52 protein-coding genes and 1 pseudogene (2 of these 53 only partly in view) are annotated in these 56,079 nt (G+C 69.7%); 33 read left to right on the top strand and 20 right to left on the bottom strand.

All coding sequences use genetic code 11. The features are described from left to right. From QTI17_RS18015 to QTI17_RS17965, 11 genes are all read left to right on the top strand, one after another. On the top strand, positions 1-1,331 hold the 3' portion of the coding sequence (locus QTI17_RS18015; protein WP_286534917.1) for an aldehyde dehydrogenase family protein. It extends 133 nt beyond the left edge of the window; the window shows 1,331 of its 1,464 coding nt (coding positions 134-1,464); the start codon falls outside the window, past its left edge; it ends in the stop codon at positions 1,329-1,331. Between the two features lie 24 nt (positions 1,332-1,355). Continuing rightward, on the top strand, positions 1,356-2,615 hold the full coding sequence (locus tag QTI17_RS18010) for an ABC transporter substrate-binding protein (RefSeq protein WP_286534789.1): 1,260 nt from the start codon (positions 1,356-1,358) through the stop codon (positions 2,613-2,615). 5 nt (positions 2,616-2,620) lie between these two features. Next, complete coding sequence (locus QTI17_RS18005; protein WP_286534788.1) at positions 2,621-3,340, top strand: ABC transporter ATP-binding protein; 720 nt, start codon at positions 2,621-2,623, stop codon at positions 3,338-3,340. A gap of 55 nt (positions 3,341-3,395) precedes the next feature. After that, positions 3,396-4,097, top strand: coding sequence for an ABC transporter ATP-binding protein (locus tag QTI17_RS18000; protein ID WP_286534787.1), 702 nt, complete (start codon positions 3,396-3,398; stop codon positions 4,095-4,097). Between the two features lie 15 nt (positions 4,098-4,112). Further along, positions 4,113-4,973 carry a branched-chain amino acid ABC transporter permease gene (locus tag QTI17_RS17995; protein ID WP_286534786.1) on the top strand — a complete coding sequence of 287 codons (861 nt, stop codon included), beginning with the start codon at positions 4,113-4,115 and terminating at the stop codon, positions 4,971-4,973. A gap of 6 nt (positions 4,974-4,979) precedes the next feature. Next, positions 4,980-6,581: an alkaline phosphatase family protein gene (locus QTI17_RS17990; RefSeq protein ID WP_286534785.1), complete on the top strand. Its 1,602-nt coding sequence runs from the start codon at positions 4,980-4,982 to the stop codon at positions 6,579-6,581. Further along, positions 6,578-7,585, top strand: a complete 1,008-nt coding sequence (locus tag QTI17_RS17985) for a Bug family tripartite tricarboxylate transporter substrate binding protein (RefSeq protein WP_286534784.1) — start codon at positions 6,578-6,580, stop codon at positions 7,583-7,585. The genes QTI17_RS17990 and QTI17_RS17985 overlap by 4 nt, the downstream gene beginning before the upstream one ends. A gap of 7 nt (positions 7,586-7,592) precedes the next feature. After that, positions 7,593-8,669, top strand: coding sequence for a branched-chain amino acid ABC transporter permease (locus tag QTI17_RS17980; RefSeq protein WP_286534783.1), 1,077 nt, complete (start codon positions 7,593-7,595; stop codon positions 8,667-8,669). Next, positions 8,653-9,525, top strand: a complete 873-nt coding sequence (locus QTI17_RS17975; RefSeq protein WP_286534782.1) for an intradiol ring-cleavage dioxygenase — start codon at positions 8,653-8,655, stop codon at positions 9,523-9,525. The genes QTI17_RS17980 and QTI17_RS17975 overlap by 17 nt, the downstream gene beginning before the upstream one ends. Positions 9,526-9,542: 17 nt before the next feature. Continuing rightward, a complete protein-coding gene (locus QTI17_RS17970) occupies positions 9,543-10,310 on the top strand; it encodes a class I SAM-dependent methyltransferase (protein WP_286534781.1) in 768 nt (255 codons plus the stop codon). Between the two features lie 173 nt (positions 10,311-10,483). Continuing rightward, the gene (locus QTI17_RS17965) at positions 10,484-13,054 is read left to right on the top strand and encodes an ATP-binding protein (protein WP_286534780.1); all 2,571 of its coding nucleotides are present in this window, start codon (positions 10,484-10,486) and stop codon (positions 13,052-13,054) included. Here the strand turns inward: QTI17_RS17965 and QTI17_RS17960 are convergent. After that, complete coding sequence (locus tag QTI17_RS17960; protein WP_286534779.1) at positions 13,035-16,715, bottom strand: alpha/beta fold hydrolase; 3,681 nt, start codon at positions 16,713-16,715, stop codon at positions 13,035-13,037. The two genes, QTI17_RS17965 and QTI17_RS17960, sit on opposite strands and share 20 nt — an antisense overlap. After that, complete coding sequence (locus QTI17_RS17955) at positions 16,712-18,187, bottom strand: metallophosphoesterase family protein (protein ID WP_286534778.1); 1,476 nt, start codon at positions 18,185-18,187, stop codon at positions 16,712-16,714. The genes QTI17_RS17960 and QTI17_RS17955 overlap by 4 nt, the downstream gene beginning before the upstream one ends. A 196-nt stretch (positions 18,188-18,383) precedes the next feature. Here QTI17_RS17955 and QTI17_RS17950 point away from each other — a divergent pair, with 196 nt between their 5' ends. Then, on the top strand, positions 18,384-19,031 hold the full coding sequence (locus tag QTI17_RS17950) for a GNAT family N-acetyltransferase (protein WP_286534777.1): 648 nt from the start codon (positions 18,384-18,386) through the stop codon (positions 19,029-19,031). Positions 19,032-19,041: 10 nt separating this feature from the next. Here the strand turns inward: QTI17_RS17950 and QTI17_RS17945 are convergent, their stop codons facing one another. Continuing rightward, positions 19,042-20,268 carry an ABC transporter substrate-binding protein gene (locus QTI17_RS17945; protein WP_286534776.1) on the bottom strand — a complete coding sequence of 409 codons (1,227 nt, stop codon included), beginning with the start codon at positions 20,266-20,268 and terminating at the stop codon, positions 19,042-19,044. Positions 20,269-20,436: 168 nt separating this feature from the next. On the opposite strand from QTI17_RS17945, the gene QTI17_RS17940 reads away from it, so the two are divergent. Beyond that, on the top strand, positions 20,437-21,786 hold the full coding sequence (locus QTI17_RS17940) for a TAXI family TRAP transporter solute-binding subunit (RefSeq protein WP_286534775.1): 1,350 nt from the start codon (positions 20,437-20,439) through the stop codon (positions 21,784-21,786). Between the two features lie 130 nt (positions 21,787-21,916). Then, positions 21,917-22,801 (top strand): CsgG/HfaB family protein, encoded by an 885-nt coding sequence (locus tag QTI17_RS17935; protein ID WP_286534774.1) that lies wholly within the window; start codon positions 21,917-21,919, stop codon positions 22,799-22,801. Between the two features lie 23 nt (positions 22,802-22,824). On the opposite strand, the gene QTI17_RS17930 is transcribed toward QTI17_RS17935, so the two are convergent. Continuing rightward, positions 22,825-23,610, bottom strand: coding sequence for an IclR family transcriptional regulator (locus tag QTI17_RS17930; protein ID WP_286534773.1), 786 nt, complete (start codon positions 23,608-23,610; stop codon positions 22,825-22,827). 126 nt (positions 23,611-23,736) lie between these two features. On the opposite strand from QTI17_RS17930, the gene QTI17_RS17925 reads away from it, so the two are divergent. The 5 genes from QTI17_RS17925 to QTI17_RS17905 are packed head-to-tail and all read left to right on the top strand — an operon-like array spanning position 23,737 to position 28,166. Continuing rightward, positions 23,737-24,438, top strand: a complete 702-nt coding sequence (locus QTI17_RS17925; protein ID WP_286534772.1) for a 3-oxoacid CoA-transferase subunit A — start codon at positions 23,737-23,739, stop codon at positions 24,436-24,438. After that, entirely contained in the window at positions 24,435-25,088 is a 654-nt protein-coding gene (locus QTI17_RS17920) for a 3-oxoacid CoA-transferase subunit B (protein ID WP_286534771.1), read from the top strand. The genes QTI17_RS17925 and QTI17_RS17920 overlap by 4 nt, the downstream gene beginning before the upstream one ends. Positions 25,089-25,109: 21 nt before the next feature. Beyond that, positions 25,110-26,315: a 3-oxoadipyl-CoA thiolase gene (gene pcaF / locus QTI17_RS17915; RefSeq protein WP_286534770.1), complete on the top strand. Its 1,206-nt coding sequence runs from the start codon at positions 25,110-25,112 to the stop codon at positions 26,313-26,315. 58 nt (positions 26,316-26,373) lie between these two features. Then, on the top strand, positions 26,374-27,102 hold the full coding sequence (locus QTI17_RS17910; protein ID WP_286534769.1) for an SDR family NAD(P)-dependent oxidoreductase: 729 nt from the start codon (positions 26,374-26,376) through the stop codon (positions 27,100-27,102). A 53-nt stretch (positions 27,103-27,155) separates the two neighbouring features. After that, positions 27,156-28,166, top strand: a complete 1,011-nt coding sequence (locus QTI17_RS17905) for a Bug family tripartite tricarboxylate transporter substrate binding protein (RefSeq protein ID WP_478140404.1) — start codon at positions 27,156-27,158, stop codon at positions 28,164-28,166. Here the strand turns inward: QTI17_RS17905 and lhpI are convergent. Beyond that, positions 28,163-29,089, bottom strand: coding sequence for a bifunctional Delta(1)-pyrroline-2-carboxylate/Delta(1)-piperideine-2-carboxylate reductase (lhpI, locus tag QTI17_RS17900; RefSeq protein ID WP_286534768.1), 927 nt, complete (start codon positions 29,087-29,089; stop codon positions 28,163-28,165). The two genes, QTI17_RS17905 and lhpI, sit on opposite strands and share 4 nt — an antisense overlap. Before the next feature lie 63 nt (positions 29,090-29,152). On the opposite strand from lhpI, the gene QTI17_RS17895 reads away from it, so the two are divergent. Continuing rightward, the gene (locus tag QTI17_RS17895; RefSeq protein ID WP_286534767.1) at positions 29,153-29,911 is read left to right on the top strand and encodes a sulfite exporter TauE/SafE family protein; all 759 of its coding nucleotides are present in this window, start codon (positions 29,153-29,155) and stop codon (positions 29,909-29,911) included. A gap of 55 nt (positions 29,912-29,966) precedes the next feature. Then, positions 29,967-30,185, top strand: coding sequence for a hypothetical protein (locus QTI17_RS17890; protein WP_286534766.1), 219 nt, complete (start codon positions 29,967-29,969; stop codon positions 30,183-30,185). A 44-nt stretch (positions 30,186-30,229) separates the two neighbouring features. On the opposite strand, the gene QTI17_RS17885 is transcribed toward QTI17_RS17890, so the two are convergent. The 10 genes from QTI17_RS17885 to QTI17_RS17840 form a co-directional block, all read right to left on the bottom strand. Further along, complete coding sequence (locus QTI17_RS17885) at positions 30,230-30,712, bottom strand: MarR family winged helix-turn-helix transcriptional regulator (RefSeq protein WP_286534765.1); 483 nt, start codon at positions 30,710-30,712, stop codon at positions 30,230-30,232. A 40-nt stretch (positions 30,713-30,752) separates the two neighbouring features. After that, complete coding sequence (locus QTI17_RS17880) at positions 30,753-32,483, bottom strand: acyl-CoA dehydrogenase family protein (protein WP_286534764.1); 1,731 nt, start codon at positions 32,481-32,483, stop codon at positions 30,753-30,755. A 10-nt stretch (positions 32,484-32,493) separates the two neighbouring features. Further along, positions 32,494-34,221, bottom strand: a complete 1,728-nt coding sequence (locus QTI17_RS17875) for a tannase/feruloyl esterase family alpha/beta hydrolase (RefSeq protein ID WP_286534763.1) — start codon at positions 34,219-34,221, stop codon at positions 32,494-32,496. A 23-nt stretch (positions 34,222-34,244) separates the two neighbouring features. Beyond that, positions 34,245-34,973: an ABC transporter ATP-binding protein gene (locus tag QTI17_RS17870; RefSeq protein WP_286534762.1), complete on the bottom strand. Its 729-nt coding sequence runs from the start codon at positions 34,971-34,973 to the stop codon at positions 34,245-34,247. A 1-nt stretch (position 34,974) separates the two neighbouring features. Further along, on the bottom strand, positions 34,975-36,786 hold the full coding sequence (locus QTI17_RS17865) for a branched-chain amino acid ABC transporter ATP-binding protein/permease (RefSeq protein WP_286534761.1): 1,812 nt from the start codon (positions 36,784-36,786) through the stop codon (positions 34,975-34,977). Position 36,787: 1 nt separating this feature from the next. Beyond that, the gene (locus QTI17_RS17860) at positions 36,788-37,828 is read right to left on the bottom strand and encodes a branched-chain amino acid ABC transporter permease (RefSeq protein WP_286534760.1); all 1,041 of its coding nucleotides are present in this window, start codon (positions 37,826-37,828) and stop codon (positions 36,788-36,790) included. A 136-nt stretch (positions 37,829-37,964) separates the two neighbouring features. Next, positions 37,965-39,104, bottom strand: coding sequence for an ABC transporter substrate-binding protein (locus QTI17_RS17855; protein ID WP_286534759.1), 1,140 nt, complete (start codon positions 39,102-39,104; stop codon positions 37,965-37,967). 45 nt (positions 39,105-39,149) lie between these two features. Beyond that, complete coding sequence (locus QTI17_RS17850) at positions 39,150-39,914, bottom strand: SDR family NAD(P)-dependent oxidoreductase (RefSeq protein ID WP_286534758.1); 765 nt, start codon at positions 39,912-39,914, stop codon at positions 39,150-39,152. A gap of 34 nt (positions 39,915-39,948) precedes the next feature. After that, entirely contained in the window at positions 39,949-41,859 is a 1,911-nt protein-coding gene (locus tag QTI17_RS17845; protein ID WP_286534757.1) for a feruloyl-CoA synthase, read from the bottom strand. 19 nt (positions 41,860-41,878) lie between these two features. Then, positions 41,879-42,652, bottom strand: coding sequence for a crotonase/enoyl-CoA hydratase family protein (locus tag QTI17_RS17840; protein ID WP_286534756.1), 774 nt, complete (start codon positions 42,650-42,652; stop codon positions 41,879-41,881). 116 nt (positions 42,653-42,768) lie between these two features. Here QTI17_RS17840 and QTI17_RS17835 point away from each other — a divergent pair, with 116 nt between their 5' ends. After that, positions 42,769-43,635: an amidohydrolase family protein gene (locus tag QTI17_RS17835; protein ID WP_286525405.1), complete on the top strand. Its 867-nt coding sequence runs from the start codon at positions 42,769-42,771 to the stop codon at positions 43,633-43,635. Between the two features lie 9 nt (positions 43,636-43,644). Here the strand turns inward: QTI17_RS17835 and kefC are convergent, their stop codons facing one another. Beyond that, positions 43,645-45,498 (bottom strand): glutathione-regulated potassium-efflux system protein KefC, encoded by a 1,854-nt coding sequence (gene kefC, locus QTI17_RS17830; RefSeq protein WP_286534755.1) that lies wholly within the window; start codon positions 45,496-45,498, stop codon positions 43,645-43,647. 2 nt (positions 45,499-45,500) lie between these two features. Continuing rightward, the gene (gene kefF / locus QTI17_RS17825; RefSeq protein WP_286534754.1) at positions 45,501-46,139 is read right to left on the bottom strand and encodes a glutathione-regulated potassium-efflux system oxidoreductase KefF; all 639 of its coding nucleotides are present in this window, start codon (positions 46,137-46,139) and stop codon (positions 45,501-45,503) included. Between the two features lie 78 nt (positions 46,140-46,217). On the opposite strand from kefF, the gene QTI17_RS17820 reads away from it, so the two are divergent. Together QTI17_RS17820 and QTI17_RS17815 are read left to right on the top strand one after the other, a co-directional pair. Continuing rightward, on the top strand, positions 46,218-46,859 hold the full coding sequence (locus tag QTI17_RS17820) for a ParA family protein (protein ID WP_286525400.1): 642 nt from the start codon (positions 46,218-46,220) through the stop codon (positions 46,857-46,859). A 73-nt stretch (positions 46,860-46,932) separates the two neighbouring features. Then, positions 46,933-47,391, top strand: a complete 459-nt coding sequence (locus QTI17_RS17815) for a MaoC family dehydratase (protein WP_286534753.1) — start codon at positions 46,933-46,935, stop codon at positions 47,389-47,391. Between the two features lies 1 nt (position 47,392). On the opposite strand, the gene QTI17_RS17810 is transcribed toward QTI17_RS17815, so the two are convergent. Then, positions 47,393-47,854 (bottom strand): tRNA (cytidine(34)-2'-O)-methyltransferase, encoded by a 462-nt coding sequence (locus QTI17_RS17810; RefSeq protein ID WP_286534752.1) that lies wholly within the window; start codon positions 47,852-47,854, stop codon positions 47,393-47,395. A 26-nt stretch (positions 47,855-47,880) separates the two neighbouring features. Continuing rightward, a pseudogene (locus QTI17_RS35235) lies at positions 47,881-48,595 on the bottom strand (ComF family protein). Positions 48,596-48,617: 22 nt separating this feature from the next. Here QTI17_RS35235 and QTI17_RS17800 point away from each other — a divergent pair. The 8 genes from QTI17_RS17800 (at position 48,618) to QTI17_RS17765 (ending at position 54,970) form a co-directional block, all read left to right on the top strand. Beyond that, complete coding sequence (locus QTI17_RS17800) at positions 48,618-49,532, top strand: methyltransferase domain-containing protein (protein WP_286534751.1); 915 nt, start codon at positions 48,618-48,620, stop codon at positions 49,530-49,532. Positions 49,533-49,654: 122 nt separating this feature from the next. Next, a complete protein-coding gene (locus QTI17_RS17795) occupies positions 49,655-50,131 on the top strand; it encodes a DUF2244 domain-containing protein (protein WP_286534914.1) in 477 nt (158 codons plus the stop codon). Positions 50,132-50,198: 67 nt separating this feature from the next. Next, positions 50,199-51,383 (top strand): cytochrome c oxidase subunit II, encoded by a 1,185-nt coding sequence (gene coxB / locus QTI17_RS17790; protein ID WP_286534750.1) that lies wholly within the window; start codon positions 50,199-50,201, stop codon positions 51,381-51,383. A 36-nt stretch (positions 51,384-51,419) separates the two neighbouring features. Continuing rightward, positions 51,420-53,057, top strand: a complete 1,638-nt coding sequence (gene ctaD / locus QTI17_RS17785; RefSeq protein ID WP_286525391.1) for a cytochrome c oxidase subunit I — start codon at positions 51,420-51,422, stop codon at positions 53,055-53,057. 13 nt (positions 53,058-53,070) lie between these two features. Further along, positions 53,071-53,181, top strand: coding sequence for a cytochrome oxidase small assembly protein (locus QTI17_RS17780; protein ID WP_286525389.1), 111 nt, complete (start codon positions 53,071-53,073; stop codon positions 53,179-53,181). Positions 53,182-53,200: 19 nt separating this feature from the next. Beyond that, the gene (locus QTI17_RS17775) at positions 53,201-53,833 is read left to right on the top strand and encodes a cytochrome c oxidase assembly protein (protein ID WP_286534749.1); all 633 of its coding nucleotides are present in this window, start codon (positions 53,201-53,203) and stop codon (positions 53,831-53,833) included. After that, positions 53,830-54,039: a DUF2970 domain-containing protein gene (locus QTI17_RS17770; protein WP_286534748.1), complete on the top strand. Its 210-nt coding sequence runs from the start codon at positions 53,830-53,832 to the stop codon at positions 54,037-54,039. The genes QTI17_RS17775 and QTI17_RS17770 overlap by 4 nt, the downstream gene beginning before the upstream one ends. A 49-nt stretch (positions 54,040-54,088) precedes the next feature. Next, positions 54,089-54,970 (top strand): cytochrome c oxidase subunit 3, encoded by an 882-nt coding sequence (locus QTI17_RS17765; RefSeq protein ID WP_286534747.1) that lies wholly within the window; start codon positions 54,089-54,091, stop codon positions 54,968-54,970. Positions 54,971-55,041: 71 nt separating this feature from the next. Here QTI17_RS17765 and QTI17_RS17760 read toward each other — a convergent pair whose 3' ends face one another. Beyond that, the gene (locus tag QTI17_RS17760; protein ID WP_286534746.1) at positions 55,042-55,263 is read right to left on the bottom strand and encodes a twin transmembrane helix small protein; all 222 of its coding nucleotides are present in this window, start codon (positions 55,261-55,263) and stop codon (positions 55,042-55,044) included. A gap of 36 nt (positions 55,264-55,299) precedes the next feature. Between QTI17_RS17760 and QTI17_RS17755 the strand changes: the two genes are divergently transcribed. Next, on the top strand, positions 55,300-56,079 hold the 5' portion of the coding sequence (locus tag QTI17_RS17755; protein ID WP_286534745.1) for an SURF1 family protein. Its footprint extends 60 nt past the window's final position; only the first 780 of its 840 coding nucleotides appear in the window; the start codon lies at positions 55,300-55,302; the stop codon falls past the right edge of the window.

The raw sequence follows: 56,079 nt of genomic DNA, 5'->3' as shown, positions 1-56,079 counted from the left end.
CCGTGGCCGCCGCGAAGCGCGCCTTCCCGGCCTGGAGCCGCATGGCGGCGGCCGACCGCGGGCGCATCCTGCTCCGGCTGGCCGACCTGATCGAGGCCCACGGCGAAGAGCTCGCGCGCCTGGAATCGCTCGACACCGGCCATCCGATCCGCGATTCGCGCAAGCTCGACGTGCCGCGCACCGCCGCCTGCTTCCGCTATTTCGGCGGCATGGCCGACAAGTTCCAGGGCGAGACGATTCCGGTCGAGGCCGGCTTCCTCAACTACACGCTGCGCGAGCCGGTCGGCGTCGTCGGCCAGATCGTGCCGTGGAATTTCCCGCTGATGTTCACCAGCTGGAAGATGGCGCCGGCGCTGGCGGCCGGCAACTGCATCGTGATGAAGCCGGCCGAGATCACGCCGCTGAGCTCGCTCAAGATCGTCGAGCTGATGGCCGAGGCCGGTATGCCCGATGGCGTGGTCAACATGGTGCCGGGGCTGGGCCACGTGGTGGGGCAATACATCGCCGAGCATCCCGAGATCGCGAAGGTCGCCTTCACCGGCAGCACCGCGACCGGCAAGCGCGTGGTGGCGGCAAGCGCGGGCAACCTCAAGAAGGTGCAGCTCGAGCTCGGCGGCAAGGGGCCGAACATCGTGTTCGAGGACGCCTTCCTGCCCGCCGCGGTCAACGGCAGCGCATGGGCCATCTTCCACAACCAGGGGCAGGCCTGCATCGCGGGCTCGCGGCTGATGCTGCACGAGAAGATCGCCGACGAATTTCTCGACAAGTTCCTGCCGCTCGCCAAGTCGATCCGCCTCGGCAATCCGCTGGACGATGCGACGGAGATGGGTCCGCTCACCAGCGCGCAACACCAGGAGCGCGTGTTGAACTACGTGGAAGTGGCAAAGGGCGAGGGCGGCAAAGTGCTCGCCGGCGGCAAGGCGCCGGGCGGCGAACTGCAACGCGGCTGCTATGTCGAGCCGACCATCGTGCGTGCGAGCTCGTACCGCGACCGCGTGGCGCAGGAAGAAGTCTTCGGCCCCTTCGTCACCGTGCTGACCTTCAAGAGCGACGAGGAGGCGATGGAGATCGCCAACGGCACCGACTACGGCCTCGGCAGCGGCCTGTGGACCCGCGACCTGCAGCGCGCCCATCGCGTGGCGCGCGACCTGCACGCCGGCATGGTCTGGGTCAACAGCTACAAGCGCGTGAATCCGGGCTCGCCCTTCGGCGGCGTCGGCCAGAGCGGCTACGGCCGTGAGATGGGCTTCGATGCGATGCGCGAGTACACGCAGGTCAAGAGCGTGTGGATCAACGTCGATGCCGAGATTCCGCCCCATTTCGTGCGCTGAAGACAACAACAGAAGGAGACTCCCATGACCCTCAATCGCAGACAGTTCACGCAGGCCGCGGCCGCCCTGGCCGCCGGCGGTGCGACGCCGCTGGTGTTCGCGGCCGACACGCTGAAGATCGGCTACGTCTCGCCGCAGACCGGCCCGCTGGCGCCCTTCGGCGAGGCCGACAAGTGGGTCATCGACCAGATGAAGACCGCCTTCAAGGACGGCATCGCCGTCGGCGGCAGGAAGTACGCGGTGCAGATCGTGCTGAAGGACAGCCAGTCGAATCCGAACCGCGCCGGCGAGGTCGCCAACGACCTGATCCTGAAAGAGAAGGTGGCGCTGGTGCTGACCGCCGGCACCCCCGAGACGGCCAACCCGGTCAGCGACGCCTGCGAGCTGAACGAGCTGCCCTGCATCTCGAGCGTGGTGCCGTGGCAGCCCTGGTTCTTCGGCCGCAAGGGCGATCCGGCCAAGGGCTTCAACTGGACCTACCACCTGTTCTGGGGCCTGGAAGACGTCATCGCCAACTTCACCAGCGGCTGGAAGTCCGTGCCGACCAACAAGAAGGTCGGCGGCCTGTTCCCCAACGACGGCGACGGCAATGCTTGGGGCGACAAGGAGCTCGGCTTTCCGAAGCCGCTCTCGCAGATGGGCTTCACGCTGGTCGATCCGGGCCGCTTCCAGAACGGCACGCAGGACTTCAGCGCCCAGATCGCGGCCTTCAAGAACGGTGGGGTGGAGATCGTCACAGGCGTGGTGATCCCCCCCGATGCCAAGACCTTCCTCACGCAGGCGCGCCAGCAGGGCTTGCGGCCGAAGATCATCACGCTGGGCAAGGCGCTGCTGTTCCCGGGCGCGATCGAGGCGCTGGGCGATCTGGGCGATGGCTTGTCGACCGAGGTGTGGTGGAGCCCCTCGCATCCTTTCACGTCGAGCCTGACGAAGCAGAGCGCCAAGGCGCTTTCCGAGGCCTACGAGGCCGGCACGAAGAAACAGTGGACGCAGCCCATCGGCTTCGCGCATGCGCTGTTCGAGGTGGCGTCCAATTCCCTCTCGCGTGCCAAGTCGACGAAGGCCGCGGATGTGCGCGACGCGGTGGCCGCGACCTCGCTCGACACCGTCGTCGGGCCGGTGAAGTGGGGCGGACAGGGTCCGTTCAAGAACGTCAGCAAGACGCCGCTGGTGCTGGGCCAATGGGGCAAGGGCCAGAAGTTCAAGTACGAACTCACCATCGTGAGCAACGAGGCTGCGCCCAACATCCCCGTGGGCGGAGCGCTGCGCGCCATGCCCACCTGAGCACCATGCCGCTGCTGTCCCTCCATGCCGTGAGCAAGTCCTACGGCGCGCTCAAGGTCACCGACGACATCTCGCTCGCGGTGACCGAAGGCGAGACGCTGGGCATCCTCGGGCCGAACGGCGCGGGCAAGACCACACTGTTCAACCTGATCTCGGGCGACGCGCGCGTGGATGCCGGCCGCGTGGAATACGAAGGCCGCGACGTGACCGCGCTCAAGCCGCACCAGCGTTGCCACGCGGGCATCGGCCGCAGCTACCAGGTCCCGCAGCCCTTCGGCAACATGACAGTGTTCGAGAACCTCGTGACCGCCGCGTGCTTCGGCGCCGAAGAGCGTGAGCAGGACGCGTGGGGGACCGCGCACGAAGTGCTCGCGCAGACCGGCCTCATGCCGCACGCGAACAGGCCGGCTGGCGGGCTCACGCTGCTGAATCGCAAGCGCCTCGAACTCGCGCGCGCACTGGCGACGCGGCCGAAGCTGCTGCTGCTCGACGAGATCGCGGGCGGTCTCACCGAGCCCGAGGCGAAGCAGCTCGTGGAAGAGCTCAAGCAGATCAAGGCGCGCGGCGTGACCATGATCTGGATCGAGCATGTGGTGCATGCCTTGCTCTCGCTGGCCGACCGGCTCTTCGTCATCAACTTCGGACAGAAGCTCGCGGAAGGCGAGCCGCATGCGGTGATGAACGATCCCGAGGTGCGGCGTGTGTACATGGGGGTGGAAGCATGAGCCGCCGGGCCGCTCCCAAGGCGAATACCGCAGCGCGCAGCGCGGAGGTTTCTCTATGACGGCGCTTCTTGCCACGCAGGGCCTCAAGGCGTTCTACGGCGACGCGCAAGCGCTCTTCGGCGTCGACTTCTCGCTCTCGCAAGGCGAGGTGGTCGCGGTCATCGGCGCGAACGGCGCGGGCAAGTCGACCTTGCTCAAGTGCCTCACGGGGCTGGTGCGCGCGCCGCGCGAGGCGGTCCGCTTCAAGGGCGAGGCGATCGGCAGCCTGCCGCCCGGCGAGATCGTGCGGCGCGGGCTGGCGATGGTGCCGGAAGGCCGCCGCCTGTTCCCGAGCCTGAGCGTGGAGGAGAACCTGCAGATGGGCGGACTCACCGCGCGCAAGGGACCGTGGAACATGCAGCGCGTCTACGAGCTGTTTCCGATCCTGGCCGAGAAGCGCCACAACCCCGGCACCGCGCTCTCGGGCGGCCAGCAGCAGATGGTCGCGCTCGGCCGCGCGCTGATGAGCAACCCCGAGGTGCTGCTGTGCGACGAGCTTTCGCTCGGCCTCGCGCCGATCGTGATCCATGAGATCTACGCCGCGATGCCGACGCTGGTTCGCGAAGGCATGACGGTCGTGATCGTCGAGCAGGACGTGACCATGGCGCAGCGCGTGTCGAAGCGCATCTACTGCCTGCAGGAAGGACGCGTATCGCTGCAGGGACGCTCGGATGCGCTCACGCGCGAGCAGATTTCGCAGGCCTATTTCGGGCTGTGAGCGGGAGTCATCGAAGTGCTTGAAACCATCGTCCAGGGCGTGCTGCTCGGCGGCCTCTACACGCTGTTCGCGCTCGGGCAGTCGCTGATGTTCGGCGTGATGCGGCTGACCAATACCGCGCAGGGGGACTTCATCATCCTCGGCGCCTTCGCGGTGATCGCGGGCACTGCGCTCTTCGGCGACGCGCCGCTTCTCATCACGCTCGCGGTGCTGCCGGTGGCCTTCGGCTTCGGCTACGTGCTGCAGCGCTACGTGCTCAACGGCACGCTGGGCAAGGACCCGCTGCCCTCGCTGGTCGTGACTTTCGGGCTGTCGATCGTGATCCAGAACCTGCTGCTGGAACTGTTCTCCGCCGACCCGCGCTCGATCGAGACGGGAGGGCTCAACACGCAGGGCCTGCACCTGGGCGAATCGCTGTCGGTCGGCGTGCTGCCGCTGATCGTGCTCGCGGTCGCGATCGTGGCGACCGGCGGCCTGCAATGGCTGTTCGCCAACACCGCACTCGGGCGTTCGTTCCGCGCGGTGTCGGACGACCGCGAGATCGCGGAGCTCATGGGTCTCAACGCGAAGAAGGTCTACGCACTCGCAACCGCCATCGCCTTCGTGCTCATCGCGATCGCCGGCGCGCTGCAAGGGATGCGTACGACGGTGTCGCCTTCCGACGGCCCACTGCTGCTGCTTTTCGCGTTCGAGGCCGTGATCATCGGCGGCATGGGCTCCTTCTGGGGCACGCTGGCGGGCGCGATGATCCTCGGCATCACGCAGCAGATCGGCTTCCGTCTCGATCCGGGCTGGGGCATCTGGGTCGGACATCTGGTGTTCCTGGGCGTGCTGGTGTTGCGGCCGCAGGGGCTTTTCCCGAAGACCGTGGGCTGAACGGACATGACCGGAAATTCCTCCTCTTCCTCCCGCCCGCTGCGCAACGTGCTGTTCATCATGTGCGACCAGCTCCGCGCGGACTACCTCTCGTGCTATGGCCACCCGCGCCTGCACACGCCGAACATCGACGCGCTCGCGGCGCGCGGGGTTCGATTCGATCGCGCCTATGTGCAGGGCTCGGTCTGCGGCGCGTCGCGCATGTCGACCTACACCGGGCGCTATGTCAGCACACACGGCGCGATGTGGAACTTCGTGCCGCTCTCGGTCGGCCAGAAGACGCTCGGCGAGCATCTTCGGCCGCATGGCGTGAGGTGCGCGCTGGTCGGCAAGACGCATGTGGAAGCTGATCTCGAAGGCGCGAAGCGGCTCGGCATCGATGTCTCGCAAGGCGAAGGACGCCTCGCGATGGAAGGCGGCTTCGAGCCCTATGCCCGCGACGACGGCATCTGGCCGCCGGGCTTCAAGGTCAGCGGCAACGCCTACTGCGACTGGCTGCGCGAGCGCGGCTATGAGTCCGACAACCCGTGGCACGACTTCGCGAACTCGGGCCGGGGGCCGAACGGCGAGACCCTCAGCGGCTGGCAGATGCGCTGGGCCGACAAGCCCGCGGCGATCGAGGAGCCGCACAGCGAGACGCCCTACACGACCGACCGCGCGATCGACTTCATGAAGGAGGCCGGCGATACGCCGTGGGTGCTGCACCTGTCGTACATCAAGCCGCACTGGCCCTACGTCGTTCCTGCCCCGTATCACGAGATGTTCGGGCCCGACGACGTGCAGCCCGCCGTGCGCAGCGAAGCCGAGCGGCAGAACGCGCATCCGGTCCTCGAAGGCTTCCGTCGCGACACCGCGAGCGAGAGCTTCAGCCGCGACGAGGTGCGCCGCACCGTGATCCCGACCTACATGGGCCTGGTGAAACAGGTCGACGACCAGCTGGGCCGCCTGTTCGCCTTCATGCGCGCGCAGGGCCTGGACCGCGAGACGCTGGTCGTCTTCACCAGCGACCACGGCGACTACCTCGGCGACCACTGGCTCGGCGAGAAGGAGCTGTTCCACGAGCCGATCGTGCGCGTGCCGCTGATCGTGGCCGATCCGCGTGCGGAGGCCAATGCCACGCGCGGCACGGTCAGCGATGCGCTGGTGGAGTGCATCGACATCGTGCCGACGGTGCTCGAAGCGCTGGGCATCGATCGGCCCTCGCAGTGGCTCGAAGGCGAATCGCTGCTGCCGCTGGTGCATGCGCATGACGGTGCGAAGGGCAAGGAGTTCGTCGTCTGCGAGAACAGCTACGCCTTCCGCGATGCGGTGCGCCTGCCCATCGGCCAGCCGGTCGACCGCTGCCACATGACGATGCTGCGCGATGCGCGCTGGAAGTTCGTGCACTTCGAGGACCTGCCGCCGATGCTGTTCGACCTGGAGACCGATCCGCAGGAACTGGTCGATCTCGGGCGCGACCCGGCGCATGCGGCGGTGCGCGAGCAGATGCTCGCGCGTCTCTTCGCCTGGCTGCGCGCGCGCCATCGTTTTCCCACCATCGCGCCGGCTGCGATCGAGGCCTGGAACAGGCGCGAGCGAGAGGCCGGCATCTTGATCGGCGCGTGGTGAGCGCTGCGACGACAACCCATAACGGAGACATCATGCGTTTCATTGCCAGACCCCTGACCGTCGCGCTTGCCGCCGCTGCGATGCTGCCGCTCGGCGCCGCGGCCGCCGATGCGGCGTGGCCCACCAAGCCGGTGCGCCTCGTGGTCGCATTTCCGGCCGGCGCGCCGGGCGACATCATTTCGCGCCTGATCCAGCCGAGCCTGCAGAAGGCGTTGGGCCAACCCGTGGTGGTCGACAACAAGCCCGGCGCCGGCGGCAACATCGGCATGCAGGAAGTGCTGCGCGCGAACGATATGCACACCGTGCTCGTGGGGCCGGACACGATGCTCACCATCAACCCCCATCTCTACAAGAAGCTGACGTTCAAGCCGATGGAGGACTTCGCGCCGGTGACGCAGCTCGCGAGCTTCAGCCAGGAGCTGGTGTGTCATCCCTCCGTCGGCGTGAAGACGCTGCCCGAACTGCTCGCCGCCGCGAAGAAGACGCCGATGAGCTATGCCTCGGGTGGTCCCGGCGTGCCCGGCCACATGGCGATGGAGATGCTGCTTTCGACGACCGGCGCGAGCATGCAGCATGTCGCTTATCGCGGGCCGAGCCCCGCAATGCAGGATGTGCTTGGCGGCGCGGTGCCCTGCGGCTTTCTCGCGTCGCCGGTGGTCGGTCCGCTGATCAAGGACGGCAAGCTGGTGCCGATCGTCGTGTCGGGCTCGAAGCGGCTTGCGAGCCAGCCTTCGGTGCCCACCGCCGCCGAGGCCGGCGCCAAGGGTTATGAGGCGAGCTTTGCCGAAATGATGGCGATGCCGCGCTCGACGCCACCGGCGGTGGTCGACCGTCTGCAAGTCGAGGTGGCGAAGGCGCTGGCCGCGCCCGAGGTGCGAGAGCGCCTCGCGACGCTCGACCTGGAGCCGCTCGCGAACACCCCCAAGGAGGCGGCACAGCGCCTGCAGACCGAGAGCCAGCGCTGGGCCAAGGTGGCCGAACGCATCAACCTGCAACTGGATTGAACTCGCCATGACGCCTCCGCTTCCCTTCACGGTCGAGCGCGCCACGGCGATGAGCCGCACGGCGGGCGTCGTCGGCGTCGTGCTGGCGGTGCTCGCCGCGAGCCTGCCGTTCTGGGGCGAATCGAGCTGGATGCGCGAGTTCGTCGAGATCGCCTGCTACTTCATCTTCGCGATGATGTGGAACCTGCTGGCGGGCTACGGCGGCATGGTGAGCATCGGGCAGCAGGCCTTCTTCGGCTTCGGCGGCTACGTGATGCTGATGCTGGGCAACTTCGCGGGTCTCAATCCGTTCGTCGCGATTCCGCTCGGCGCGCTGGCGGCGGGACTGATCGCGGTGCCGGTGTCCTTCGTCGCGTTCCGTCTCTCGGGCGGCTACTTCGCGATCGGCACCTGGGTGATCGCCGAAGTGTTCCGGCTCAGCTTCGCCAACGTGTCGGCGGTGGGCGGCGGCTCGGGAACCTCGCTCACCGCGCTGCGCGGCATCGACAAGGCGACCCGCGAGAGCACCACCTACTGGATGGCGCTGGCCTGCGTGGTGGCGGCGATCGCGCTGGTCTACCTGTTCCTGCGCAGCAAGCGCGGGCTGGCGCTGCTGGCGATCCGCGACAACGAGGTCGCGGCCGAGTCGCAGGGCATCCCGGTGGCGCGCATGAAGCTCGCGGTGTACGTGGTCGCGGCCTTCGGCGCCGGCCTGGCGGGGGCGCTCTATTTCGTCGGCAACCTGCGCATCAGCCCCGATGCCGCCTTCAGCGTCAACTGGACCGCGTTCGCGATCTTCATGGTGGTGATCGGCGGCATCGGCCGGATCGAGGGGCCGCTGGTCGGCGCCCTCATCTTCTGGGCGCTGAACAAGTTCCTGAGCGACTACGGCACCTGGTACCTGCTCGGGCTGGGCCTGCTGGCGATCGTCGTCACCATCTTCTTCAAGCAGGGCCTGTGGGGCTATGCGCAGCAGCGCTGGGGCTGGTCGCTGTTCCCGACCCAGCGGCGGCTGGCAGTGCATGATGCGCCGGTCCCGAAACGTTCGATGCCCCTCAGACGTCCCACCGACCTGGAGCTCCATCCCCATGCGAAACATCAATGAACACACCATCACGGCCGCCGTGCTCGAGCGCATGGCGGACTGCGAGAACCCCCGGCTGAAGGAGATCATGTCGGCGCTGGTGCGCCACATGCACGACTTCGCCCGCGAGGTGAAGCTCACCGAGGCCGAGTGGGCCGCCGGCATCGAGTTCCTGACCGCGACCGGGCAGAAGTGCGATGACAAGCGGCAGGAGTTCATCCTGCTGTCCGACACGCTGGGCTTGTCGATGCTGACCGTGGCCATGAACCATGCCAAGAGCGCCCAGGCCACCGAGGCCACCGTGTTCGGCCCCTTCCACGTCCAGGGCGCGCCCCGGCTCCCGCTCGGCGGCGACATCTCGGGCGGCGCCGCCGGCGAGCCGCTGTTCGTGCGGGCCGTGGTGCGCGGGCGCGACGGCGAGCCGGTGGCCGATGCCGAGGTCGATGTCTGGGAGGCCGACGCCGAAGGCTTCTACGACGTCCAGCGGACGGGCCTCGACCGGCCGCAGGGCCGCGCCGTCTTCCGCACCGATGGCGAGGGCCGGCTGTGGTTCCGCGGCGTGATGCCCGTGGCCTATCCGATCCCCACCGATGGCCCGGTCGGCGTGATGCTGCGGGCCACCAAGCGGCATCCGTGGCGCCCCGCGCATGTCCACTTCATGATCCAGGCGCCGGGCTACGAGACGCTGATCACGCACGTGTTCCGCGACGGCGACCGCTACCTCGACAGCGATGCCGTGTTCGGCGTGCGCAGCTCCCTGATCGGCGACTTCGCCTCGCACCCGGCCGGCGCCGGGCCCGACGGCAGCGTGCTGTCGACGCCGTTCCACACGCTGAATTTCGATTTCGTGCTGGAGCCGGCGGCGGTGGCCGGGTGAATGGCCATAATGGACCGATGCAAAGTCCTGGCTCGCCGCACCCTTCGCCCGAGGCGCTCGCGCCGCACACGCCGCTGCCGGCCTACTACGCCGACGAGGCGGAGCACGAGCAGTTCCTGCGCCGGATCTTCGACGACACCGCGCCCGACTACGACCGCATCGAACGGGTGCTCGCCTTCGGCTCGGGCCCCTGGTACCGGCGCTCGGCGCTGCAGCGCGGCGGCCTCGCGGCGGGCGCGCAGGTGCTCGACGTCGGCATCGGCACCGGGCTGGTGGCGCGCGAGGCGCTGGCGCTGATCGGCCCGCAGGGGCAGCTGGTCGGTGTCGATCCGAGCCCCGGGATGATGGGCCAGGTGGCGCTGCCGGGCGTGACGCTGGTGCGCGGCCGGGCCGAGGCGCTGCCGCGGCCCGATGCCAGCAGCGACTTCATCAGCATGGGCTACGCGCTGCGCCACATCGCCGACGTCAATGCGGCCTTCGCCGAATTCTTCCGGGTGCTGCGCCCCGGCGGGCGGCTGCTGGTGCTCGAGATCACCAAGCCCTCGGGCCGGGTCGGAACGGCCGTGCTCAAGGGCTACATGCGCGGCGTGGTTCCGCTGATCGCCAAGGTGGTGGCGCGGGGGCAGGACACGGCCGAACTGTGGCGCTACTACTGGGACACGATCGAGGCCTGCATCGCGCCTGAATCGGTGCTGGCCGCGCTGCGCGCCGCCGGTTTCCAGGACGTCAAGCGACACGTCGAACTCGGCATTTTTTCCGAGTACAGCGCATTCAAGCCGGCTTGAGCCAGCGCCGTCGGGCGCAGGTGCCCGGACAATGATGTGCAGGATCGCGCAATCAGTTACAAACCCAGCCTGGCGGGCGGGACATGCGCGCCCTCGAACAGGAGCGGACATGGCAGTCGGAATCGGGATGGGCACGGTGCGCGGCACCGGAGGCGGGGTGACCGGGGTGGCGGATGCAGGCCACTGAGTCGGTCTATCGCTTCGACCATGCCGAACTGAATCCCGCCAGCCGCGAACTGCGGGTCGGCGGCGAGCCGGTCCAGCTCGGCGCCCGTGCTTTCGACGTGCTGCTGGCGCTGGTCACCCACCGCGAGCGCATGCTGACCAAGAACGAGTTGCTCGACCTCGTCTGGCCCAACCTGGTGGTCGAGGAAAACAATCTCCAGGTGCAGGTCAGCGCGCTGCGCAAGCTGCTCGGCGCCAAGGCCATCGTGACGGTGCCGGGCCGCGGCTATCGCTTCGCCGCTGCGCTGGACGACGCGCCCGCCGCCGACCGGACGGCGGCCCGGGCCGCGGTCGCGCCGCCGTCCGTGGCGCTGCCCTCCGAATTCGGCAACCTGCCGGTCGGCTTGCCGCCGTTGCTGGGGCGCGACCAGGACCTGGCGCAGCTGCGCGGCCTGGTGCGCGAGCATCGGCTGGTCAGCCTGCTGGGCGCGGGCGGCATCGGCAAGACCAGCCTGGCGCTGGCGCTGGCCCGCGACCTGGCGCACCGCTTCCGCGATGGTGCCTGGATGGTCGAGCTGGCCCATGTCTCGGACCCCGGCGCCGTACCGGGCGCGGTGGCGCGCGCGTTGCGCATCGGCCTGCCCGGCCACGCCGACCCGGCGCGCGAGCTGGCCGAACGCCTGCGCGGGCGCGAACTGCTGCTGCTGGACAACTGCGAACACCTGATCGAGCCGGTCGCGGCGCTGGTCGGCCAGCTGGGGGCGGCGCTGCCCGAGCTGCACATCCTGGTCACCAGCCAGGAGCCGCTGCGGCTGTCGGCCGAGCGCTCGATGCGCCTCGGCACGCTGGCCGTGCCGGCCGACGCCGAGGTGGCGGACGCCGCGGCGCACGGCGCGGTGGCGCTGTTCGCCGCCCGGGTCGCTGCGGTGCAGCCGGGCTTCCGGCTCGACGCCTCGAACCTCGAGGCGGTGGTGGCCATCTGCCGCGCGCTCGACGGCATGCCGCTGGCCCTGGAGCTCGCGGCCGCCCGGGTGCCGCTGCTGGGCGTGCCGGGGGTGCGGCAGCACCTGGGCCAGCGCCTGCGGATCCTCAACAACGGCGCCCGCGACGCACCGTCGCGCCATCGCACCCTGCGCGCCACGCTCGACTGGAGCCATGCGCTGCTGAGCCCGCTCGAGCGCACGGTGTTCCGCCGGCTCGGTGTCTTCGTCGGCGGCTTCGGGCTCGAGCTGGCGCAGCAGGTGGCGGCCGACGACGGCATCGATGCCTGGGCCGTGGTCGACCTGCTCGGCAACCTGATCGACAAGTCGATGGTGGTGCTGGAGGCCGGTGCCACGCCACGCTACCGCCTGCTGGAGAGCGCCCGCGCCTATGCCCGGGAGCAGCTCGAGGCGGCCGGCGAATGGGAGCGCCTGCGGGCCTGGCATGCGCGCTGCATGCGGGCGGCGATCGACCGTCCGGAGCGCGCCGGGTGCATGGGCTTCGAAACCATGGACCAGTGGGTGATGACCTGCATCCCCGAGGTCGACAACCTGCGCAGCGCGATCGAATGGGCTTGCGGCGAGCGCGGCGACCCGGCGCTGGCGCTCGAGCTGGTGAACACCGCCGCGGTGCTCATGTACCAGGCCGGTCGCTACGGCGAGGGCGTGCGCTGGATGCGCATGGCCGAACCGCTGGTCGATGCGCGCACCGCCCCTTTCGTGGTGGCGGATTTCTGCGGTGGGCTGGCCATGATCGGCCTGCACGGCGGGGTCAACGCCCAGGAGCGGGAGAAGCTGCTCGAGCGCTCCCGCGCCATCTTCGAGCAGGAGCAGGCCCACGGCCGGCTGGTGATCGCCCTGTGCATGAGCGCCTACGTGTCGGCCGTGACCGCCGACTTCGAGAGCGCCGAGCGCCACCTGGCGCAGGGACGCGCGCTGATCGAAGCGCCGGCGATGCACGGCTTCCGCGGCCTCTGGCTCTACAACTGCGGCATGGTCCGGCGCTACCAGGGCCGCACCGAGGAGGCGCTGGCCGCCTTCGCCCAGGCGCTGCCGCTGGTGCGCAGCGGCGGCGATGCCCGCACCCGGTTCTACGTGCTCAACAACCTGGCGGCGCTGCACCAGGAGATCGGCCACATCGATGAGGCGGTCGACCAGTTCCGCGCCGTGATCGAGCATCTGCGCCGCTCGCCGCTGACCGATGCCCAGATGCTGGCCTTCGCCCACAACTGGTACGCCCATGCCCTCACGGTGCAGGGCTCGCTGGCCGAGGCGCAGGCCCAGGTCATGCTGAGCCTGCCGCAGTGCCGGCGCACGCTGGGCATCCGGCACTTCTCCGGCATGCTGGCGCTGTTGGCGGCGCGCCAGGGACGGCTGCGCGATGCCGCGCTGCTGATCGGCTGCGACGACGCGGCGAGGGCCCGCCGCGGCGAGGTGCGCAGCCGGGCCGATACCCGCATGCTCGAGGCCACGCTGGCGCTGGTCGGCGTCGTTCACCCGCCGTCCGAGCTGGCGGCGTGGCGCCTCGAAGGCGCCGGCCTCGACGAGGACGCCGCGATCGGGCTGGCCTCGGCCGGCCTCAGCGCGCTGCCGGGCTGACACTTTCGAGCTGCGCGATCAGCGTCGGGAAGACGTCGCGCGCGGCGTTGCGGCCGACGAACAGGTCCATGTGGGCGTAGCCTTCGAACACATGGCGGGTGTAGAGCGACGGGTCGTTCAGCCGCGACAGCCAGGCCTGGGTCCGCAGGCTGCCCTCCGGGAAGAACAACTGGTTGTCGGCCCCGGCCACGAAGCAGATCGGCAGCGCCAGCCGCGGCGCGTTGGCCGGCGTGACATACACATCCCGGCCCGCGCTGTCGACCGCCTTGGCGCGCTGCATGATCAGGCTCAGGTGCTCGAAGGGATGCAGCGCCACGCTGCCGAACATCTCCGCCAGCGCGGTGTGGGTGGCGTGGTTGAGCTGCGCGTGCGCATAAGACGCGCCGAAGATCGAGAACACGCGATGGCACAGCGGGTTGTTGCACTGCTCGCCGTCCGGCACCGGCACCTTGAAGGCCAGGGTGTCGATCTCGCGGTCGAGCTCGGTGCTGCCGGGCACGCTGTCGAAGCGGCCGTCGAGCGGGGCGTAGCTTTCGAGCACGCGGGCCAGGCCGATGTCGGCCTTGGCATCGTTGAGCCAGCCCGTGACCGGGTGCAGCGTGAGCTGCGAGGACACCAGCGAGCGCACGCCGGTCATGCCGTCCAGCAGCGCCATCAGCAGGCTCATCGAGCCGACGCAGTGGGCGATCGCCTGCAGGTCGGCGGCGCCGGTGGCCTGCAGGACGAAGCGCACCGCGGCCGGCCAGTCGGTGCGCGCGATGTCGTCGATCGTGTAGGGCGCGATCGGGCTGCCGGAATCGGGGCTGGCCCGGTAGTCGAACAACCAGACGTCGTAGCCGCGCGCGCACAGCGCCTCGACCAGGTTCTGGTCCACCGTGTCGGTCGCGAACGACGAGGCCCGGACCGAGAAGCCCGGCGCCAGCACCACCGGCCCGAGCGTGCCGCCGGCGTAGCGCGTGAGCCTGATCCTGAAGCCGTCGCCGACCTCGACGCTGTGTGCCACCGGCGCCGGCGCGCGAAGGGCGCGGCGCGGCAGCTGCGCCAGGTCGAGCGCCGGGAAGTTGTGCAGGTCGGCCAGCAGCCCGCCGTAGGCCCGGAACAGCGTCATGCCGAAGAAGGCGCCGAAGCGGGCGAGGTAGGCGCTGGCAATGGCGCGCTCGGCCGCCGGTACATGCGCTTCGAGCACGCCGGGGAGGCTGGCCGGCGGCTTGACCTCGACCGTCGAGGCCTGCCACAGCAGGTCCTCGAGGTCGAGCGTGAGGATGCCCTGGGCCACCATCCGTCCGGCCATGCCGTCGCCGTCGTAGACCCGCACGAACAGGGTGGTGGTGTCGGTCCAGGGCGATGCGCCGGGCCGCTGGTGCAGCACCTTGTGGCCCTTGAAGCGCAGCCGCGAGTCGCCGCGCCGCAGCACCATCTCGTAGGTCATGGTCCAGGTCTCGACCCGCTGCGCATCGGCCGGCAGCAGGTGGAACACGCCGCTGGCCACCGGCATCGGCTCGCTCCACAGCGCCGGACAGGTCACGCTGCCTGAAATGGTGGCCGGGTGGGTCGGGTCCGACACCATCTGGTGGAGGTCGGCGGTGTGGATCGTGAGATCGAAGCGCATCGCCTGGCCCCGGGCCTTGCCCCAGGCGCAGGCGACCTCGTAGTCGCTCGCCAGCCGCTGCTGCGGGCCGCTGCGCGGCAGCACCGCGTCGGTGCTGATCCAGCCGTGCATGGTCTCGGTGAACTGGAAGCTCGGGCTCAGCAGCGCCGGGTCCTTGCGGATGAGCGCGCCGATCGCCTCCTTGGCGAGTTCGACGGCGCCGGCCTCGACCTTGTCGATGGCTCGCCGCAGCAGGCCCGATGGCGGCGCCCCGGCGCCGGTCGACGCCGGCATCGGTCCGCGCGGCGCCATCCCGAGGTCCAGGGTCCAGCCGCGCCGGTCGCACAGCAGCTGGCAGGCGCGCTCGGCCAGCGCGCTGATCGTCAGCAGCGGATTGACGCCCGCCGCCCCCGGCAGCACCGCGCCGTCGCAGACCAGCAGCCCCTCGTGCACCGCCTGCCCGTCGCGCCCCGCGAACACCCGGCCCTGGTGGTCGACCACGCCGTCGGCCGCGCTGTCGCCCATGCCGCAGCCGCCCAGCGGATGCACGGTGATCAGCTTGTGGCCGAGCGGTTCGCTCCAAAGCGGGTTCGGAATGAACTGGCCCTGGACCGCCTCGTTGGCGGCCCGCAGCCACTGGTGGTCCTTGGCGATCACCGGGCGGGTGCCGGCGCCCGGCCAGTCGATGCGCAGCCGGTCGTCCTGCAGGTGCAGGCGGCCGCCGGCATCGTCCACGCTCATCACCAGGTAGGTCTGGGTGCGCGCCACTGCGCCGCCGTAGGCCGCCGCCGCCAGCTCGCCGGGGTGCTGCACCGCCTCGCCCATCGCCTGCGCATCCTGCAGGCGCGACTTGGCCTGGGCCGCGCCGTAGGCGAATTCGCCGCCGGTCATGGCGTCGGCGAAGAAGAGGGCGGGCGTCAGCATCGACGCCAGGGCGCCGGGGATCACGCCTTCCTCGATCACCAGGCCGTCGCCGACCTCGGGCGCATCGCGCAGGTCGATCACGCCGGTGATGCAGGGCCCGGGCAGGTCGGCGGGGGCCAGCTTGTTGCGGCCGGTGCCGACGCCGTTGATCGGGCTGCGGACCGTGTTGCCGGCGGCGCCGGTGCTGGCCTGCCAGTCGTTGTCGTAGCCCAGCGCCAGCACGTCGCCGTTGCCCGAGAAGCGTGTGCCCAGCCGGTCCGACAGCGCCAGCCCGCGTTCCCTGGAGCGCAGCAGGATCTCGGTCGAGCCCAGCGCGCCGGCGCCGAGCATCACGATGTCGGCCGTCACGCTGCGCGGCGCGTCCGCCGCCGGCGCGCTCTCGCCGCGCAGCGCCACCGGGTCGAAGACCACGCGCCAGCGCTCGCCATCGCGCTCGACGTGGCTGACCCGGGCGCCGGTGAAGATCTCGGCGCCGTGGTTCGCCGCATCCGGCAGGTAGTTCATCAAGGTCGTGTTCTTGGCGCCGACGTTGCAGCCGCTGGTGCAGTCGCCGCACAAGGTGCAGCGCGGCTGCGGGACGCCGAAGGGGTTCAGCTGGTCGGCGAAGTTGACCGCGATCGGCGGCCGCTCGAACGGGCGCTTCATCGCCCGGGCCGACTTCTCCAGCGCCTGCAGCTTGTTCAGCGGCGGGTAGTCGTCGGGGTAGGGTGAAGGGTCGAGCATCCGCCGCGCACGCGCGATGTAGGGGTCGAGCAGGGCCGGGTCGTTGCGGAACGGCGCCGGCCAGGGCGTGGCCTCGAACAGCCGGGGGTCGATCTCGAGCGCGACGTTGGCGTTGATCAGCGAAGTGCCGCCGAGACCGCAGCCGACCATCGCGAGCATGTCGTCGTTGAGGTGCAGGTTGTAGAGGCCGTCGGCGGCGCCGAGCTTGCCGCGGGCGCCGTCGACCTGCATGTCGGCCCGGGCGCCGGCCATGTCGTCCGGGTAGTCGCCGGGCAGTATTTCGCGGCCGCGTTCGAGCACGCAGACCGACTGGCCCGCGCGCGCCAGTCGCGAGGCGGCGACGCCGGCGCCGTAGCCGGAGCCGACCACGACCACCGTGTAGTGAGAGGCCAGCTGGGACAGCGGTCGGGCGATTCGCTTCATCATGGGGCGGTCGCCGGGTTGCGGCCGGGAACGTGGAAGAACTTGTCGAGCAGCCGGGCGGCGTGCGCCTCGGTGGCCGTCTGCGCCGAGCGCGAGAAGACCTGCCAGGCCGGCGCCGTTCGTTCGATCCCGGCGGCCAGTGCGGCCAGCATCGGGTTGTCGCGGTCGCCGAAGCCGCCCACGCCCTGCGCCTGCACCGGGGCCATGCGGCCGTTGACCGGATCGTTGAAGAGCCGCAGCGAGGCCAGGTTCAGGGCCTCGTCGATGAACACCGCCGCGGCCCCCTGGGTCGAGGTCATGGTCGGCTGGTCCATGACCCAGCCGCCGGTGTTGAAGACGCGCACCGGCTGGCCGAAGCCCGCCACCGGCAGCTCGTCCTGGAACGGCTTGTGGGTGTGTCCGAAGACGAAGGCGAGATCGAGGCCGGACGGCTCCAGGCCGGCGCGCTCGAGCTCCAGCTTGACCGGGCCCGACAGGAACCAGCGCAGGTCGGCGACGTCGCCGGCGGTCATCAGGGCGAGGTAGCTGTCGCGCTGCGACTCGGCGCCCCGGCCCAGCGTCGCGTCGAGCAGGCCGAGCAGCAGCTGGTCGAGCGTGATGCCCTGCAGCATCGGCATGCTGCCGCTGAGGCCGAAGCGCGTGCCGAGCCGGGCCACCAGCAGGGCCGACAGGCGTTGCGCGAAGCGCTGCGAGGCGCCGCCGTCGCGCATGACCTCGTACAGCGTCGTGGCCGCCGTGCCGGTCAGCCCGGCGCTGCCGAGGTCCGACCAGAGGAAATCGACCCAGGCGCCGTTGCGCGCTTCGAGCTGCGCCATCGTGGCCGGGCCGCGGCCGTGGAGACCCGGCGCCTGGGCATCGAGCGCGGAGACCAGTCGGTACATCGGGTCGACGTAGTGGCCGTGGTGCAGCACCACGCAGCGACGGCGCCCGGCGTCGATCAGGCCGAGGTTGGGATAGGCGATCTCGACCCGGGTCTCGCTCAGCGCCGGATGGCGGTGGATCAGGCCGGTCAGCATCGGCGACGGGATGCCGCTGGCATCGGGATCCTGGAACAGCGCCGTGTGGGCGATCAGGTCGCTCTCGATGCGGCCCTCGCGCAGGCTGTCCTGGAAGTGCTGGTCCTGGGCGATGCGCCACAGGTGGTGGTCGTGGTTGCCGGGCACGCACAGCACCCGCGGCGCGAACAGCGGCCGGTCGCCATCGAGCATCACGGCCTGGACGAAACAGTCGAAAGCGGCCGCGACGCTGCCCATCGGCGACAGGCCCATGTCGAGCACGTCTCCGAGCAGGACCAGGGTCGGCGGCGGCCCGTCGCCGAGCGCGGGCAGCAGTTGCCGCAGCGCCAGGCCCAGGGCCGTCAGCGTGGCGCTGGGCCGGGTCGGGTCGGGACGGCCTTCGGCGTCGGTCGAGGTGAGGGTGCTGTAGCCGGCGCCGAGATGCAGGTCGGAAAGGCAGACGTAGCGGGGGGTGCTCAAGGCGGGGCTCCTGGTGATGTGCGACTGTGCCTGCTGGCGCGCGCGGCGTCCTGAAGCCGTCCTGAAGCGTCCTGAATCTCCCGCGCGAGCGCAAGGGCAGGCGTGCGCATTCAGCACGCTTCAGGACGCCTTAAGGACGGGCGGGCTGGCCGGCGCGAAGCTCGGGACTCCCTTTCACCAGCCCCGCCGAAACGCCATGCGCCAAGTGCCCACCTCTCCCGCCGTCGCCATCGCCGCGTCGCTGCGCGCGGTCGGTCATCCGCGCAGCGCGACCTTGCGCAACGGCGCGCCGGCACGGATCCGGCCGCTGCGCACCGAAGATGCCCAGCGCTTCGGCGCCTTTGTCGGCCAGCTGTCGGAGGGGTCGCGCGGTTGCCGCTTCCATGCCGGCATCGGCGACTGCGAACCGGCCGCGCTGCAGCAACTGGTCAGCGTCGACGGCGTGCGCCAGGTGGCCCTGGTCGCCACCTTGCCGCTGGTCGACGGCGAGGCGCTCATCGGCGAGGCCCGCTATTGCGTCGGCGAGCCGCCGGGCAGCGCCGAACTGGCGATCGCCGTCGCCGATGCCTGGCAGCGCCAGGGCGTGGCCGACCACCTGATCGACTGCCTGCTCGAAGCGGCCCGCGACGCCGGCCTGCGCCGGCTGTACGGCGACGTGCTGGCGTCCCACACCGGGCTGATCGGCTTCCTGCACCGGATGGGCTTCCAGACCTGCGCCCAGGGACCCGGCGGCGGCCTGCTTCGCCTGGAGCGTGGTGTGGCGCCGCGGCCGCCGCAGCCGGAGCGGCGCCCGCTGGGCGCCCTGCGCCGCTGGCTGGCCGGCCAGTTCGTGCCGCGGCCCTAGCGCACCCGGGCTACAGCCCACCGGCCGCCTGCTTGCGCTGCACGATGCGGTTGCGGGTCGCGTCCTCCGCATGGGCGAAAGTGACCTGCCCGTTCTTCACCGTGCCGACGACCAGCATGTTGGCGCTCAGCGCTTCCTTGTCCTGGCTGCCGAAGGGCTTGTCGTAGGTGGTCACGACGCCGTAGTAGGGGCGCTTGGGCGCTTCGAGCGCCGCCTTGATGCCGGGCCCGTCCAGCCGGTCGCCGGGCAGGCTCAGCACCGCGTGGGCCAGCAGGTAAGTGGCGTCGTAGGCTTGCGCGGCGGCCATCGGCACCGGGATGCGCGGCCCTTCGAACTTGCGCGCATAGCGCGCGAGGAAGGTGGCGCGCCGCTCGTTGGTCGGCTCGGCGACGAAGCTCAGCGCCATCAGAGAGCCTTCGGCGGCCTCCTTGGCGCCGTCGATGAAGAGCGGGAACGACAAGGCCCAGGCGCCGACCTGGGGCACCTTCCAGCCCAGCGCGTGGCGGCCCTTGGCGATCACCGCGTTCTGCGGCGCGATCGTGTAGATGAAGATCACGTCGGCACCGGCCTTGCGCGCTTCCTTCAGCTGCTCGGTCACGTCGGTCACGCCGAGGTCGAAGCGCCCGACATAGGCCGGCTCCAGCCCCTTCTTCGCCAGCGCACGGCGCACGTCCTGCAGCCCGCCTTCGCCGTAGCCGGTGGTGTCGGCGAAGACCGCCACCCGGGTCCAGCCGCGGGCCACGATCTCGTCGACCATGAAGGGCGCCTGGATCGCGTCGGGCGGCGCGTTGCGGAAGATGTAGCTTTCGGCCGGCGGGAACCGGGTCGTCACCGGCGTGCCGGTGGTGCACGGAACGATCAGCGGCGTCCGGCTGGCCTGGAAGACGTCGATCGACTTCATCGCCACGCCGGTGTTGCAGAAGCCGATAGTGGCGATCACCTTCTCCCGGACCAGCTCCTGCGAAAGCTTGAGCCCGAGCTCCGGGTTGGCCTGGTCGTCCTTGATCACCAGTTCGAGCGGCCGCCCCAGGTAGCCGCCGAAGGAGTTGATCTCGTCGATCGCCAGCTTCACGCCGTTGAGCATCGGCAGGCCGAAATCGGCCGAGGGGCCGCTCAGCGGACCGATCACGCCGATGCGGATGGCACCGGTGGTGCCCGGCGTGGCCTGCGCGGCGGCGGGGGCGGCGAGCGCCAGGGAGGCGAGTGCGAAGACGAGTGCGAAGACGGCGCTTTTCATGTCTCTGTCCTTTGTTCTGTGGTGGATTCGGCCGGGCGCATCGTGCGGGCCGGGTCGGCGCCGGAGGTCCGTGTTTGTCCGGGGTGCGATGCGTTGCCGGGCGCGATTCCGTGCGGTTTTGCACGGCCAGGCGGCAGAATCGGGCACCTTCACCCCCAGCGCCCCGGCATGAAGCCCCCCACCTTGCCTGTCCTGCCCACCGGCCGCCGCCTGCTGTACTGGCTCCTCGGCGTCGCCGTCCTGACCGCGCTGGGCTGGGCGATCGTGGGCGACATCAGCCCGGCACCGCCGCGTTCGCTGGCGATGACCACCGGCGTGCCCGACGGCGCCTACCACCGCTTCGGCGAGCGCTACCAGGAGATCCTGCGCGCCAACGGCATCCGGCTCGAGCTGCAGCCCTCGAGCGGCGGTGTCGAGAACCTGCAGCGGCTCAACGAAGGCAAGGTGTCGGTGGGCTTCGTGCAGGGCGGCACCGGCCTGCTGGCGCAGGACCCCGACGCGCCGCCCGAGGCGACGCCGCTGAGATCGCTGGCCACCGTCGCCTTCGAGCCGGTCTGGATCTTCAGCACCGCCCTCGACCTGTCCAGCGGCCTCGGGCCGCTGGCCGGCAAGCGCATCGCGGTCGGCGTTCCCGGGAGCGGCAACTTCAAGGTCGCGACCGAGCTGCTGGCGGTCTATGGCGTGACCGACGGCGGCCCGCCCGCCACCCGCTTCGTCAGCGAAGGCGGCATGGCGGCGGCCGACCTGCTGGCCCGCGGCGAGGTCGACGCGGCCATCATGATCGCCGCGCCGGAGGCCCCCGCGGTGCAGCGGCTGCTCGCCGACAGCAGCGTCCGGCTGGCCTCGCTGGACCATGTGCAGGGGCTTGCACGGCGCTTTCCGTTCTTCCAGCCCGTGAGCCTGAAGCGCGGTTCGGTCGACCCGAAGCGCGACCTGCCGCCCCAGGACATCCAGCTGCTCGCCACCACCGCGAACCTGGTGGTGCGCGACGAACTGCACCCGGCGCTCGCCTACCTGCTGCTCGAGGCGGCGCGCCAGGTGCACCGGCAACCCAGCATCATCAGCCGGCCGGGCGAATTCCCGAGCCCGACCGGCACCGATTTCCCGCTCTCGACCCAGGCCGAGCGCTACTTCAAGAACGGCCGCCCGTTCCTGCAGAACTACCTCCCGTTCTGGGCCGCGAACTATGCGCAGCGGCTGCTGCTGCTGCTGGTTCCGCTGGCGGCGATCCTGGTGCCGCTGGTCCGCGTGCTGCCGGAGCTGATCGGCTGGCGCCGCCGCAGCCGCCTGTACCGCCGCTACGGCGAACTCAAGTTCCTCGAGCAGGACCTGGCCTCGCGAAAGCTCGACGACCAGGAGCGGCGCGAGGCAAGGGCGCAACTCGACCGGATCGAGGAGGAGGTCGTCCAGACCAAGTTCCCGCTTGATTTCACCGACCGGGTCTACACGCTGCGCCAGCACGTGGACTATGTGCGGGCGCAGCTGCGGCGGCAGAGCGAGCCGGACGCGAAGGACTGAATCGGACTTGCCCTGGAGAAAATCGGGACGCTTCTCGCAGACCTGCAGGGGCTGCCTTCATAGACTGCCGAGCGCCTCAGAGGCTGGCCCTCGGCCTGAGCCTTCCCTGCATTTCGTCTCCTCCAGTTCAATGATCCTCACTCGACTTCCGCCTGCCGCCGCCATGGCCGCCCTCTTCGCGCTGGCCGGCTGCCAGACCACCGACATGCAGATGGGCAGCCAGTCGGCCAAGACCGTGGCCACCGGCAGCGCCGCGGGCGGCAGCAGCAGCGGCGCGAGCAGCCAGCTCGAGCGATGCGACTCGCCGTTGGGCACGGTCTCGCTGGTCGAGAACCAGTCGGCCGGTTGGTACACCATCCTGCGCGACCAATACAAGCTGCCGCCCACGGCCAACCTGCTGCGCCTGCTGGTGCAGCAGTCGAACTGCTTCATCGTCGTCGAGCGCAGCGCCGCCGGCATGAACGCGATGGGCCGCGAGCGGGCGCTGATGGATGGCGGCGAGATGCGCGGCGGCAGCAATTTCGGCAAGGGCCAGATGGTCGCCTCCGACTACGGCATGACACCCGAGGTCATCTTCAACAACAACGATGCCGGTGGCGCCGGCGCCGCGATCGGCGGCCTGGTCGGCGGTCGCTACTCCGGCTTGATCGGCGCCATCGGCGGCAGCCTGAAGACCAAGGAAGCCTCCACCCTGCTGACCTTGATCGACAACCGCTCGGGCGTGCAGATCGCGGCCTCCGAAGGCAGCGCATCGAAGACCGATTTCGGCGGCTTCGGTGCCCTCGGCGGCATGAGCGGTGCCGGCGGCCTCGGCGGCTACACCCGGACCGCCGAAGGCAAGGTGATCGCGGCCGCCTTCATGGACGCCTTCAACCAGATGGTCGTCTCGCTGCGCGACTACAAGGCGCAGACCGTGCAGGGACAGGGCCTGGGCGGCGGCGGCCGGCTGGGCGTCGACGGCGCGGCTGCCCCGTCGCAGACCTCGGCACCCGGCGCCAAACGCCGACACAAGTAGGCGCAGCCCCGCGCGGCCTCGCTTCAGAGCAGGCGCGAGATTTCCCGCGCCGCGGCCAGCAGCGCCGGCAGCATGCTGTCCTGCATCACCTTGGCGCTGGTCCGGTTGGCCTGGCCGCTGATGTTGAGCGCCGCCACGGTGCGGCCGGCGCGATCGACGATCGGCGCCGCGATCGAGATCAGCCCTTCCTCCAGCTCCTGGTTCACCAGGCACCAGCCCTGCCGCCGTGCCTGCGCCACCTTGGCGAGCAGCGCGCCCACATCGGTCACCGTGTGCTTGGTGAAGGCTTCGCGCGGCGAGGCCTCGAGCCGCGCACGTCGTTCGTCTTCGTCGAGGTCGGCCAGCAGCAGCCGTCCCATCGAGGTGCAGAAGGCCGGCAGCCGCGAGCCGACGCCCAGGCTGATGCGCATGATCTTGTGGGTCGGCACCCGCAGCACGTAGACGATGTCGGTGGCATCGAGCACCGCCGCCGAACACGATTCCTGCACCTGCTGCACCAGCGCCTCCATCACCGGCTCGGCGCGGTTCCAGATCGGCATCGACGACAGGTAGGCAAATCCGAGATCGAGGATTCGCGGCGTCAGCGCGAAGAGCTTGCCGTCGCTCGTCACATAGCCGAGCGTCTGCAAGGTCAGCAGGATGCGGCGCGCGCCGGCCCGGGTCAGCCCGGTGGCGGCCGCCACCTCGCTCAGGGTCTGCCGCGGCGCGCCGGCGCTGAACGATCGGATCACCTGCAGGCCGCGGGCAAAGGACTGCACGTAGCTGTCCCCGGGGGCCGGGACGGAGGGGGATTGCTGCTGTGTTGCCATGCGGGGTGGATTTCTCTAGAATTCATTATACGAACAGATGTTCGGCATACGAACAAATTTGACGGCCATCGAAGTCATTCCGGTGGCCGGGTTCGTCCTTTTTCTTCCACTCCGGGGACAGATTCCATGATCGACAAGATCGCACGCTCGGTCGCCGACGCCATGGCCGGCATCCAGGACGGCGCCACGGTGCTGATCGGCGGCTTCGGCACCGCCGGCATTCCGAACGAACTGATCGACGGCCTGATCGAGCAGGGCGCCACCGACCTCACGGTGGTCAACAACAACGCGGGCAACGGCGAGACCGGCCTGGCGGCGCTGCTGAAGGCGGGCCGGGTGCGCAAGATCATCTGCAGCTTTCCGCGCCAGGCCGACAGCCAGGTGTTCGACGGCCTCTATCGCGCCGGCAAGATCGAGCTCGAATTGGTGCCGCAGGGCAACCTGGCCGAGCGCATCCGGGCCGCCGGCGCGGGCATCGGCGCCTTCTTCTGCCCGACCGGCTTCGGCACCCAGCTGGCCGGCGACCGCGAGACCCGCGTGATCGACGGCAAGAACCATGTGCTCGAATACCCGATCCGCGGCGACGTGGCGCTGATCAAGGCCGAGCAGGGCGACCGCTGGGGCAACCTGGTCTACCGCAAGGCGGCGCGCAACTTCGGCCCGGTGATGGCGATGGCCGCGGCGCGCACCATCGCGACGGTGCACGAGATCGTCGAACTCGGCGCGCTCGACCCGGAGCACATCGTCACCCCAGGCATCTTCGTCAGCAAGATCGTGAAGATCGACCGCGTGGCCACCGAGGCCGGCGGCTTCAGGAAGGCAGCATGACCATGAGCACCACCTACACCCGCCGCACCAAGGACCAGCTGGCGGCCCGCGTCGCCCAGGACATCTTCGACGGCGCCGTCGTCAACCTCGGCATCGGCCAGCCGACCCTGGTCGCCAACCACCTGCCGGCCGGCCGCGAGGTCATCCTGCACAGCGAGAACGGCATCCTCGGCATGGGCCCGGCGCCGGCCGCCGGCGCCGAGGACTACGACCTGATCAACGCCGGCAAGCAGCCGGTCACGCTGCTCGCCGGCGGCGCCTTCTTCCACCATGCCGACAGCTTCGCGATGATGCGCGGCGGCCACCTCGACATCTGCGTGCTCGGCGCCTTCCAGGTCTCGGCCACCGGCGACCTGGCCAACTGGAGCACCGGCGAGGAGGGCGCGATCCCGGCGGTCGGCGGTGCCATGGACCTGGCCATCGGCGCCCGCCAGACTTGGGTCATGATGGACCTGCTCACCAAGAAGGGCGAGAGCAAGGTCGTCGCCCAGTGCAGCTATCCGCTGACCGGCCTGGGCTGCGTGAAACGGGTCTATTCCGACCTTGCCACGCTCGAATGCACGCCTGCGGGCTTGAAGCTGATCGACAAGGTCGACGGCCTCGGCCACGCGGAACTCGAACAACTGGTCGGCCTGCCGATCGCCATCTGAACCCACTGCGGAGACATCACCATGAGCCAGCAAGCCTTCATCTGCGACGCCGTTCGCACCCCCTTCGGCCGCTACGGCGGCGCCCTCTCGAGCGTGCGCACCGACGACCTCGGCGCGGTGCCGCTCAAGGCCCTGATGGAACGCAACAAGAACGTCGACTGGCAAGCGGTCAGCGACGTGCTCTACGGCTGCGCCAACCAGGCCGGCGAGGACAACCGCAACGTCGCGCGCATGGCGGCGCTGCTGGCGGGCCTGCCGATCGAGGTCGGCGGCGGCACCATCAACCGCCTGTGCGGCTCGGGCCTCGATGCCGTGGGCACGGCGGCGCGCGCCATCAAGGCCGGCGAGTCCGGCCTGATGATCGCCGGCGGCGTCGAGAGCATGAGCCGCGCCCCCTTCGTGATGCCCAAGGCCGAAAGCGCCTTCAGCCGCAACAACGCGGTCTACGACACCACCATCGGCTGGCGCTTCGTCAACAAGCTCATGAAGGCGCAGTACGGCGTCGACTCGATGCCCGAGACGGCCGAGAACGTCGCCACCGACTACAAGATCGAGCGCGAGGCGCAAGACCGCATGGCGCTGGCGTCGCAGCAGCGCGCCGTGGCGGCCCAGAAGTCGGGCTTCTTCGACAGCGAGATCGTGCCGGTCAGCGTGGCGCAGAAGAAGGGCGACCCGGTCATCGTCAACAAGGACGAGCATCCGCGCGAGACCAGCCTCGAGGCGCTGGCCAAGCTCAAGGGCGTGGTGCGCCCCGACGGCAGCGTGACCGCCGGCAATGCCAGCGGCGTCAACGACGGCGCGGTGGCGCTGCTGCTGGCCGACGAAGCCAGCGCGGCGAAGCACGGCCTGACGCCGCGCGCCCGCGTGGTCGGCATGGCGACCGCCGGCGTGGCGCCGCGCATCATGGGGATCGGCCCGGCGCCGGCGACCCAGAAGGTGCTGCAGCTCACCGGCCTGAAGCTCGACCAGATCGACGTCATCGAACTCAACGAGGCCTTCGCCGCCCAGGGCCTCGCCGTGCTGCGCCTGCTCGGGCTGAAGGACGACGACGCGCGCGTCAACATCAACGGCGGCGCGATCGCGCTGGGCCATCCGCTGGGCGCCAGCGGCGCGCGCTTGGCCACCACCGCGATCAACCAGCTGCACAAGGGCGGCGGCCGCTATGCGCTGTGCACGATGTGCATCGGCGTCGGCCAGGGCATCGCGCTGATCCTCGAACGCGTCTGAGCGCGTTCGCCCCCGGAGCCGCGCTCGCGCGGCCCGCATTGAAAGTTCTGGAAGCAAGATGAGTCAACAAGAAGCCGCCCTGGTCACGGGCGGCAGCTCCGGCATTGGCCGGGCCACCTGCGAGGCACTGCTCGCCCAAGGACGCACCGTCGTCAATCTCGACTACAAGAAGCCCGACTGGGGCCATGAGCGCCTGGTGTCCTTCCAGGCCGACCTGACGCAGGAAGCGCAGACGAAAGCGGTGGCGCACGAAATCACCTCGGCCTATGCCGTGACGGCGCTGGTCAACAACGCGGGCGCGACGCGGCCCGGCACGATCGACACGGCCTCGATGGCCGACCTCGACTACGTCGTCGGCCTGCACTTCAAGGCCAGCATGATCCTGATCCAGGCGGCGCTGCCCGCGCTGCGCGCCTCGGGCCGGGGCCGGATCGTGAACGTGTCGTCGCGCGCGGCGCTGGGCAAGCCCGAGCGCATCGTCTACTCGGCCACCAAGGCCGGCATGATCGGCCTCACGCGCACGCTGGCGATGGAACTCGGCGGCGACGGCATCACGGTCAATGCGGTGGCGCCCGGTCCGATCGCGACCGAGCTGTTCCGCCAGAGCAACCCCGAAGGCGCACCGCAGACCCGCCGCATCATCGACAGCATCGTCGTGAAGCGGCTCGGCACCGTGGACGACGTGGCCCGCGCCACGATGTTCTTCCTGTCGCCCGACAACGGATTCGTCACCGGCCAGGTGCTGTACGTGTGCGGCGGCACCACGCTGGGCGTCGCACCGGTCTGATCCGGACGCCGTCCCTCTCGATTCTTCCTTTTCCCAGTTCTCCAAGGTTTCCCATGTCCCGTTTCCCTTCCGACGCCGCGCTCAAGCGCCGCAGCTTCGCCATGGCCGCCGCGGCTGCCACCGCCGTCCTGGCGCTGGCGCCTCTCGCCGTCCACGCCCAGGCCGCGTTCCCCAGCAAGCCCATCACGATCATCGTGCCGTTCTCGGCCGGTGGCACCACCGACATCCTGGCCCGCGTGGTCGGCCTGTACATGAGCCGCGATCTCGGCCAGCCGGTCGTGGTGGACAACCGGGCCGGCGCCGGCGGCAACATCGGCGGACAGGCGGCGGCACGCTCGCCGGCCGACGGCTACACGCTGTTCATGGGCACCGTGGGCACGCACGCGATCAACCAGAGCCTCTACAAGAAGATGCCCTTCGATCCGATCAAGGACTTCGCGCCGCTCACGCGCGTGGCCATGGTGCCGAACCTGCTGGTGGCCAATCCGTCGCAGCCCTTCAAGAGCGTGAAGGAAATGATCGCGTACGCCAAGGCCCACCCGGGCAAGATCAACTTCGGTTCGTCGGGCAACGGCAGCTCCATCCACCTGTCGGGCGAGCTCTTCAAGCAGATGGCCGGCGTCGACATGCAGCACGTGCCGTACCGCGGCAGCGCGCCCGCGGTGTCGGACCTGCTCGGCGGCCAGATCGCGATCATGTTCGACAACATGCCTTCGGCCATTCCGCACGTGAAGGGCGGCAAGCTGCGCGCCCTGGCCGTGACCACGGCCAAGCGCTCGCCGGCGCTGCCCGACGTGCCGACCATCGCCGAAGCCGGCGTGCCCGGCTACGAAGCCACCTCGTGGTTCGGCCTGCTGGCCCCGGCGGGCACGCCGGCGCCGGTGGTCGCCAAGCTCAACGCGTCCATCCTCAAGGCACTGGCCGATCCGGAAGTGAAGAAGAAGCTCGCCGAGCAGGGCGCCGAGCCCCATGGCGAGAAGCCGGAGCAGTTCGCGGCCTTCATCGAGAGCGAGACGCTCAAGTGGGGCAAGGTCGTGAAGGAATCGGGCGCCAGCCTCGACTAAGCCTGCCAGACGAGTGTCGCGGCGGCGAGGTCTTCCAGCGCGCTGCCGACGGCCTTGAAGACCGTGCGCTCGGCGGCCGAGCGGCGTCCCTGCCGCTCGCCCCGGCACAACTGCGCCAGCGTGCCCTGGATCGTCGCCAGCGACACCGCGCCGGCGGCGATGGCGTCGAGCAGGTCGCCGGCCTTGGTCGGGGCCTCGTCGGTGTCGATGTAGACGCGGGCGCCGGCGAAGCAGGCCGCATCGGCCTCTTTCATCGCCGGCGTGAAGCTGCCGATCAGGTCGAGGTGGCTGCCCGGCGCCAGCCATTCCCCGCGCACCAGCGGCGCGGTCGCGAGCGTCGCGCAACTGACGATGTCGGCGGCCGCCACTGCCGTCGCGAGATCGTCGACCGGCTGCGCGTCCCAGCCCGCTTGGCGCCATTCCGCGGCCAGGGCCTGCGCGCCTTCGGGGCGGTGGTTCCACAGCCGGACTTCGCGGATCGGCCGCACGCTCGCGTGGGCGGCCGGCAGCAGGCGCGCCACCCGGCCGGTGCCCAGCACCAGCAGCCTCGAAGCCTCCTCGCGGGCGAGAAAGGCCGCGCCCAGCGCCGAGGCGGCCGCGGTCCGGTGGGCGGTGATCTCGTTGCCGTCGAGCTGCGCCAGCGGCACCCCCGTGTGGGCGTCGTAGAGCACGTAGGTCGCGTGCAGCCCCGGCAGGCCGCGCGCGCCGTTGCCCGGAAAGATGTTGATCGTCTTGATGCCGAGGAAGCCGGCCTCGCTCCAGGCCGGCATGATCAGCACGGTGCCGCGGTCGTCGCCCGCGGCGACCGAATGCACGTGGCGCGGCGGCACCGTCGCTTCGCGCGCGAAGGCCTCGCGCAGCGCCGGCACCAGGCCTTCGAAGGCGAGGTGGCGACGGGTCTGGTCGGCGTCGATGATCTTCATGGCGGGCGTTGGAAGCGTGCGTGGACAATGTAGCGCCCAGGCACCCGACTCTTCCCCCTCGTTTTGAATTTCCCGATCATCACCGACCCGCAGTTCTATGCGGTCGCCGTTCCCGCCGTGCTGCTGCTCGGCGTCAGCAAGAGCGGCTTCGGAGCCGGCTTCGGCTCCCTCGCCGTCCCCTTCATGGCGCTGGTGGTCAGCGTGCCGCAGGCCGCCGCCATCCTCATGCCGGTCCTGCTGCTGATGGACCTGCTGGGCCTGGCGGCCTTCCGCCGCGACTTCGATCCGCGGCTGCTGCGCTTCCTCATTCCGTGCGGGCTGCTGGGAACCGTGATCGGGGCCTTGCTCTTCAAGGCGCTTCCGGCGCACACGGTGGCGGGAATCGTCGGCGTCTTCACGCTGCTGTTCCTGGCCCAGCGCCTGCTGTTCCCGCCGCGCCCGAACGATCCCATGCCGTCGAAGCTGGGCGGCGCGCTGCTGAGCACCATCAGCGGCTTCACCAGCTTCATCGCCCATGCCGGCGGGCCGCCGGTCAACGCCTACGTGATTCCGCTGCGGCTCACGCCGGTGGTCTACACGGCGACGATGGCCTACTTCTTCTTCGTCGTGAACCTGAGCAAATGGGTGCCCTATGCCTGGCTGGGCCTGCTCGACTGGCGCAACATGGCGACCTCGGTGGTGCTGCTGCCGATCGCGCCCTTGGGCGTGTGGGTGGGCATTCGCATCGCGCGCCGCATCGATCCGGTCTGGTTCTACCGCTTCGTCTACCTCGGCATGCTGCTGACGGGCCTCAAGCTCAGCTGGGATGGCTTCCTGGCTTGATGTAAGGCAAACCTCTACGATTGCCGACGCCGCGCGCGATGGGCAGAATTTCGGCATGTCCGAACCGTCGACCGCACCCGGCACCCTGCAGGACGAGGAGCTCCAGAGCCTCGCGACCGAGTGGCGCATGCGCGCGATGCAGGGCGACCAGCTGGCGCATCGCATGGCCCGGGCCCTCGAAGCCGAGCAGCGCCGCCGGATCCGCGATTCGGGCCTGCAGATCCTGGTGCCCGAGGCGACGCGCGCCACGGCGCCCTGGTGGAAATTCTGGTGATCTGCCGCGCCGACGGCCAGCCGGTCGGGGATCTCCCGCAAAGTTCAGTGATAGATCTTCTGCAGCAGCCTGATGAGCGTCTCGCGCTCGCGCTGCGTGAGGCGGGCGCTGGTGTCGGCCTCGAGCTGCATCACGGTCTGTTCGGCCTCGCGCACCAGCTGTTCGCCGGCCGGTGTCAGGTGCAGGCCGATCGCACGGCCGTCATGCGGATGCGGCCGGCGCTCGATCAGGCCGCGGCTGTCCATCGAGGCGATCAGGCTCACCAGGTTGGGCGGCAGGATGTCGAGCGTCGAGCACAGCTGGCGGGAGGTCGCGCCCGGGTTGTGCGCCAGCAGCGACAGCACCGAGAAATCGGCCTGCTTGAGTCCGTAGGGCGCCATGCGTTCTGCGAACACCTCGGTCACGACCAGCCAGGCGCGGCGTGCGTTGTAGCCGACGAAGGTCTCCAGCACGCGGGTGTCGAGGCGGTCGGGGCGCGCCGCTGGGCCGTGCGTGGCGGAGGGGGTTTTCTTGCGCGAAACTGCCATGGTGCAAGCGTAACCGGCTTGGTCGCCCGCGTCCTGCCGATCAGGCCGGCGCGCGCTGCGCGGTGACGGCCTCGCAGGCCCGCTTGACGATGCCGAGCCGCATCTCGAACTCGGGCAGCACCCAGCGGCGGAAGGCCGCCTCGGGCGCCGCCCAGCGGGCGTCCTGCGGCGCGTCCCGGCCGATGCGGGCCCAGGCCCATGCCAGCAGCGCGATCATCACCACGCGCAGGTAGTCGTCCGCCACCTCGTAGGGCAGCGCCGGGTCGGCCGCCGCGGCCATCGCCAGCGTGGTCGTGAGGTAGCGCAGCTGTGCCAGGCGCCGCTGCGCGTCGGCGTCGATGTCGCGCGAGGCCTCGAGCTCGTCGCGCACCTCGACCAGCAGGGCCGACATGCCGGCGCCGCCGTCGGCCAGCACCTTGCGCACCAGCAGGTCGATCGCCTGGATCTCGTTGGTGCCCTCGTAGATCATGGTCACGCGCGAATCGCGCACCACCTGCTCGATGCCCCATTCGCGCACGTAGCCATGGCCGCCGAACACCTGCAGGCATTCGCTGGCGCCATGGAAGGCCTGCTGCGTGCAGGCCGCCTTGAGCACCGGCGTGACCAGCGCGCACCAGCGCTGCGCCCGCTCGCGGGCCTTGGGGTCGGCGTCGTGGCGTGCAATGTCGAGCTGGACCGCGGTCCGGTAGGCGATCAGCCGGGCACCGTCGATCCAGGCGCGCTGGGTGTCGAGGATGCGGCGGATCGCCGGATGCTCGGCCACCAGGTCGGCGGCCTCGCTGCCGCGGCTGGCGGGGGCCGGGCCGGGCGCGCGCATCTGGCGGCGTTCGTGGGCATAGGCGTCGGCCTTCTGCCAGGCGGCGTCGAGCAGGCCGAGGCCCTGCAGCGCGACGTGCAGCCGGGCCGCGTTCATCATCACGAACATCGCCGCCAGCCCGCGGTTCGGCTCGCCGATCAGCCAGCCGGTGGCATCGTCGAAGCGCATCACGCAGGTCGAGCTGCCGTGCAGGCCCATCTTCTCTTCGATGCGCTCGCAGTGCACCGCATTGCGCGCGCCGTCGGGCAGCCGCTTGGGCACCAGCACCAGCGACAGGCCCTTGGGGCCGGCCGGCGCGTCGGGCAGGCGGCACAGCACCAGGTGCACGATGTTGTCCGTCAGATCGTGCTCGCCGCCCGAGATGAAGATCTTGCCGCCGGCGACGCGGAAGCTGCCGTCGGCCTGCGCCGTGGCGCGGGTGCGCACCTGGCCCAGGTCGCTGCCGGCATGGGCTTCGGTGAGGCACATGGTGGCCAGCCATTCGCCGGTGGCGATCTTCGACAGATAGCGTTGCTTGAGCTCGTCGCTGCCATGGTGCCGGATGCACTCGTAGGCGCCGTGCAGCAGACCCGGTGCCATCGTGAGCCCATGGTTGGCGGCGCTGAGCCATTCGTACAGCACCGCCTCGAGCACCGCGGGCAGGCCCTGGCCGCCATCCTCGGGCGCCGCCGACAGGGCGGGCCAGCCGCCGTCGACGAAGGCCCGGTAAGCGTCGCGGAAGCCCGGCGGCGTGAGCACCTCGCCATTCACGAAGCGGCAGCCGATCTCGTCGCCGTCGCGGTTCGGCGGCGCGATCACTTCGGCCACGAACTTGCCGGCCTCGTCGAGCACCTGGGCCTGCAGCGCCTCGTCGACCTCCGCGAACGGTGCCAGGGCGCCCAGGCGCGCGGGGGCGCCGAGCACGGTGTTCAGCAGGAAGCGGACGTCGTCGGGGCGGGGGCTGTAGGTCGTCATCGCGGGGATCTCAAGGCGCGCGGCAGGCGAAGCTGGCCGCGGATTCGGTGTCGCCGCCGGTGTAGACAGCGACTTGCGGGTACGGGCACAGCGGACGCGTGCGCCGGGCCGACCAGCTGGCCGGCACTTCGGGGTTGACGCTCGCCGTGCCGGGGCCGCGAGCGCTCGCCACCACCGACTCGGGCGCCCGGCCTTGCTCGACCCAGTCGACCAGCGCGCTCAGCATGTCGAACTGGTCGGTGGCGGGGCCGCCCGCGCAGTGGTTCATGCCCGGGACCGGGAAGTAGCGCGCGAACGCCGCGGCGTCGCCGCCATGGGTGGCCTGCAGCCGCTCGTACCAGGCGGCGGTGTCGTCGGACGAGAACACGGGGTCGCTGGTGCCGTGGTAGACGATCAGCTTGCCGCCGCGGTCGCGCAGGGCCGTCAGCTTCGAGGCGTCGGGCGGCGACATGAAGGCCATCGCCGATTCGCGATAGACCGGGTCGGTGGCGTCGATCAGCGGCGCATCGCGGTCCATGTCGAAGCCGAGAGCGAAGGCGAGGCCGCCCGGCCGCGTGGCCAGCGGCGGAGATGTGAAGATGAAGCCCACCGCGCCCGGGTCACGGGTCTGGGAGCTCGAGAACTTCCATTCGCGCCAGTTGCTGCCGCCGATCCCGGCGTCGAAGGGGAAGCTGCTGTAGATCGGCTTGCCGGCGCTGTTGCGGGCGCCGGTGAACACGTTGGCGAGCGCGCTTTTCTGCGCCGCCGTCAGGCACTGGCCGTCGCGCGCGCCGCTGCAGCTCGGCACGTCGCGCTGCAGGTCGAAGTTCGCCTGGCAGGCCTTGACGTCGGAAACGATGCCGTCCGCCAGGCCGTCGAGCGCATCGCAGCGGGCCAGCACGCGGTCGGACACCAGCTGCAGCTCGGCCGGCGTGAACGCGCTTTGAAGGTCCGGCAGGCCTGCCGGCGTGGCCGCGGTCGCCACTTTGGCGTACTGCTGTGCGCCATAGAGCTGCGCCACCGCGGCGCGCGGCAGGTTGTAGCCGGGGTCGCCCGCGAGGATGCCGTCGTACTGGCTGGACGCGCGGGCGGCGGCCACCATCGCGTGCCTGCCGCCGTTGGAGCAGCCGCCGAAATAGGACCTGTCGGGGCCGCGGCCGTAGGCCTGGGCGATCAGGTTCCTGGCCATCGGCGTGAGCTGCGCGACCGCGTTGTAGCCGTAGTCGAGCCGGGCCTGCGGATCGAGGCCGAAGGTGGGGCCGAGCGAACCGGGATGGCCGGCGTCCGAACTGATCACCGCGAAGCCCATCTGCAGGGCGTTGGTCACCGGCGCACCGCCGCCGATGCCGCCGACCGCCGGCACGACCACGCCGTCGAGGCCGCCATTGGCCTGGTAGAAGAAGCGGCCGTTCCAGGCCACCGGCAGCCGCATCTCGAAACCGATCGCGTAGCGCTTGCCGTCGACCGGGCCGATGCGCTCGTTCATGCGGCCCTGGACCAGGCAGTGGGCCGGAACCGGCACGCTGGCGTTGCCCAGCGCGACCGTGCCGGCCGGCACCGCCACGGCCTGGGTGTACAAGGTGCCGGGCGGCGCCGCGCTGGCCGCGAGCGCGCTGCACGACAGCAGCGTGCCGGGCCGGGCCGCGGCCAGCGGCGCGGTCGGCGCAGTCCGGCCGACACCGGCACAGGCGGCGAGCAGGGAAGCGCCGGCCAGCGCCACGGCGCCGAGCTGGAGATGGCTGCGGGTGGGGGTCTTCATCGTGTCTCCTGCTGGCCGGTCGCTCAGGCCCGGGCCGCGCCCAGGTAGGTATCGATCACGCGCGAATCGCCGGCCAGCTGGCGGGCCTCGCCTTCGGCGCTGACGCTGCCCATCTCGAGCACGTAGCCGTGGTCGGCGACTTCGAGCGCGGCGCGCGCATTCTGCTCGACCAGCAGGATCGTCACGCCGGTGGCGCGCAGCGCGCTCACGGTGCGGAAGATCTCCTGCACCACCAGCGGCGCGAGGCCGAGGCTGGGCTCGTCGAGCATCAGCAGCGTGGGCCGCGACATCAGCGCCCGGCCGACCGCCAGCATCTGGCGCTCGCCGCCCGACAGCGTGCCGGCCAGTTGCATCCGGCGTTCCTTCAGGCGCGGGAACAGCGTGTAGACCTGCTCGATCTGGTCGCGCCAATCGCGGTTGCGCAGCCGCACCTGCCGGAACGCGCCGAGCACCAGGTTGTCCTCGACCGGCATGGTGGCGAACAGCTCGCGCTTTTCGGGCACCAGCGCGATGCCGAGCATCACGCGCTCCTCGAGCGACAGGCCGCCGATCGGCTGGCCGCGGAACTCGATGCCGCCCTTGGCGGGCAGCACGCCCATCAGCGCATTGAGCAGGGTCGACTTGCCGGCGCCGTTGGGGCCGATCACGGTCACGACGCTGCCTTCGCCCGCCTGCAGGTCGATGCCGTGCAGCACTTCGGCACGGCCGTAGCCGGCGCGCAGGTCGTGGATTCGGAGGAGGGGAGCGCTCATGTCAGTGTTCCGTGCCCAGGTAGGCGGCGCGCACCTTCGGGCTTTGCTGCACCTCGGCGGGCGTGCCCTCCATCAGGTGGGTGCCGAATTCCATCACCACGATGTGGTCGCAGATGTCCATCACCAGGTCCATGTCGTGTTCGACCAGCAGGATGCTCATGCCCGAGGCGCGCAGGCTGCGCAGCACGTCGGCGAGCGCCTGCTTTTCCTTGTGGCGCAGGCCGGCGGCCGGCTCGTCGAGCAGCAGCAGGGCCGGGTCGGCGCACAGGGCGCGCGCGATCTCCAGCAGCCGCTGCTGGCCCATCGCCAGGTTGCCGGCCAGCTCGTGCATCCAGTCGCCCATGCCCACGCGCTGCAGCTGGCGCTCGGCCTCGCGCAGCAGCTCGCGCTCCTCGGCGCGGTCGGTGTGGAGCATGGCCGCGATCGCCCCCTTGCGGCCGCGCAGGTGGGCGCCGAGCGCGACGTTCTCGAGCACCGTCATGTCGGGCACCATCTTCACGTGCTGGAAGGTGCGCGAGACGCCGCGCTCGGCGATGGCGCGCGACGACAGCCCGCCGATCGCCTCGCCGCGAAAGCGCACGGCGCCGCCGCTCAGGCCCAGCACGCCGGTGACCAGGTTGAAGGTGGTCGACTTGCCGGCGCCGTTGGGCCCGATCAGGCCGACCACCTGGCCGGCCCGGGTCTGGAAGCTGATGTCGTTGACCGCCACCAGCCCGCCGAAGGTCTTGCGGATCGCCTGCACGTCGAGCACCACCTCGCCGGCGGCCGGCTTGGCGCGCGCCGGGAGGTCGGGCGCATCGCGCCAGTCGACCGGGCGCTGCGGGCGCGGCAGCCGGCGGTCGATGAAGTCCCACAGGCCGTCGGGCAGGTACTTGAGCACCAGCACGATCAGGATGCCGAAGACGATCAGCTCGTAGCTGCCGCTGGTGCCGATCAGCTTGGGCAGCAGCACCTGCAGCTGGTCTTCGAGCAGCTTGACCACGCCGGCGCCGGCGATCGCGCCCCACACGTGGGCCGCGCCCCCGAGCACCGCCATGAAGAGGTACTCGATGCCCATCTTGAGGCCGAAGGGCGAGGGGTTCACGGTGCGCTGGAAATGCGCGAACAGCCAGCCCGAGAGCGACGCCAGCAGCGCCGCCAGCACGAAGATCCCGACCTTGAAGCGCAGCGTGTTCACGCCCATCGCCTCGGCCATCTGCGAGCCGCCCGCCAGCGACCGGATGGCCCGGCCGCTGCGTGAATCGAGCAGCCGGATCACCGCGAAGCAGGCGAGCAGCGAGAAAGTCCAGACCACCGCATAGAACACCCGCTGCTGGCCGACCTCGAGGCCGAAGAGCGTGAGCCCCTTGACGCCCAGGATGCCGTCGTACTTGCCCAGCGCCTCGAGGTTGCCCATCAGGTAGTAGAGCGCCAGCGCCCAGGCGATGGTGGCGAGCGGCAGGTAGTGGCCCGACATGCGCAGCGTGATGCCGCCGATGATCGCGGCGCTGAGGCCGGTCAGCGCCAGGCCGACGAACAGGGTGAGCCACGGCGAGAGGCCGAAGTTCACGCTCAGGTAGGCGGTGGTGTAGGCGCCGATGCCCACGAACGCCGCCTGGCCGAAGGAGGTCAGTCCGCCGACGCCGGTGAGCAGCACCAGCCCCAGCACCGGCAGCGTGTAGATGCCGATGTAGTTGAGCTGGATGATCCAGAAGTTGGGCAGCGGCAGCAGCGGCAGGGCGACGAGCACCGCCACCAGCGCCAGCGGGCCCCAGGTGCGCAGGCGGCTCTTCGCGGGCGGCTTGGCCGCTGGAGGATTCAAGGTGGCTTCCATGTCAATGCTCCTCGTCCGAGTGGGCGCTGGTCAGCGAGCGCCACAACAGCACCGGCAGGATGATGGTGAACACGATCACCTCCTTGAACGAGCTGGCCCAGAACGAGCCGAAGGACTCGATCACGCCGACCGCCAGCGCGCCGAGCAGCGCGCCCGGATAGCTCGCCAGGCCGCCGATCACGCCGGCGACGAAGCCCTTGAGGCCGATCAGGAAGCCGGAGTCGTAGAAGATCGTGGTGGTGGGCCCGATCAGGAGGCCCGACAGCGCGCCGATCAGCGCCGCCATCGCGAAGGTGAGCTGGCCCGCCGCCTGCGTGGAGATGCCCATCAGCCGTGCACCGAGCCGGTTCACGGCCGTCGCCCGCAGGGCCTTGCCGTAGAGGGTGCGCTCGAAGTAGAGCCACAGCATCACGATCAGCGCCGCCGAGGCGAGGAAGATGATCACGGCCTGCCCGTTGACGTTCAGCGGGCCGACCGCAAAGCGGTCGTCCCAGAACGACGGGTTGCGAAAGCCCTCGGCGCCGAAGAACAGCAGGCCCAGCCCGGTCATCGCGAAATGCACGCCGACCGAGACGATCAGCAGCACCAGCGAGCTGGCGCCGGCGAGCGACTGGTAGGCGACGCGGTAGACCAGCGGCCCGAACGCCGTGACGATGCACAGCGTGAGGAAGGCCTGGACCGCCAGCGGCAGGTTGCGCGGCGCCGCCCACGCCGACACGGCGCAGACCGCCGCCGGCAGCACGAACATGCGCGCGGCGGCCAGCAGGGCCGGCGCGGCCCGGCCGCGGTGGCGCCAGGTGCTCACCAGTTCCATGAGCGCCGCGACGGCCGCGAGGATCAGCAGCAGCCAGACCGTGCCGGGCACCTTGCCGGTCTGGAAGATGGCGAGCGTGAGCGCGCCATAGGCGACGAACTCGCCCTGCGGAATGAAGATGACGCGGGTGACCGTGAACACGAGCACGATACCCATGCCCAGCAGCGCGTAGATCGCCCCGTTCGTGAGTCCGTCCAGCGTCAGGATGCTGGCGATTGAGATATCCATGAGGGCTTCGCGGCGCGCGTTCTCCGTGTTCTTTTCTCTTCGTGGAACACCGCGGAACTGGCTTCGCCAGGCCGCTGGTGTTGCCCCCGGTAGGGGGTGGGCGCCCGACACGAAGTGCGGGCAACCTGGGGGCGAGCTACGGTGCTTCGACCTTGAACTGGCCGCCCACGACCTTCAGCATGACGCCGGTCTCGTTGGTGTAGCCCCAGTGGTTGTCGGGCGTCCAGTTCAAGACGCCGTGCGCGAGCACCGTGCGGCCCATGGTCTCCATCGCGTCGCGCAGCGCCGCACGGAACTCCGGCGTGCCGGGCTTGCCCTTCTTCAGCGCGATCGGCACCGCCTTCTCGAGCACCGTCAGCGCATCGGCGCCGTGGCCGGCGAACTGGTTGCGCGAGCCCGGGCCGTAGGTCTTCTCGTACTGCGTGACAAAGTCGACCGCGGCCTTCTTCGAGGGATGGCTGTCGGGCAGCTGCTCCGCCACGGTGGCCGGGCCCGAGACGACGAAGGTGCCTTCGGCATCCTTGCCGGCAGTGCGCATCAGGTCCTGCGTGGCGGCGGCGTGCGTCTGGTAGACCTTGCCCTTGAAACCGCGCTCCATCACCGCCTTCTGCGGCATGCCGGCGCCGCTGCCCGAGGCGACGATCAGGATCGCGTCGGGATTGGCCGAGGTCAGCTTCAGCACCTGGGCGGTGACACTGGTGTCGGCCCGGCCGAAGCGCTCGGTGGCGACGACCTTCATGCCGTTCTTCTCGGCCTCGGCGGTCAGCGCCTTGAGCCAGAGTTCGCCGTAGGCGTCGGTGTAGCCGAGGAAGCCGATGGTCTTGACCTTCTGCGACTTCATGTGCTGGACCACGGCGTAGGCCATGACGTCGTTGGACTGCGGCAGCCGGAAGGTCCACTTGTCCTTGCCCGGCGGCAGCCCGGCCGGCGAGGCGGCGAGCTGCACGGTGCCCGATTCCGCGGCCACGTCGGCCATCGGGATCGCGACCGGCGTCGCGGCCGAGCCGATGATGACGTCGACCTTGTCCTCGGTCACCAGCCGCTGCGTGTCCTTGACGCCCGTGGTCGGGTCGGTGGCATCGTCGAGCACCACGACCTTGAGGTTCTCGCCGGCGATGGTCTTGGGCCACAGCGCGATCTGGTTCTTGACCGGGATGCCCAGGCCCGAGGCCGGGCCGGTCAGCGGCAGCACGACGCCGACCGTGAGGTCGGCATGGGCGGCGCCGAAGAGGCCGGCGGCCAGCGCGGCGGCGAGGATGCTTTTCTTGATGTTCATGATGTCTCCTGGAGGGGCGAACGAAAAAACGGGGTGGCGGCCGGCTCAGCGCGGCGCCATGCGCAGGGCGCCGTCGAGGCGGATCACCTCGCCGTTGAGGTGGCCGTTGGTGACGATGTGGCAGGCCAGCGCGGCGAACTCCGCCGGATCGCCCAGCCGCGGCGGGAACGGGATCGAGGCGGCAAGCGACTGCTGGATCGGCTCGGGCAGGGTCTTCAGCAGCGGTGTCGCGAACAGGCCCGGCGCGATCGTGCAGACGCGGATGCCGTGCTGCGCGAGGTCGCGCGCCATCGGCAGCGTCATGCCCACCAGCCCGCCCTTCGAGGCGCTGTAGGCCTGCTGGCCGACCTGGCCGTCGAAGGCCGCGACCGAGGCCGTGAACAGCATCACGCCGCGCTCGCCGCCTTCGTTCGGGTCCAGCTTGGCGCAGCGCGCCGCATAGAGGCGGCTGACGTTGTAGGCACCGATCAGGTTGATGTTGACCACCCGCACGAAGTCCTCGAGCGGCGCGGCGCTGCCGTCCTTGCCGACGATTCGCTTGGCGCTGCCGATGCCGGCCACGTTCATGAGGATGCGGGCCGCACCGTGCGCGCCCTCGGCCTTGTCGAGCGCGGCGTTGACGCTGTCGGTGTCGGTGATGTCGCAGACGCAGGCGACGCCGCCGATCTCGGCGGCGACCTTCTCCGCCAGGCCGGCATTGACGTCGAGCACTGCGACCTTGGCGCCGAGCCGCGCGAGCTCGCGCGCCGTGGCTTCGCCGAGGCCGGATGCGCCGCCGGTCACGAGTGCGGCTTGTCCTTGGATGTTCATGCGAGTCTCCTTGTGGTTTGTCAGTGAAAACGGCCTATCGGGGCTTGAGCGTGAAGCCCAACGTGCCGTCATGCAGGGCCTCGGCCAGCGCCGCACGGTGCTTGAGCACGGCGCGCTGGTTGATCGAGCCCTTGTCGGTCACTTCGCCCCTGTCGATCGAGGGCGGCTCGGAAACGATGTGGGCGCGTGCGATGCGGTTGGCGCTGCCGGTGCTGGCGGCGGCGAGCCCGTCGAGCAGCTGCTGCAGCCAGGCCTGCACCGGCGCGCTCTCGACCACCTGCTGCAGGCTCGCCTCGGGCGCCAGGCCGGCCAGCGTCCGGATGGCCGGGGTCGGGAAGATCAGCGCGCCGACCTCCTTCAGGTTGATCCCGGTCAGCACCGCGTCGTGCACGTAGGGGGCGCCGGCGGTGTTGATCTTCGCGCGCAGCGGTCCGACGCTCACGAAGGTGCCGGTGGCGAGCTTGAAGTCCTCGGCGATGCGGCCGTCGAAGCGCAGGCCGCGGTGGATGTCGGCGTCGTCGATCCAGCGCACGGCATCGCCGGTGCACAGGAAGCCTTCCTCGTCGAAGGCCTCGCGCGTGGCTTCCGGCGAGCGCCAGTAGCCCGGCGTGACGTTGGGGCCGCGGTAGCGCACCTCGACCTTGCCGTCGACATCGATCAGCTTGAGCGTCATGCCGGGCGTCGGCACGCCGACGTCGCCGGCGCGCACGTCCGGGCTGTTGATGAACATCGCCGAAGGGCCGGACTCGGTCATGCCGAGGCCGGTCGCCATCACGATGCGCTCGCCGATCTCGGCCTCCTGGATCCGGTGCAGCAGGTCCCAGATCGGCTGCGCCAGCGCGGCGCCGGAGTAGAAGAACATGCGTACCCGCGAGAGCAGCGTCCGGCGCAGCTGCGCATCGGTCTCCATGGCCTGCGCGATGGCCTCGAAGCCGGTCGGCACGTTGAAGTAGACGGTCGGCGCGATCTCGCGCAGGTTGCGCAGCGTCTCCGCCATGCCCGCCGGCGTCGGCTTGCCGTCGTCGATGTAGAGCGTGCCGCCGTGGTAGATCGTGATGCCGACGTTGTGGTTGCTGCCGAAGGTGTGGTTCCAGGGCAGCCAGTCGACCAGCACCGGCGGCTCCTCCGCGAGGGCCGGCATCGACTGCGCGATCTGCACCTGGTTGGCGCACCACATGCGCTGGGTGTTGACCACCGCCTTGGGCATCTTGGTCGAGCCCGAGGTGAACAGGAACTTCGTGATCGTGTCCGGCCCGGTGGCCGCCATGGCGGCGTCGACCGCGTGCGTGGCGGGCGTGGCGAGCAGGCTGTCGAAGGCGGTGAGGGCGCGGCCGGCCAGCTCGGGGGCGGCCGTGCCCGGATCGCCGGCACCGCCGTGGCCGCGCTGCAGCACCACCTCGACATCGGCCGGGACCGCCGCCGCGATGGCGCGGCCGTAGCGCGCGCCGTCGCTCGCGAACACCAGCCCCGGGGTCAGCGTGTCGACGATGTGGCGCAGTTTCTCGTAGTCCTGGCTGACGGTCGAGTAGGCGGGCGAGGCTGGGCAGTACGGAACACCGGCGTAGATGCAGCCGAGCGCCAGCTGGGCATGCTCCAGGCTGTTCTCGCTCAGGATCATGACCGGCCGCTCGGCGTCCAGGCCGCGGTTCAGCAGCGCCTGGCCGATGCGGCGGGCGTCCTGCAGCGCCCGGGCGTAGCTCAGGTGCTGCCATTCGCCGGTGCTGCCGTCGGGCAGTTGCTCGCGGCGGGCCATGAAGCTGCGGTCGGGCTCGGTCTCGGCCCAGTGCATGAAGCGGTCGGTGATGCGTTCGGCGTAGGGGCCGAGCGGCTCGGCGGCCTCGAGGTAGCGCACGCCCGCCGCGCCCTCGCGCACGTTGACGCGGCGCACGCCGAAAGTCACGGGCCGATAGCGTGGCGTCTGGGTCGTCGGACGGGGGGCTTGCATGGGGATTCCTCGGTGAGTCTCAGCTTTTCTGGACCTTGGCCGCCTTGCCGTCCAGGAAGGCGCGCACGCGCTCCTTGGCGTCGGGCGCGGCCTGCGCGATGCCGGCCATCAGCGCCTCGGTGAAGAAGCCGTGGTCGGCCGGCTGCTCGGCGATGCGCGGCAGCGCGTGCATCAGCGCGTAGTTGGTCAGCGGCGCGTTGGTCGCCACGCGCTTCGCGAGCTCCAGCGCCTTGTCGAAGGCCGTGCCTTCGGGCACCAGGTACTGGGCGAAGCCGGCGCGCTCGCCCTCCTCGGCGTTGTAGACCCGGCCGGTCATCATCATGTCGGTCATGCGGGCGGCGCCGATCAGCTTGGGAATGCGCACCGAGCCGCCGCCGCCGACGAAGATGCCGCGCGAGCCCTCCGGCAGCGCATAGAAGGTGGTGCTGTCGGCCACCCGGATGTGGCAGGCGCTCGCCAGTTCGAGCCCGCCGCCGACCACCGCGCCGTGCAGCGCCGCCACCACCGGCACCGGGCCATGCTGCACCAGCTCGAGCGCCGCGTGCCACATGCGCGAATGCCGCAGGCCCTGGCCGGCGTCGCGCTCCTTCAGCTCGGACAGGTCGAGGCCGGCGCAGAAATGCGGACCCTCGCCATCGATCACCGCGGCACGCACGGTGGAGGGCAGCTTTTCGAAAGCGTCGCGCAGTGCCAGGATCAGGCCGTCGGACAGCGCGTTGCGTTTGGCACCCCGCGTGAGGCGGATGATGGCGATGTCGTCCTGGATGTCGAGGTGGAGGTCGTTGGAGGTCATGATTGCATTCCGGAGTACGATCGATTATGGTTATGAAAAATAATCAATTCAAGCCGCATGACGCTGTGTGGCGTAAGGATTTACCCTAGGCTTCAAACCGTTCGGAGACAACCCCCATGGACCACCAGAACCTGATCGCGATCGACACTCACACGCACGCCGAGGTGAGTTGCTGGAACCCCTTCGACAACTATGGCGAAGAGTACGACCGCGCCGCCGACAAATACTTCAAGTCGGGCCGCCGCCCGACCATCCAGGAAAGCATCGACTACTACCGCGAGCGCAAGATCGGGCTGGTGATGTTCATGGTCGATGCCGAGTCGAACATGGGTCGCCGCCGGATCCCGAACGAGGAGATCGCCGAGGCCGCGCAGAAGAACTCCGACATCATGATCGCCTTCGCCAGCATCGACCCGCACAAGGGCAAGATGGGCGCGCGCGAGGCCCGCCGGCTGATCGAGGAATACGGCGTCAAGGGCTTCAAGTTCCACCCGACGGTGCAGGGCTACCACCCCTACGACAAGATGGCCTGGCCGATCTACGAGGTGATCGCCGAATACGCGCTGCCGGCCGTCTTTCACACCGGCCACAGCGGCATCGGCTCGGGCATGCGCTGCGGCGGCGGCCTGCGGCTCGAGTACAGCAACCCGATGCACCTGGACGACGTCGCGATCGACTTCCCCGACATGCAGATCGTGATGGCGCACCCGAGCTTCCCGTGGCAGGACGAGGCGCTCAGCGTCGCCACCCACAAGCCGAACGTCTGGATCGACCTGTCGGGCTGGAGCCCGAAGTATTTCCCGAAGCAGCTGGTGCAGTACGCCAACACGCTGCTCAAGGACCGGGTGCTGTTCGCCAGCGACTATCCGCTGATCACGCCCGACCGCTGGCTCAAGGACTTCGAGGACGCCGGCTTCAAGCCCGAGGTGATGCCGGGCATCCTCAAGGGCAACGCGGTGCGGCTGCTCAAGCTCGACCAGTAGGCACCGGGTTCAGGGCAGGCGCTCTTCCTCGACCTTGTCGCGGTCCCAGTGGGCGCCGCTGCGCTGGCGCCGTTCCTCGCGTTCCCGCGCCATCTGCTCCTGGAACTGCTGGCGGCCCTTCTTGGCCACCGCGATCAGCTGGGCGCGGTCGCCCTTGTAGTGCGGGTAGGTCTCGAGCATCAGCTCGATGTTGCGGCGCCGGAAGCGCATCGCGTCCTCGCGCGCCTCGTGGGCCGGCCAGCCGATGGCCTCGAGCACCGAGCGGGCGCTGCGCAGCGAGGACTCGAAGAGCTCGCGCTCGACGAACTCCACCTTGCGGTCGAGCAGCTGGTAGTAGTGCGTGACGTTGCGCGCCCGCACCACCAGCCTGGCCTGCGGGAAGTGCTTCTGCGCCAAGTCGACGATCTTGAGCGACTGCTCCATGTCGTCGACCGCGACCACCAGCACCCGGGCCGTGCCGGCGCCCGCGGTGCGCAGCAGGTCGAGCCGTGTGGCGTCGCCGTAGAACACGCTGATGCCGAATTCGCGCAGCGCCTCGATGGTGTCGGGGTCGTGGTCGAGCACCGTGATGCGCACGCCTTGCGCGGTCAGCAGCCGGCCGATGATCTGGCCATAGCGCCCGAAGCCGCAGATCACCACCTTGGCGTCCTGCTGCTCGGAAATCTCCTCCATCGTCGTCGGCTTGTGGGCGCCGAAGCGCGGCAGCACCCATTTGTCGATCGCCACCAGCAGCAGCGGCGAGACCAGCATCGAGAGCGCCACCGCGGCGATCAGGAACGAGGCGACGCCATGCGGCAGCACGTCGGGGCCGGCGGCCTGGAACACCACGAAGGCGAATTCGCCGCCCTGCGCCAGCAGCAGCGTGAACACCGGCCGCTGCTGGTAGGGCACCCCCATCGCCTTCGCCAGTGCGTAGATGACGACGAACTTGACCGCCAGGAAGGCGATCACCACCAGCGCCATCAGCGCGGGATGTTCCAGCAGCACGCCGAAATCGATGCTCATGCCGACCGCGATGAAGAACAGGCCGAGCAGCAGGCCCTTGAAGGGCTCGATGTCGGTCTCCAGCTCGCGCCGGTATTCGCTCTCCGCCAGCAGCACGCCGGCCAGGAAGGCGCCGAGCGCCATCGACAGGCCGACGAACTGCATCAGCGCGGCGATCGCCACCACCAGCAGCAGCGAGGTCGCGGTGAAGATCTCGGGCGTGTTGCTGCGCGCGATCCAGCGCAGCAGGGGGCGCAAGGCGAGCCGGCCGCCGACCACGATGGCGGCGATCACGCCGACGATCTTCAAGCCCTCGAAGGTGCGCTCCCAGCCGGTCATGGCCGGCCCGGCCGCCGAGCCGACCGCCAGCAGCGGCAGCAGCGCCAGGATCGGGATCGCCGCCACATCCTGGAACAGCAGGATCGAGAAGCCGGCCTGGCCGCTGGGCGCGAGCAGCAGGTTGCGCTCGGCGAACACCTGCAGCGCGATCGCGGTCGACGACAGCGCCAGCCCGAGCGCCGCGACCAGCGACACGCGCCAGTCGGCGCCCGCGGCGCAGCCGACCAGGAACAGCACCGCGGCGCAGGCCAGCACCTGGGCCGAGCCCCAGCCGAAGATCGGCCGCCGCAGGCTCCACAGCCGCTTGGGCTCGAGCTCGAGGCCGACCAGGAACAGCATCAGAACGACGCCGAACTCGGCGAAATGCAGGATGTCCTCGACGTTGGTGACCAGGCCCAGGCCCCACGGCCCGATCGCGATGCCGGCCACGAGGTAGCCGATGATGGCGCCGAGCCCCAGTGCCTTCGACAACGGCACCACGAGCACCGCGGCGCCCAGGTAGATCAGCGTATTGATGAGCCAGGCGGGTGCGTGCTCCATGCTCAGCTTTCCTCCTGGGCCGTCGGTCGGTCGATCTCGGGCACCGGGCAGCTGACGCAGACGTCGAGCCCCTCGAGTTCCGGCCAGTCCGGATAGCGGAGGAGCCGCTCCTTGAAGACCTCGACGTGGGCCGTGACCTCGGCCGCGGGCGCGCTGCGGGCGCCGTGGAACAGCAGCGGCGGCAGGAAGCGCATCCCGCACAGCGCCGCGGTCTGCTCGTAGGGCGGCAGGAAGGCGTCGAAGAAATAGCGGTTGTAGCTTTGCGGGTGGTAGCTCGCCTCGGGGCCGCCGGTGGTCGCGACCAGCCAGCAGTCCTTGCCCTCCAGGGCCCGGCCGCCGGTGCCGTAGGCCCAGCCGTAGTCGAGCACGTCGTCGATCCAGAGCTTCTGCAGCGCCGGCATCGAGTACCACTGGATCGGATGCAGCAGCACCAGCAGGTCGGCGCGCGCCAGACGGGCCTGCTCGACCTTGACGTCGATGGCGTAGTCGGGGTAGGTGTCGTAGAGATCGTTGACGTCGACTCCTGGCGTGGCCCGAGCGGCTTCCAGCAGACGGCGGTTGACGCGCGATTCGCGCCAATGCGGATGGGCGGCCACCACGTAGATGCGCGCCGGACTGTTGTTGTTGGTGTTTGTCGACATGGCGCGAACATTAGCGCACTCCGGGGTGCTTCGCGCGCGGCTACCATGACGCCTTTGTTCAGCCTGTCGGAGTCCAACATGCCGGTAGTCCTGGTCGCCAATCCCAAGGGCGGCGTCGGAAAATCCACCCTCGCCACCCACATCGCGGGCTACATGGCCAGCCGCGGCCATGCCGTGATGCTGGGCGACATCGACCGCCAGCAGTCGTCGCGGCTGTGGCTCGGGCTGCGGCCGCCGCAGGCGCGGCAAATCCTGAGCTGGGAGGCGTCCGAGGACGGCAGCGTGGTGCGGCCGCCGCGCGGCACCACCCACGCGGTCATCGACACCCCCGCCGGGCTGCACGGATCGCGTTTCAAGGAGGCGCTGGCGCTGGCCGACAAGGTGCTGGTGCCCTTGCAGCCGAGCATCTTCGACATCTACGCCACGCGTGATTTCCTCGACAAGCTGCTCGCCAACCGCCACGCGGGCAAGACCCAGATCGCCCTGGTGGGCATGCGGGTCGACGCCCGCACGCTGGCCGCGGACCGGCTGCGCGAGTTCGTGTCCGGGCTCGGCGTGCCGGTGCTCGGCGAGCTGCGCGACACCCAGAACTATGTCCAGCTGGCGGCCCGCGGGCTGACGCTGTTCGACATCGCGCCGGGGCGGGTGCAGCGCGACCTGGAGCAATGGCAGCCGATCATCGACTGGCTGGACGTCCGGGAGCCCGCCCGGCCGGCCTGAGCCCGTGTTTACCCCGAGCCCCGATGTCTCGGCGTGGACAGGGGCCGGGTCGGCGCGCCGCTACAGTGAAGCGATGAAAAAGACCTTCCAGACCCTCCAGGAACTTGCCGCGTGCGTCGGCCAGGAAGTCGCGGTGAGCGACTGGATCACCATCACCCAAGAGCAAGTCAATCAGTTCGCCGAGGCGACCGGCGACCACCAGTGGATCCATGTCGACGTCGAGCGCGCCAAGGCCGGCCCCTTCGGCGGCCCGATCGCGCACGGCTTCCTGACCCTGTCGCTGCTGCCGCGGCTCTATGAAGTGGCCTTCGAGGTGGTCGAGTCGCGCATGGGCGTGAACTACGGCCTGAACCGGGTGCGTTTCATGTCGCCGGTGCCGGTCGGAGGCCGGGTACGCGGCCGCATGAAGCTGCTGAGCTCGGAGCCGATCGCCAACGACGGGCTGCAGATGACCTGGGAAACGACCATCGAACTGGAAGGTTCGCCGAAGCCGGCCTGCGTCGCCGAGTCGGTCGTTCGGCGGTACAAATAGCTCAGCCGAAGCCGTTCTGGCGCCAGGCTTCGAACACCGTCACCGCCACCGCGTTCGACAGGTTGAGGCTGCGCTGACCCTCGCGCATCGGCAGCCGCAGCCGCTGCGGCGGGGCGAAGCTCTCGCGCAGCTCGGGCGCCAGGCCGCGGGTCTCCGACCCGAACACCAGCCAGTCGCCGGGCCTGAAAGCCACGTCGTGCACGCGCTGCGTGCCGCGCGTGGTGAGCGCGAACATCCGGTCCGGCGGCGGCTGCTGGGTGTCGAGCAAGGCCTGCCAATTGGCGTGGCGCAGCAGGGTCGCGTACTCGTGGTAGTCCAGTCCGGCGCGGCGCAGCAGGCGGTCATCCATCGAGAAGCCCAGCGGTTCGACCAGGTGCAGGGTGCAGCCGGTGTTGGCCGCCAGCCGGATCACGTTGCCGGTGTTGGGCGGAATCTCGGGTTCGACGAGAACGATATGGAACATGGCGCGATTGTCGGTCGCCGCCCGAATCAGTCCGGCGCGTCGGTCCGCGCCAGCACGATGGCGGTGATGCGGGCGGCGCCGGCGGCCCGCAGGACTTCGGCCGCCGTACAGCGAGGCGCCGCTGGTCATGACGTCGTCGACCAGCACCAGGCGCCGGCCGTGCACCGCCCCGGGGCGCCGCGGATCGAGCGCGAAGGCGCCGCTCAGGTTGTGCAGCCGGTCCTGCCGCGCGAGGCCGCTCTGCGGCGCGGTGTCGCGGGTGCGCAGCAGCAACCGGGGATCGCACTTGTCCGGCGCCAGCCGCCGCGCCAGCTCGTACGCCTGGTTGAAGCCGCGCTCGCGCAGGCGGGCCGGCGCCAGCGGCATCGGCAGCACGGCGTCCGCCTGTTCCAGCGCCGGCTCGACCCAGGGTGCGCTGCGGAGCAGCGCCGCCAGGGGTGCCGCGCGCCCGGCATCGCCACGGAACTTGAAGGCCGAGATGCATTCGGGCCACGGCCACGCATAGGCGCAGGCCGCCAGGCAGGCGTCGAGCGGCGGCGGCCGCCGCTGGCAGTCGAGGCAGCGGGTGTCGCCCGGGCCCAGCGGCAGCGCGCACGTCGGACAGCGTGCCACCGGCGCCGCGAAACGCGCCACGCAGGCCTCGCAGATCGACGCCGCGGGCCAGGCGCGGCAGACCGCGCACTGGCCCGGCAGCTGTGCCGCCAGGGCCGAGAAAGGCCGTGCCGCCCAGGGCTTGAACATCCGTCAATATACTCAGCGCCCCATGCCCACCGACTCCGCACAGCGCCCGCCGACCATCGATGCCACGGCGGCCGGTCGCTGGAGCCGGCTGGCGCCGGCTTCGCAATCCCCCTGGCTTCATGAGGAAATCGGCCGCCGGATGGAAGACCGGCTGCAATGGATCACGGCCAAGCCGCGCCACTGGGCCGACTGGTCGCCCCTGCGCGGCGGCCTGGAGGCTCACGGCCTGGTCGCGCGCCGCTACCGGGATGCCACGCCCTACGTCATCGAACCGGATCCCGTGCTGGCCGCCGCCACCGCCCGGTCGCTGACCGCGCCGTGGTGGACCGCGCGCCGCTGGCAGGGCGCCCGGCCCAGCTTCGATCCGCCGCCCGAGGACGGCGTCGACCTGCTGTGGGCCAACATGGCGCTGCACATGGCGGCCGACCCGCAGGCGCTGATCGCGCATTGGCACCGGGGGGTCGCCACCGACGGCTTCCTGATGTTCTCCTGCTTCGGGCCCGACACGCTGATGGAACTGCGGGCCCTGCACCGGCAGCTCGGCTGGCCGCCGGCCAGCCACGAGTTCACCGACATGCACGACTGGGGCGACATGCTGGTCGGCGCCGGGTTCGCCGAACCGGTGATGGACATGGAGCGCATCGTGCTGACCTGGACCAGCCCCGACGCCGCCCTGGCCGAGCTGCGCACCCTGGGGCGCAACTTGCATCCGGCTCGCTTTCCGGCCTTGCGCGGCAGGGACTGGCGCCGCGCGCTCGGCGCCGCCCTGCCCGAGCTGGCGCCGGCCGAGGAGGGCGGCGGGCGGATCGGGCTGACCTTCGAGATCATCTACGGGCATGCCTTCAAACCGGCCCCCCGTGTCGCGCTGTCTGCGGAAAGTGCAGTGTCCTTGCGGGAAATGCGTTCCATGCTGCAGCGAGGTCGTGTAGGCAACTGAGACCCGCTCGGTTGACCCGCTACAATTCGGCGCTGCGTGAACTCCCGGGTATTGTCCCGTGATCGAGGCCTGTCCGATTCATTTTTGACAGTCGTCGACGCACCGATTTGCTGAACTCGCCCGTGTCGAATTCCGTGTTTCGTTTTGCCACTGTTTCTGGCCAGAGCATCCACTGGTTCCTGAAGCGCAACTGCTCGGTCACGCCGAGCCAGCTCGGCTGGCTCTACGCGTCGCTCTGCGTGGTGTCGCTCGGCATCGGGACGGTCTTCTGGCTGAACGGCGCGCGGCTCGTGTTGCCGTTCGCGTGGCTCGAACTCGCCGCGGTCGGGTTCGCGTTCGTGCTTTATGCGCGGCACGCGACCGATGGCGAGAAGATCGCCTTGCAGGGCGGCAGGCTGGTGGTCGAACTCGAGAACGGCGGGCACTACGAGCGCACGGAATTCTTGCCGCACCAGGTGCGGGTCGAGCCCCAGGCCAGCGATCGTTCGCTGATCGAGGTCTCGGGTCAGGGTCGTTCGGTCAGGGTGGGGCGCTATGTGCGTCCGGAGTTGCGCGCGGCGCTGGCGCGCGAGATTCGCATGGCATTGCGGGCCGCCTGAGGGGGCGCGCGCAATGACGCACCGTGGGGACCGGTGGGGTTAACAGGAAAATGAAGAAGTGAACACGATGAAGAGCAATTGGCGGAACAAGATCTGGCCGGCGAATCTGCTGCTGGCGGCCGGCGCGGCGTTCAGCGGCGCGGCGCACGCAGTCAACGACCTGCCCGGCGGTCCGTCGGTTCGTCAGTTGAACCTGCCCATCGGCGTGACCAAGATCTCCCAGGAGCAGCACTTCCTGCACACGGTGATGATGGTGCTGTGCACGGTCATCTTCGTGGCCGTCTTCGCGGTCATGTTCTATTCGATCTGGAAGCACCGCAAGTCGGTCGGCCACAAGGCCGCCAACTTCCATGAATCGGTGGTGGTCGAGGTGATCTGGACCATCGTGCCCTTCCTGATCGTGATCCTGATGGCGCTGCCGGCGACCCGGGTGCTGGTGGCCCAGAAGGACACCACCAACTCCGACCTCACCATCAAGACCACCGGCTACCAGTGGAAGTGGGGCTACGACTACCTGAAGGGCGAGGGCGAGGGCCTGTCCTTCATCTCGACGCTCGACAGCTCGCAGCGCGCGATGTCGAACGCCGGCGCCCGCGGCGAGATGCCCGACGACTACCTGCTGAAGGTCGACAACCCGCTGGTGGTGCCGGTCAACGCCAAGATCCGCATCATCACCACCGCCAACGACGTGATCCACGCCTTCGCGGTGCCGCAGCTCGGCGTCAAGCAGGATGCGATCCCCGGCTTCGTGCGCGACACCTGGTTCCGGGCCGAGAAGGTCGGCGACTACTACGGCCAGTGCCAGGAGCTCTGCGGCAAGGAACACGCCTACATGCCGATCCACGTGAAGGTGCTGGCCGCGGCCGACTACACCGCCTGGGTCGATGCCAAGCGCAAGGAAGCCGCCGCCAAGCAGGACGACCCGACCAAGGTCTGGACCCTGCCCGACATGCTGGCCCGCGGCGAGAAGGTCTATGCGGCCAACTGCGCGGCCTGCCACCAGGCCAACGGCCGCGGTGCCGGCCCGATCAAGGCGCTCGACGGTTCGCCGACCGTCCTCGACGCCGACCACCAGAAGCAGCTCCACGTGGTGCTCAACGGCCAGAACAACGGCGCGATGCCGGCCTGGAAGCAGCTGAGCGACACCGACATCGCGGCCGTGGTGAGCTTCACCAAGAACGCCTGGTCGAACAAGACCGGCCAGCTGGTGCAGCCCTCCGAAGTGCTGGCCGAGCGCGCCAAGGCCAAGTAAGCCGGCGCCCACGTAGAGTTTGCAAGGAAAACCAAGATGAGCGCAGTCCTCGACCCCCACGGCCACGCACCAGGTCACGACGACCATGCCCACGACGACCACCACGGCGCACCGGCCGGCTGGCGCCGCTGGGTGTTCGCGACCAACCACAAGGACATCGGCACGCTGTACCTGCTGTTCTCGTTCACCATGCTGATGGTCGGCGGCGTGCTCGCGCTGCTGATCCGCGCCGAGCTGTTCCAGCCCGGCCTGCAGCTGGTCAACCCCGAACTGTTCAACCAGTTCACCACCATGCACGGCCTGATCATGGTGTTCGGCGCCATCATGCCGGCCTTCGTGGGCTTCGCGAACTGGATGATCCCGCTGCAGATCGGCGCATCCGACATGGCCTTCGCGCGCATGAACAACTTCAGCTTCTGGCTGCTGATCCCGGCGGCGCTGATGCTGGTCGGTTCGTTCTTCATGCCCGGCGGCGCACCGGCCGCGGGCTGGACGCTCTACGCGCCGCTCACCTTGCAGATGGGCCCCTCGATGGACGCCGGCATCTTCGCGATGCACATCATGGGCGCCTCGTCGATCATGGGCTCGATCAACATCATCGTCACCATCCTCAACATGCGCGCCCCCGGCATGACGCTCATGAAGATGCCGATGTTCTGCTGGACCTGGCTCATCACCGCCTACCTGCTGATCGCCGTGATGCCGGTGCTCGCCGGCGCCATCACGATGACGCTGACCGACCGCCACTTCGGCACCAGCTTCTTCAACCCCGCCGGCGGCGGCGATCCGGTGATGTACCAGCACATCTTCTGGTTCTTCGGCCACCCCGAGGTCTACATCATGATCTTGCCGGCCTTCGGCATCATCAGCCAGATCGTGCCGGCCTTCTCGCGCAAGAAGCTGTTCGGCTACGCCTCGATGGTGTACGCCACCTCGTCGATCGCGATCCTGTCGTTCATCGTCTGGGCGCACCACATGTTCACGACCGGCATGCCGCTCACCGGCCAGCTGTTCTTCATGTACGCGACCATGCTGATCGCCGTGCCCACGGCCGTGAAGATCTTCAACTGGGTCGCCACCATGTGGCAGGGCTCGATGACCTTCGAGACGCCGATGCTGTTCGCGGTCGGCTTCATCTTCGTGTTCACGATGGGCGGCTTCACCGGCCTGATCCTGGCGGTCGCGCCGATCGACACCCAGCTGCAAGACACCTACTACGTCGTCGCCCACTTCCACTACGTGCTGGTGGCCGGCTCGCTCTACGCGATGTTCGCGGGCTACTACTACTGGGCGCCCAAGTGGACCGGCGTGATGTACAACGAGACCCGCGGCAAGGTCCACTTCTGGTGGTCGCTGATCTCGTTCAACATCACCTTCTTCCCGATGCACTTCCTGGGCCTGGCGGGCATGCCGCGCCGCTATGCCGACTACCCGATGCAGTTCGCCGACTTCAATGCGGTGGCCAGCGTCGGCGCCTTCGCCTTCGGCCTGGCGCAGGTTTACTTCTTCTTCTTCATCGTGCTGCCGACCATGCTCGGCAAGGGCGAGAAGGCCCCGCAGAAGCCGTGGGAAGCGGCCGAAGGCCTCGAGTGGGAAGTCCCCTCGCCGGCGCCGTTCCACACCTTCGAGACCCCGCCGCGGCTGGACCCCACCGCGACCAAGGTGATCGGCTGAAGCGCGCCTCGACATGACGCCCGAGCAGAAAAGGAACAACCGCCGCATGGGGCTGACGCTGGCCTCCATCGCGCTGCTGTTCTTCGTCGGATTCATCGTCCGCATGGTCTGGATCGGCCGCTAGGCCGCAACGAGGGCACGGCATGGGCATCGGTCAACGCATCCGCCGCGAGAACGTCCGCATGGTCGGCAAGCTGGCCGTGGTCGCGGCCGGCATGTTCGGCTTCGGCTATGCACTGGTGCCGATGTACCGCGCGATCTGCGAAATGACCGGCATCAACATCCTGGCACTGTCCGAGCTCCAGGTGCCGGGCGGCGCCAGCGGCGGCGACCAGGTGCGCGTGCCCGACAACACCCAGGTCGACATGAGCCGCACCATCACGGTCGAGTTCGACGCCAACGTGCGCGGCCTCTGGGACTTCAAGCCCGCCCAGCGTTCGATGGAAGTGCACCCGGGCCAGCTCAACACCGTCATGTACGAGTTCCAGAACGTCCAGAACCGCCGGATGGCGGCGCAGGCGATCCCGAGCTACGCGCCGCAGCAGGCCGCGCCCTACTTCAACAAGCTCGAGTGCTTCTGCTTCAACCAGTACACGCTCGACCCGGGCGAAAAGAAGCAGTGGCCGGTCGCCTTCGTGATCGATCCGAAGATCTCCAAGGACGTCAAGACGATCACGCTGTCGTACACCTTCTTCGAGGTCGGCGGCAAGACCCCGCCGGCCCCGGTGGCCGCCAACGGCGCGGTGGCCGTGCCTGCAACGGAGCCGCGTTCGTGAGCGTCGCGCCGTTGTCTCGCAAGGCTTCGCTGTGGCAGACCGTGAGGGCAGTCTGCTGGTCGTTCTTCGGCATCCGCAAGAACAGCGGCTACCAGGACGACCTCGCGAAGCTCAATCCCCTGCACATCATCGCGGTCGCCTTCGTCGCCGTGGCGCTGTTCGTGGCCGCGCTGATCCTGCTGGTGCGCTGGGTGGCCGCCTCCTGAATCAAGATCCCACAGAAATCGAAGCTAGAGAAGAAAACCAGGACCTGAAATGAGCTCAACCACCCACGGCACCACGCCTTACTACTTCGTGCCCGGGCCATCGGCCTTCCCGGTCATGGCCGCGACCGGCCTGCTCTTCGTCATCCTGGGCGCGGCCCAGTGGATCAACGGCCACCAGTGGGGCATGTGGTCGCTGCTGGCCGGCATGATCATCTGGCTCGGCACGCTCTACGTCTGGTTCAGCGCCTCGATCCGCGAAAGCGAAGGCGGCCTGTACGGCCACAAGGTCGACCTATCGTTCCGCTGGAGCATGAGCTGGTTCATCTTCTCCGAAGTGATGTTCTTCGGCGCCTTCTTCACCGCGCTGTGGTGGGCCCGCACCCACGCGCTGCCGGCGCTCGGCAGCCTCGACAACGCGCTGCTGTGGCCCGACTTCAAGGCCGTCTGGCCGACCACGGCGGCTGGCGTGACTGGTTCGCCCGCCGGCATCGTCGAGCCCTTCCAGACCGTCGGCCCGTTCTGGCTGCCGACCATCAACACCGCGCTGCTGCTGAGTTCCGGCGTCACGCTGACCATCGCCCACCACGCGCTGCGTGCCGGCCATCGCGCGCAGAGCGTGCGCTTCATGTGGCTGACCGTGCTGCTGGGCTTCACCTTCCTGTGCGTCCAGGGCTACGAATACCACCACCTGTACACCGAACTGAACCTCAAGCTCAGCTCCGGCGCCTATGGCTCCACCTTCTTCATGCTGACCGGCTTCCACGGCCTGCACGTGTTCATCGGCATGCTGATGCTGTTCTTCATCACCATGCGGCTGCGCCGCGGCCACTTCACGCCCGAACGCCACTTCGGCTTCGAAGGCGCCGCCTGGTACTGGCACTTCGTCGACGTGGTGTGGCTCGGCCTCTATTTCCTGGTCTATTGGCTTTGAGCATCGGCGACGGCACGACAAAAAAGCGCCGCAAGGCGCTTTTTTCATGGATCTCGTGGAACGAGCACCACCTACTTGCCGATCGGGAGGCCCCCTGGCTGGATGTAGCCGAGTTTCCACGCGAGGAGCACGCAGAGGAACAAAAGCACCGACAACCCGATCCGAACCGTGAGCGCGCGCACCATGCCGCCGCTCTTGCCGCGGCCGTTGCGCCCGTCCCTCAGCATGAAGAACAGCGCCACTGCGAGACTCGCCAGGATGCCCAGGAAGGCGAGGGCGACCAGATATTTCATGACCCCCATTATCGGCCGCCAGCGCCGCCTCCTGCCGTGAATGCGCAACCGCTCCAGACCTCTCGTCCCCGCCGTGCCGGCCGCTTCTGGTTCATCACCGCGGTCGCCCTGCTGATCCTCGCCGCCACCGTCTCGCTCGGCCGCTGGCAGTTGTCTCGCGCGGCCCAGAAAGAGGCCCTCCAGGCTGAGATCGAGGCCCAGGAGAACCTGCCGCCGCTCGACCCGCAGGCCTTCCTGGCGCTCGCCGACGCGACCACCGCGATGCACCGGCCAGTGCGCCTGCGCGGGCTCTGGCTGGCCCCGCACACCATCTATCTCGACAACCGCCAGATGCATGGCGTGCCGGGCTTCTACGTGCTGACGCCCTTCGCGCTCGAAGGCACCGAGCAGACGGTCCTGATCCAGCGCGGCTGGATCCAGCGCAATTTCACCGACCGCGCCAAGCTGGAGCCGATCGAGACGCCGAGCGGCCTGGTCGAGGTGACGGCCCGGATCGCGCCGCCGCCCGCCCATTTGCTGGAGCTGGGCAAGGGCGATGGCGCGGCAGCGCCCGCGCCGGCCGCTTCGTCCCCGGCCGCCCCGACGGCCGCGGCCACGCCCGATTCCGTGGGGTCTTCGCGCATCCGGCAGAATCTCGCCCTGGAAGCGTTCCGCGCCGAAACCGGCCTGCCCCTGCGGACCGACGTTTCCCTGCAGCAGACCGGTCCGGCCTCCGAGGGCTTGCAGCGCGACTGGCCGGCCCCCGCGCTGGGGGTCGAAAAGCACTACGGCTACGCATTCCAGTGGTTCGGCCTCGCGGCCCTCGTGGTACTCCTC

It is taken from the genome of Variovorax sp. J31P179 (assembly GCF_030316985.1).
In the GTDB taxonomy this organism is placed as follows: domain Bacteria; phylum Pseudomonadota; class Gammaproteobacteria; order Burkholderiales; family Burkholderiaceae_C; genus Variovorax; species Variovorax ginsengisoli_B.
The sequence above is the reverse complement of the archived record's forward strand: the minus strand, read 5'-3'. Positions and strand labels throughout refer to the sequence as shown.

Bases quoted from the DNA above. Each gene is read 5' to 3' on its own strand.
- kefC (WP_286534755.1), bottom strand. From the start codon at position 45,498: ATGGAGCACGCACCCGCCTGGCTCATCAATACGCTGATCTACCTGGGC.
- QTI17_RS17870 (WP_286534762.1), bottom strand. From the start codon at position 34,973: ATGAGCGCTCCCCTCCTCCGAATCCACGACCTGCGCGCCGGCTACGGC.
- QTI17_RS17760 (WP_286534746.1), bottom strand. From the start codon at position 55,263: ATGAAATATCTGGTCGCCCTCGCCTTCCTGGGCATCCTGGCGAGTCTC.
- QTI17_RS17885 (WP_286534765.1), bottom strand. From the start codon at position 30,712: ATGGCAGTTTCGCGCAAGAAAACCCCCTCCGCCACGCACGGCCCAGCG.
- QTI17_RS17860 (WP_286534760.1), bottom strand. From the start codon at position 37,828: ATGGATATCTCAATCGCCAGCATCCTGACGCTGGACGGACTCACGAAC.
- QTI17_RS17930 (WP_286534773.1), bottom strand. From the start codon at position 23,610: ATGGCAACACAGCAGCAATCCCCCTCCGTCCCGGCCCCCGGGGACAGC.
- QTI17_RS17945 (WP_286534776.1), bottom strand. From the start codon at position 20,268: ATGAAAAGCGCCGTCTTCGCACTCGTCTTCGCACTCGCCTCCCTGGCG.
- QTI17_RS17840 (WP_286534756.1), bottom strand. From the start codon at position 42,652: ATGACCTCCAACGACCTCCACCTCGACATCCAGGACGACATCGCCATC.
- coxB (WP_286534750.1), top strand. From the start codon at position 50,199: ATGAAGAGCAATTGGCGGAACAAGATCTGGCCGGCGAATCTGCTGCTG.
- QTI17_RS17890 (WP_286534766.1), top strand. From the start codon at position 29,967: ATGTCCGAACCGTCGACCGCACCCGGCACCCTGCAGGACGAGGAGCTC.
- QTI17_RS17780 (WP_286525389.1), top strand. From the start codon at position 53,071: ATGACGCCCGAGCAGAAAAGGAACAACCGCCGCATGGGGCTGACGCTG.
- QTI17_RS17905 (WP_478140404.1), top strand. From the start codon at position 27,156: ATGTCCCGTTTCCCTTCCGACGCCGCGCTCAAGCGCCGCAGCTTCGCC.
- QTI17_RS17810 (WP_286534752.1), bottom strand. From the start codon at position 47,854: ATGTTCCATATCGTTCTCGTCGAACCCGAGATTCCGCCCAACACCGGC.
- pcaF (WP_286534770.1), top strand. From the start codon at position 25,110: ATGAGCCAGCAAGCCTTCATCTGCGACGCCGTTCGCACCCCCTTCGGC.
- QTI17_RS17880 (WP_286534764.1), bottom strand. From the start codon at position 32,483: ATGACGACCTACAGCCCCCGCCCCGACGACGTCCGCTTCCTGCTGAAC.
- QTI17_RS17925 (WP_286534772.1), top strand. From the start codon at position 23,737: ATGATCGACAAGATCGCACGCTCGGTCGCCGACGCCATGGCCGGCATC.
- QTI17_RS17875 (WP_286534763.1), bottom strand. From the start codon at position 34,221: ATGAAGACCCCCACCCGCAGCCATCTCCAGCTCGGCGCCGTGGCGCTG.
- QTI17_RS17865 (WP_286534761.1), bottom strand. From the start codon at position 36,786: ATGGAAGCCACCTTGAATCCTCCAGCGGCCAAGCCGCCCGCGAAGAGC.
- QTI17_RS18005 (WP_286534788.1), top strand. From the start codon at position 2,621: ATGCCGCTGCTGTCCCTCCATGCCGTGAGCAAGTCCTACGGCGCGCTC.
- QTI17_RS17910 (WP_286534769.1), top strand. From the start codon at position 26,374: ATGAGTCAACAAGAAGCCGCCCTGGTCACGGGCGGCAGCTCCGGCATT.
- lhpI (WP_286534768.1), bottom strand. From the start codon at position 29,089: ATGAAGATCATCGACGCCGACCAGACCCGTCGCCACCTCGCCTTCGAA.
- QTI17_RS17960 (WP_286534779.1), bottom strand. From the start codon at position 16,715: ATGATGAAGCGAATCGCCCGACCGCTGTCCCAGCTGGCCTCTCACTAC.
- QTI17_RS17835 (WP_286525405.1), top strand. From the start codon at position 42,769: ATGGACCACCAGAACCTGATCGCGATCGACACTCACACGCACGCCGAG.
- QTI17_RS17800 (WP_286534751.1), top strand. From the start codon at position 48,618: ATGCCCACCGACTCCGCACAGCGCCCGCCGACCATCGATGCCACGGCG.
- QTI17_RS17970 (WP_286534781.1), top strand. From the start codon at position 9,543: ATGCAAAGTCCTGGCTCGCCGCACCCTTCGCCCGAGGCGCTCGCGCCG.
- QTI17_RS17820 (WP_286525400.1), top strand. From the start codon at position 46,218: ATGCCGGTAGTCCTGGTCGCCAATCCCAAGGGCGGCGTCGGAAAATCC.
- ctaD (WP_286525391.1), top strand. From the start codon at position 51,420: ATGAGCGCAGTCCTCGACCCCCACGGCCACGCACCAGGTCACGACGAC.
- QTI17_RS17980 (WP_286534783.1), top strand. From the start codon at position 7,593: ATGACGCCTCCGCTTCCCTTCACGGTCGAGCGCGCCACGGCGATGAGC.
- QTI17_RS17815 (WP_286534753.1), top strand. From the start codon at position 46,933: ATGAAAAAGACCTTCCAGACCCTCCAGGAACTTGCCGCGTGCGTCGGC.
- QTI17_RS17990 (WP_286534785.1), top strand. From the start codon at position 4,980: ATGACCGGAAATTCCTCCTCTTCCTCCCGCCCGCTGCGCAACGTGCTG.
- QTI17_RS17765 (WP_286534747.1), top strand. From the start codon at position 54,089: ATGAGCTCAACCACCCACGGCACCACGCCTTACTACTTCGTGCCCGGG.
- QTI17_RS17855 (WP_286534759.1), bottom strand. From the start codon at position 39,104: ATGAACATCAAGAAAAGCATCCTCGCCGCCGCGCTGGCCGCCGGCCTC.
- QTI17_RS17850 (WP_286534758.1), bottom strand. From the start codon at position 39,914: ATGAACATCCAAGGACAAGCCGCACTCGTGACCGGCGGCGCATCCGGC.
- QTI17_RS17975 (WP_286534782.1), top strand. From the start codon at position 8,653: ATGCGAAACATCAATGAACACACCATCACGGCCGCCGTGCTCGAGCGC.
- QTI17_RS18000 (WP_286534787.1), top strand. From the start codon at position 3,396: ATGACGGCGCTTCTTGCCACGCAGGGCCTCAAGGCGTTCTACGGCGAC.
- QTI17_RS17965 (WP_286534780.1), top strand. From the start codon at position 10,484: ATGCAGGCCACTGAGTCGGTCTATCGCTTCGACCATGCCGAACTGAAT.
- QTI17_RS17940 (WP_286534775.1), top strand. From the start codon at position 20,437: ATGAAGCCCCCCACCTTGCCTGTCCTGCCCACCGGCCGCCGCCTGCTG.
- QTI17_RS17775 (WP_286534749.1), top strand. From the start codon at position 53,201: ATGGGCATCGGTCAACGCATCCGCCGCGAGAACGTCCGCATGGTCGGC.
- QTI17_RS17845 (WP_286534757.1), bottom strand. From the start codon at position 41,859: ATGCAAGCCCCCCGTCCGACGACCCAGACGCCACGCTATCGGCCCGTG.
- QTI17_RS17935 (WP_286534774.1), top strand. From the start codon at position 21,917: ATGATCCTCACTCGACTTCCGCCTGCCGCCGCCATGGCCGCCCTCTTC.
- QTI17_RS17920 (WP_286534771.1), top strand. From the start codon at position 24,435: ATGACCATGAGCACCACCTACACCCGCCGCACCAAGGACCAGCTGGCG.
- QTI17_RS17950 (WP_286534777.1), top strand. From the start codon at position 18,384: ATGCGCCAAGTGCCCACCTCTCCCGCCGTCGCCATCGCCGCGTCGCTG.
- kefF (WP_286534754.1), bottom strand. From the start codon at position 46,139: ATGTCGACAAACACCAACAACAACAGTCCGGCGCGCATCTACGTGGTG.
- QTI17_RS18010 (WP_286534789.1), top strand. From the start codon at position 1,356: ATGACCCTCAATCGCAGACAGTTCACGCAGGCCGCGGCCGCCCTGGCC.